At 42.1% G+C, this 57,671-nt stretch carries 53 protein-coding genes, 2 tRNA genes and 1 pseudogene (2 of these 56 running past the window's edge); 28 read left to right on the forward strand and 28 right to left on the reverse strand.

The genetic code is table 11. The features are described 5' to 3' along the window. Positions 1-257, forward strand: partial view of a DUF4139 domain-containing protein gene (locus MmiHf6_RS01525; protein WP_316557954.1) — the 3' portion only. Its footprint begins 1,525 nt before the window's first position; the window shows 257 of its 1,782 coding nt (coding positions 1,526-1,782); the start codon falls outside the window, past its left edge; the stop codon is at positions 255-257. Between the two features lie 556 nt (positions 258-813). On the opposite strand, the gene MmiHf6_RS01530 is transcribed toward MmiHf6_RS01525, so the two are convergent. Next, positions 814-1,011, reverse strand: coding sequence for a hypothetical protein (locus tag MmiHf6_RS01530; protein WP_316557955.1), 198 nt, complete (start codon positions 1,009-1,011; stop codon positions 814-816). Positions 1,012-1,079: 68 nt separating this feature from the next. Here MmiHf6_RS01530 and MmiHf6_RS01535 point away from each other — a divergent pair, with 68 nt between their 5' ends. Both MmiHf6_RS01535 and MmiHf6_RS01540 read left to right on the forward strand, forming a co-directional pair. Then, positions 1,080-1,280 (forward strand): hypothetical protein, encoded by a 201-nt coding sequence (locus MmiHf6_RS01535; RefSeq protein WP_316557956.1) that lies wholly within the window; start codon positions 1,080-1,082, stop codon positions 1,278-1,280. 310 nt (positions 1,281-1,590) lie between these two features. Then, entirely contained in the window at positions 1,591-1,968 is a 378-nt protein-coding gene (locus tag MmiHf6_RS01540) for a hypothetical protein (RefSeq protein WP_316557957.1), read from the forward strand. A gap of 51 nt (positions 1,969-2,019) precedes the next feature. On the opposite strand, the gene MmiHf6_RS01545 is transcribed toward MmiHf6_RS01540, so the two are convergent. From MmiHf6_RS01545 to MmiHf6_RS01580, 8 genes are all read right to left on the reverse strand, one after another. Further along, complete coding sequence (locus MmiHf6_RS01545) at positions 2,020-3,501, reverse strand: MFS transporter (RefSeq protein WP_316557958.1); 1,482 nt, start codon at positions 3,499-3,501, stop codon at positions 2,020-2,022. A gap of 226 nt (positions 3,502-3,727) precedes the next feature. Then, positions 3,728-4,570, reverse strand: coding sequence for a DUF7524 family protein (locus MmiHf6_RS01550; protein ID WP_316557959.1), 843 nt, complete (start codon positions 4,568-4,570; stop codon positions 3,728-3,730). 304 nt (positions 4,571-4,874) lie between these two features. Further along, entirely contained in the window at positions 4,875-5,063 is a 189-nt protein-coding gene (locus MmiHf6_RS01555; RefSeq protein ID WP_316557960.1) for a methytransferase partner Trm112, read from the reverse strand. A gap of 80 nt (positions 5,064-5,143) precedes the next feature. Next, the gene (locus tag MmiHf6_RS01560) at positions 5,144-5,818 is read right to left on the reverse strand and encodes a MarC family protein (RefSeq protein ID WP_316557961.1); all 675 of its coding nucleotides are present in this window, start codon (positions 5,816-5,818) and stop codon (positions 5,144-5,146) included. A gap of 268 nt (positions 5,819-6,086) precedes the next feature. After that, complete coding sequence (locus MmiHf6_RS01565; RefSeq protein ID WP_316557962.1) at positions 6,087-6,296, reverse strand: hypothetical protein; 210 nt, start codon at positions 6,294-6,296, stop codon at positions 6,087-6,089. A gap of 440 nt (positions 6,297-6,736) precedes the next feature. Continuing rightward, positions 6,737-7,945 carry a potassium channel family protein gene (locus MmiHf6_RS01570; RefSeq protein ID WP_316557963.1) on the reverse strand — a complete coding sequence of 403 codons (1,209 nt, stop codon included), beginning with the start codon at positions 7,943-7,945 and terminating at the stop codon, positions 6,737-6,739. Positions 7,946-8,196: 251 nt separating this feature from the next. Beyond that, entirely contained in the window at positions 8,197-8,760 is a 564-nt protein-coding gene (locus tag MmiHf6_RS01575) for a magnesium transporter (protein ID WP_316557964.1), read from the reverse strand. Continuing rightward, entirely contained in the window at positions 8,757-9,374 is a 618-nt protein-coding gene (locus MmiHf6_RS01580; RefSeq protein WP_316557965.1) for a magnesium transporter, read from the reverse strand. Before MmiHf6_RS01580 ends, MmiHf6_RS01575 begins: the two co-directional genes overlap by 4 nt. Before the next feature lie 105 nt (positions 9,375-9,479). Here MmiHf6_RS01580 and MmiHf6_RS01585 point away from each other — a divergent pair. Further along, positions 9,480-9,553, forward strand: a tRNA-Val gene (locus tag MmiHf6_RS01585). Between the two features lie 158 nt (positions 9,554-9,711). Beyond that, a tRNA-Val gene (locus tag MmiHf6_RS01590) sits at positions 9,712-9,785 on the forward strand. 135 nt (positions 9,786-9,920) lie between these two features. Here the strand turns inward: MmiHf6_RS01590 and MmiHf6_RS01595 are convergent. Further along, entirely contained in the window at positions 9,921-10,085 is a 165-nt protein-coding gene (locus tag MmiHf6_RS01595) for a hypothetical protein (RefSeq protein ID WP_316557966.1), read from the reverse strand. A 1,543-nt stretch (positions 10,086-11,628) separates the two neighbouring features. On the opposite strand from MmiHf6_RS01595, the gene MmiHf6_RS01600 reads away from it, so the two are divergent. From MmiHf6_RS01600 to MmiHf6_RS01625, 6 genes are all read left to right on the forward strand, one after another. After that, the gene (locus MmiHf6_RS01600) at positions 11,629-11,931 is read left to right on the forward strand and encodes a Dabb family protein (protein WP_316557967.1); all 303 of its coding nucleotides are present in this window, start codon (positions 11,629-11,631) and stop codon (positions 11,929-11,931) included. Positions 11,932-12,114: 183 nt separating this feature from the next. Further along, positions 12,115-13,584, forward strand: a complete 1,470-nt coding sequence (gene proS / locus MmiHf6_RS01605; RefSeq protein WP_316557968.1) for a proline--tRNA ligase — start codon at positions 12,115-12,117, stop codon at positions 13,582-13,584. A gap of 394 nt (positions 13,585-13,978) precedes the next feature. Further along, complete coding sequence (locus tag MmiHf6_RS01610; protein ID WP_316557969.1) at positions 13,979-14,494, forward strand: protease inhibitor I42 family protein; 516 nt, start codon at positions 13,979-13,981, stop codon at positions 14,492-14,494. 432 nt (positions 14,495-14,926) lie between these two features. After that, on the forward strand, positions 14,927-15,748 hold the full coding sequence (locus tag MmiHf6_RS01615; RefSeq protein WP_316557970.1) for a protease inhibitor I42 family protein: 822 nt from the start codon (positions 14,927-14,929) through the stop codon (positions 15,746-15,748). A gap of 383 nt (positions 15,749-16,131) precedes the next feature. After that, a complete protein-coding gene (locus MmiHf6_RS01620) occupies positions 16,132-16,497 on the forward strand; it encodes a hypothetical protein (protein ID WP_316557971.1) in 366 nt (121 codons plus the stop codon). A gap of 245 nt (positions 16,498-16,742) precedes the next feature. After that, the gene (locus MmiHf6_RS01625) at positions 16,743-17,174 is read left to right on the forward strand and encodes a protease inhibitor I42 family protein (protein ID WP_316557972.1); all 432 of its coding nucleotides are present in this window, start codon (positions 16,743-16,745) and stop codon (positions 17,172-17,174) included. Between the two features lie 100 nt (positions 17,175-17,274). On the opposite strand, the gene truD is transcribed toward MmiHf6_RS01625, so the two are convergent. The 4 genes from truD to MmiHf6_RS01645 all read right to left on the reverse strand — a co-directional run bounded on the left by truD (position 17,275) and on the right by MmiHf6_RS01645 (position 21,539). Further along, complete coding sequence (gene truD / locus MmiHf6_RS01630) at positions 17,275-18,633, reverse strand: tRNA pseudouridine(13) synthase TruD (protein ID WP_316557973.1); 1,359 nt, start codon at positions 18,631-18,633, stop codon at positions 17,275-17,277. Positions 18,634-18,729: 96 nt separating this feature from the next. Continuing rightward, positions 18,730-19,077, reverse strand: a complete 348-nt coding sequence (pth2, locus tag MmiHf6_RS01635) for a peptidyl-tRNA hydrolase Pth2 (protein ID WP_316557974.1) — start codon at positions 19,075-19,077, stop codon at positions 18,730-18,732. 36 nt (positions 19,078-19,113) lie between these two features. After that, positions 19,114-20,760 (reverse strand): beta-Ala-His dipeptidase, encoded by a 1,647-nt coding sequence (gene pepD / locus MmiHf6_RS01640; protein WP_316557975.1) that lies wholly within the window; start codon positions 20,758-20,760, stop codon positions 19,114-19,116. Between the two features lie 35 nt (positions 20,761-20,795). Next, a complete protein-coding gene (locus MmiHf6_RS01645; RefSeq protein ID WP_316557976.1) occupies positions 20,796-21,539 on the reverse strand; it encodes a hypothetical protein in 744 nt (247 codons plus the stop codon). 130 nt (positions 21,540-21,669) lie between these two features. On the opposite strand from MmiHf6_RS01645, the gene MmiHf6_RS01650 reads away from it, so the two are divergent. The 3 genes from MmiHf6_RS01650 (at position 21,670) to MmiHf6_RS01660 (ending at position 25,912) form a co-directional block, all read left to right on the forward strand. After that, the gene (locus MmiHf6_RS01650; protein ID WP_316557977.1) at positions 21,670-22,308 is read left to right on the forward strand and encodes a uracil-DNA glycosylase family protein; all 639 of its coding nucleotides are present in this window, start codon (positions 21,670-21,672) and stop codon (positions 22,306-22,308) included. Positions 22,309-22,430: 122 nt separating this feature from the next. Then, on the forward strand, positions 22,431-24,323 hold the full coding sequence (locus tag MmiHf6_RS01655; RefSeq protein ID WP_316557978.1) for a DNA topoisomerase VI subunit B: 1,893 nt from the start codon (positions 22,431-22,433) through the stop codon (positions 24,321-24,323). A gap of 458 nt (positions 24,324-24,781) precedes the next feature. Continuing rightward, the gene (locus MmiHf6_RS01660; protein ID WP_316558633.1) at positions 24,782-25,912 is read left to right on the forward strand and encodes a DNA topoisomerase IV subunit A; all 1,131 of its coding nucleotides are present in this window, start codon (positions 24,782-24,784) and stop codon (positions 25,910-25,912) included. A gap of 429 nt (positions 25,913-26,341) precedes the next feature. On the opposite strand, the gene MmiHf6_RS01665 is transcribed toward MmiHf6_RS01660, so the two are convergent. Continuing rightward, positions 26,342-26,530, reverse strand: a complete 189-nt coding sequence (locus MmiHf6_RS01665; protein ID WP_316557979.1) for a hypothetical protein — start codon at positions 26,528-26,530, stop codon at positions 26,342-26,344. Between MmiHf6_RS01665 and MmiHf6_RS01670 the strand changes: the two genes are divergently transcribed. Beyond that, positions 26,497-26,664 (forward strand): hypothetical protein, encoded by a 168-nt coding sequence (locus tag MmiHf6_RS01670; RefSeq protein ID WP_316557980.1) that lies wholly within the window; start codon positions 26,497-26,499, stop codon positions 26,662-26,664. The genes MmiHf6_RS01665 and MmiHf6_RS01670 overlap by 34 nt on opposite strands. Positions 26,665-26,785: 121 nt before the next feature. Here the strand turns inward: MmiHf6_RS01670 and amrS are convergent, their stop codons facing one another. The 6 genes and pseudogenes from amrS to dph5 form a co-directional block, all read right to left on the reverse strand. Then, on the reverse strand, positions 26,786-27,862 hold the full coding sequence (gene amrS / locus MmiHf6_RS01675) for an AmmeMemoRadiSam system radical SAM enzyme (protein WP_316557981.1): 1,077 nt from the start codon (positions 27,860-27,862) through the stop codon (positions 26,786-26,788). Between the two features lie 174 nt (positions 27,863-28,036). Further along, the gene (locus MmiHf6_RS01680; RefSeq protein WP_316557982.1) at positions 28,037-28,723 is read right to left on the reverse strand and encodes a diphthine--ammonia ligase; all 687 of its coding nucleotides are present in this window, start codon (positions 28,721-28,723) and stop codon (positions 28,037-28,039) included. 141 nt (positions 28,724-28,864) lie between these two features. After that, positions 28,865-29,791 carry a carbohydrate kinase family protein gene (locus MmiHf6_RS01685; RefSeq protein WP_316557983.1) on the reverse strand — a complete coding sequence of 309 codons (927 nt, stop codon included), beginning with the start codon at positions 29,789-29,791 and terminating at the stop codon, positions 28,865-28,867. Between the two features lie 364 nt (positions 29,792-30,155). After that, positions 30,156-30,542: pseudogene (locus MmiHf6_RS10190) on the reverse strand (DUF555 domain-containing protein); the annotation flags it as partial. A gap of 252 nt (positions 30,543-30,794) precedes the next feature. Further along, the gene (locus tag MmiHf6_RS01695) at positions 30,795-31,076 is read right to left on the reverse strand and encodes a DUF357 domain-containing protein (RefSeq protein WP_316557984.1); all 282 of its coding nucleotides are present in this window, start codon (positions 31,074-31,076) and stop codon (positions 30,795-30,797) included. Between the two features lie 147 nt (positions 31,077-31,223). Continuing rightward, on the reverse strand, positions 31,224-32,030 hold the full coding sequence (dph5, locus tag MmiHf6_RS01700; protein WP_316557985.1) for a diphthine synthase: 807 nt from the start codon (positions 32,028-32,030) through the stop codon (positions 31,224-31,226). A gap of 498 nt (positions 32,031-32,528) precedes the next feature. On the opposite strand from dph5, the gene MmiHf6_RS01705 reads away from it, so the two are divergent. The 4 genes from MmiHf6_RS01705 (at position 32,529) to MmiHf6_RS01720 (ending at position 36,775) form a co-directional block, all read left to right on the forward strand. Beyond that, entirely contained in the window at positions 32,529-32,966 is a 438-nt protein-coding gene (locus tag MmiHf6_RS01705; RefSeq protein WP_316557986.1) for a Fur family transcriptional regulator, read from the forward strand. Positions 32,967-33,290: 324 nt separating this feature from the next. Continuing rightward, a complete protein-coding gene (gene rbr, locus MmiHf6_RS01710) occupies positions 33,291-33,809 on the forward strand; it encodes a rubrerythrin (RefSeq protein ID WP_316557987.1) in 519 nt (172 codons plus the stop codon). Positions 33,810-34,366: 557 nt separating this feature from the next. Next, the gene (locus MmiHf6_RS01715) at positions 34,367-36,031 is read left to right on the forward strand and encodes an oleate hydratase (RefSeq protein WP_316557988.1); all 1,665 of its coding nucleotides are present in this window, start codon (positions 34,367-34,369) and stop codon (positions 36,029-36,031) included. Between the two features lie 474 nt (positions 36,032-36,505). Further along, complete coding sequence (locus MmiHf6_RS01720; protein WP_316557989.1) at positions 36,506-36,775, forward strand: hypothetical protein; 270 nt, start codon at positions 36,506-36,508, stop codon at positions 36,773-36,775. A 147-nt stretch (positions 36,776-36,922) separates the two neighbouring features. Here MmiHf6_RS01720 and MmiHf6_RS01725 read toward each other — a convergent pair whose 3' ends face one another. The 5 genes from MmiHf6_RS01725 to MmiHf6_RS01745 form a co-directional block, all read right to left on the reverse strand. Continuing rightward, positions 36,923-38,224 carry a phenylacetate--CoA ligase family protein gene (locus MmiHf6_RS01725; protein WP_316557990.1) on the reverse strand — a complete coding sequence of 434 codons (1,302 nt, stop codon included), beginning with the start codon at positions 38,222-38,224 and terminating at the stop codon, positions 36,923-36,925. 90 nt (positions 38,225-38,314) lie between these two features. Beyond that, positions 38,315-38,569, reverse strand: coding sequence for a hypothetical protein (locus MmiHf6_RS01730; RefSeq protein WP_316557991.1), 255 nt, complete (start codon positions 38,567-38,569; stop codon positions 38,315-38,317). 244 nt (positions 38,570-38,813) lie between these two features. Then, positions 38,814-39,017 (reverse strand): hypothetical protein, encoded by a 204-nt coding sequence (locus MmiHf6_RS01735; protein ID WP_316557992.1) that lies wholly within the window; start codon positions 39,015-39,017, stop codon positions 38,814-38,816. Between the two features lie 379 nt (positions 39,018-39,396). Next, on the reverse strand, positions 39,397-40,737 hold the full coding sequence (locus MmiHf6_RS01740; RefSeq protein WP_316557993.1) for an NAD(P)/FAD-dependent oxidoreductase: 1,341 nt from the start codon (positions 40,735-40,737) through the stop codon (positions 39,397-39,399). Between the two features lie 213 nt (positions 40,738-40,950). Beyond that, positions 40,951-41,811: a methanogenesis marker 8 protein gene (locus MmiHf6_RS01745; RefSeq protein ID WP_316557994.1), complete on the reverse strand. Its 861-nt coding sequence runs from the start codon at positions 41,809-41,811 to the stop codon at positions 40,951-40,953. Positions 41,812-42,418: 607 nt separating this feature from the next. Here MmiHf6_RS01745 and MmiHf6_RS01750 point away from each other — a divergent pair. The 7 genes from MmiHf6_RS01750 to MmiHf6_RS01780 all read left to right on the forward strand — a co-directional run bounded on the left by MmiHf6_RS01750 (position 42,419) and on the right by MmiHf6_RS01780 (position 51,634). Beyond that, the gene (locus MmiHf6_RS01750; protein WP_316557995.1) at positions 42,419-43,585 is read left to right on the forward strand and encodes an LL-diaminopimelate aminotransferase; all 1,167 of its coding nucleotides are present in this window, start codon (positions 42,419-42,421) and stop codon (positions 43,583-43,585) included. Positions 43,586-43,776: 191 nt separating this feature from the next. Then, the gene (locus tag MmiHf6_RS01755) at positions 43,777-44,517 is read left to right on the forward strand and encodes a UPF0280 family protein (RefSeq protein WP_316557996.1); all 741 of its coding nucleotides are present in this window, start codon (positions 43,777-43,779) and stop codon (positions 44,515-44,517) included. Between the two features lie 247 nt (positions 44,518-44,764). Continuing rightward, positions 44,765-45,583, forward strand: a complete 819-nt coding sequence (locus MmiHf6_RS01760; RefSeq protein WP_316557997.1) for a mechanosensitive ion channel family protein — start codon at positions 44,765-44,767, stop codon at positions 45,581-45,583. Positions 45,584-46,141: 558 nt separating this feature from the next. After that, positions 46,142-46,363 carry a hypothetical protein gene (locus MmiHf6_RS01765; protein ID WP_316557998.1) on the forward strand — a complete coding sequence of 74 codons (222 nt, stop codon included), beginning with the start codon at positions 46,142-46,144 and terminating at the stop codon, positions 46,361-46,363. 139 nt (positions 46,364-46,502) lie between these two features. Continuing rightward, the gene (locus tag MmiHf6_RS01770) at positions 46,503-46,871 is read left to right on the forward strand and encodes a DsrE family protein (protein WP_316557999.1); all 369 of its coding nucleotides are present in this window, start codon (positions 46,503-46,505) and stop codon (positions 46,869-46,871) included. A 368-nt stretch (positions 46,872-47,239) separates the two neighbouring features. Further along, positions 47,240-48,484: a hydroxymethylglutaryl-CoA reductase (NADPH) gene (hmgA, locus tag MmiHf6_RS01775; protein WP_316558000.1), complete on the forward strand. Its 1,245-nt coding sequence runs from the start codon at positions 47,240-47,242 to the stop codon at positions 48,482-48,484. 273 nt (positions 48,485-48,757) lie between these two features. Then, positions 48,758-51,634, forward strand: coding sequence for a heavy metal translocating P-type ATPase (locus MmiHf6_RS01780; RefSeq protein WP_316558001.1), 2,877 nt, complete (start codon positions 48,758-48,760; stop codon positions 51,632-51,634). A 722-nt stretch (positions 51,635-52,356) separates the two neighbouring features. Here MmiHf6_RS01780 and MmiHf6_RS01785 read toward each other — a convergent pair. Further along, positions 52,357-54,987, reverse strand: a complete 2,631-nt coding sequence (locus tag MmiHf6_RS01785) for a valine--tRNA ligase (protein ID WP_316558002.1) — start codon at positions 54,985-54,987, stop codon at positions 52,357-52,359. 312 nt (positions 54,988-55,299) lie between these two features. On the opposite strand from MmiHf6_RS01785, the gene MmiHf6_RS01790 reads away from it, so the two are divergent. Beyond that, a complete protein-coding gene (locus MmiHf6_RS01790; protein WP_316558003.1) occupies positions 55,300-55,530 on the forward strand; it encodes an Lrp/AsnC ligand binding domain-containing protein in 231 nt (76 codons plus the stop codon). A 99-nt stretch (positions 55,531-55,629) separates the two neighbouring features. Here MmiHf6_RS01790 and MmiHf6_RS01795 read toward each other — a convergent pair whose 3' ends face one another. Beyond that, entirely contained in the window at positions 55,630-55,884 is a 255-nt protein-coding gene (locus MmiHf6_RS01795) for a hypothetical protein (RefSeq protein WP_316558004.1), read from the reverse strand. Between the two features lie 817 nt (positions 55,885-56,701). Here MmiHf6_RS01795 and eno point away from each other — a divergent pair. Beyond that, on the forward strand, positions 56,702-57,671 hold the 5' portion of the coding sequence (gene eno, locus MmiHf6_RS01800) for a phosphopyruvate hydratase (RefSeq protein WP_316558005.1). 311 nt of this gene lie beyond the right edge of the window; only the first 970 of its 1,281 coding nucleotides appear in the window; its start codon is at positions 56,702-56,704; its stop codon lies off the right edge, out of view.

Raw genomic sequence — 57,671 nt, forward strand, 5'->3', positions numbered from 1 at the left:
AGCAGGAATTTGCGTATCAGCTGACGGTCAGAAATAATCAGACAAAGGCGTCGCGCATAGTTTTAAAAGACCAGTATCCGGTTTCAACGAACAAAGAAATCACGGTCGAATTGTCCAAAGAATCGACGCCGTTCACGTTTAACAAAGAAGACATCGGCGTTGTGACATGGGAATATGAAATGCAGCCGGGAGAGACGAAAGTTTTCAAACTGGTTTACAGCGTGAAATATCCGAAAGGAAAAGAATTGGATTTGTAATTTTTTTCAAAAAATCAAATCGAACAAACTTTTTTTGGCGGCAGCCGCCTCGCGCGAGTTGCTCCATTCTTTTTTATTTTTTTTCAAACACGTCTCTCATTTCTTTTTTATTTTTCAAACAGTTATTTCATTTTCCTTCTATGTTTTATTTTCACATTGAAACCTAAACATCCAATTTTCATAAATCGGTGAACCTGAACGTCCCATAAAACCCTAATCTTAAATTTTTAAATTTTATTGAAAAGAAGACGTTCCGTTTTTGAAAATTTTGATTAAAAGTCGATGTTTCGATTGAATCTAATTTTGTATGAAAAGACAAAATACCGCCCCCGCAATTTGAGTTCCGGGCGGCGCGAAGCGGCGAACCGGACTTGAAACGCAGTTTCAAGTTTCTGAGCGAAGCGAAGAAACGAGACTTGGCGGATTCTTTCCCATACGAAACGAAAAACGAAAAAGCATTCTGATTCTCAGCTGTGTATCGACTCCGGCCGAGCCTGCAAGTTTGCAACTGTCTTTTATGGTTGCTGTCTGCCGCCGCGCGCGAGTTGCTCCGTTTTTATTTTTTGTTTTCAAAATCACGGGTCAGTTTTTCATTTTTCATTTTCCCGATTTTTCTTCGCAATCGTTTCCTATTTTTATTCATTTCAATTCTATTTCCGTTACTCCTTAAACCGATGAATTTAAAGTTTACGTTTTTGGAAAAATCGGCAGCAGTAAATCCTGCTCTGTTTAATTGAAGATATTTTGAAGACAAAATTTCCCAAAAAAATAAATACAGATGTAACTGTATATAAAATTAGAGACATTAAAGAGGAATAATCTATGTGGTATGAAACTTTTGATGAAATTTTCGTTTATACAGGAGTTGCACCCGAACCGACCGCAGAAGAGCTGGAAGAACGAAAACAGCGGCATAAACGAATGGATGAAGATTTTGAGCGCCATATTCAACGCATTGATATGGGGCTAAAATTAGACGGGACACGATATAAAGAAGACGAAATTCATCTGTTTCGAAAATAATTCTTTCTTTTTCATTTTTCCATTTCTTTCTTATCAACAATGAAACAAAAACATCCAACTTAAAGAAAATCGGTGAACCTGAACGCCCGATAAAACTCTAAACCTAAAAATAGATTTCATTAAAAAATGGCGTTCCGTTTTTGAAAAATTTTAATAAAAATGATGTTTCAATTGAATTTAATTTTGTATGAAAAGAAAAAATACCGCCCCCGCAAGTTGAGTTTCCGAAGCGCAAGCGGAGGAAACGAGACTTGGCGGATTCTTCCCATACGAAACGAAAAATGAAAAAGCAATTCTGATTCTCAGCTGTGTGTCGGCTCCGGCTGAGCCTGTCAGTCTGCAACTGTCTTTTAATGTTGCCGCTGCAATCAGGTTTGCATTGCCGCTGCAATCAGGTTTGCATTGCCGCTGCAATCAGGTTTGCATTGCCGCTGCAATCAGGTTTGCATTGCTGCTGCCGGTCAGGTTTGCGCTGCCGCCTGTATCTGCTAATTTTATAGTAATCCGTTCGCATTCGCGAACGTGCCGCCGCTACTTTCAGGTTTGTGTTTCCGCTTGCAATCAGTTTTCTGTTTCCGCTTGCAATCAGTTTTCTGTTTCCGCTTGCAAGTCAGGTTTGCGCCGCAGTTGCCGCTGCCGGCACCGCAGCAGCTGCCCGCCGCCGCGCGAGCCGCTCCGCTTTTCTTAATATTTTAACCCGCCCGCATTTTTTCATTTCAAAATTCAAAAAAGAGATCGGTCAGAGAATTTCACAAATCTCTTCATCTTCGCGAACAGACGGCCCTCTCAGGTATGACAAAACCGCTCCCGACAAACAGAAAACGATGCCGATGTAAAACGTTGTTCTCATCGCGGTCAGGAAAAGCGGCATCGTATCTTCGCGAAGCATTTCCGTGCTGCCGAGGAAAATAGAAATCGCGCACATCGCAATCGCCATCGATAAAACCATTCCCGACTGGCGCATCACAGAAAGCGAAGCGCTCGCGCTGCTGTAATCTTTGCGGCTCACGCAGCCCATAATCGTTGACGTGTTCGGAGACGCGAAAAACGCGAAACCGATGCCGATGATGATTTGAAAAACAATTAAATGCCAAATTTCAGAATTGACGTTCAGCGTTGACAAGCAGAAAAGGCCGACGGCAAGCAAAAGCATTCCGAAAGTCGAAAGATAGCGGCTGTCCATGCGGTCAGACAGGCGGCCCACAAACGGCGAAAAAATCGCCTGAAGCAGCGGCTGAACAAGCAAGATCAGGCCGGCAGATCCGGCGGCAAGTCCCAGCACGCGCTGCAAATAAAGGCTGAGGAAGAACGCGATTGCATACGTTCCCGCGTAATTGAAGAAGGCGGCGAAATTGGAGCGGGAGAAATGTTTGTTCGTGAAAAACAAACGAATCTGCATGATCGGATATTCTTGATTTTTGGTGTAATAAATGAAAATCGGAAGAACGGCAAGACCGATTGCAAGCGATCCAAATGCCCACATTTCCGGCAGATTGCTGAGTCCGAACAGGACAAAGAAAATCGTCACCATGTAAAGTAGCGCGCCTTTTTTGTCATACGGCTCACCCTTTCCTTCAATGAAATCAATTTTCAAAGAACGGTGAACCAAAATAATACTGACAATTGCCAGCGGAATCAAAAGCAAATACAAACTGCGCCAGCCGAAATTCTGCGTCATGATGCCGCCGATAACCGGTCCGAGAGATGAGCCGATGTAAACGACGGCAACATTGATTCCGAAAACGGAACCGCGTTTAGAAGCCGGATATATTGAACTTAAAATCGGAAGCGACGTGCTGAAAACACAAGCCATTGCAATGCCGTCTAAAACGCGGAGAAGAATCAGGACATGAAAAGTCGGTGAAAACGGCTGGATAATTGCCGAAACGGCCGCCAAAACCATTCCCGTCATAAAAATCTTTTTTCTGCCGATCAAATCCGAGAGGCGCGCCATCGGAACCAAAAATAAAACGGACGCGAAAAGATAAGCGGTTGCCACCCAGCCGAGAGCGTGCGCGCTGACCGAAAAGTCTGCGCCGATTTCGGGAAGCGACAGATTCAGCATAGACGCGCCAAACGGCGTCATAAAAGAAGCGAGAGAAATGCCGATTAAAACCATACGTGTTTGTTCGGGCGTGAGCGGCGGCAGGAATGACGGCGTGAGCGGCGACGTGAGTGACGGGGTTTTGCCGGAATCGGATGTATGAGCCGTCGAAGACATTTGAACCAAACCTGAACGCATGAAGGGTAAAATATGAAAGTATAAGATTTAAAAGCTTGAAAACGTAATTCTACGACTTAAAATTAATAAATTTAAAATCAAGGCTTAAAATTGAAAGATAAATATAAAAAGAGGGGCAAACCGTATAAAAGGGTTTGTTCCCCGTGTCAATTGAAATAATTCCGATTAGAGTTATTTCAGTTAAAATTATGCTGATTGAAGTGAATCAATCGAAATTCGTTCTTTTCAAAAACATAGATAAGAGAAGAACGATTGCAACAATGAAGCCGATTGTGATCAGCGCCAAAATGATTGTTTGGTCAAAGTTGAAAATCGAATCGATGTCTGTAATTTGAATGTACGCGAACATGGCAACCAAAATCGCAATCAGCAATACTGATACAAAGAAGGAAACTTTTTCGGCGGTCGAAAGCGGCTCAATCGGTTTGCTCGGCTTGTATTTTTCGGAGTTGGAAGATGTTCGGGCAGACCAGCCTTCTTTTTTGCCTTTTTTCTCCGACCAGTCTTTTTTCACGGAAAAAGACGGTTTTTGCTTTTTCGGAGTCGTGTCGTCTTCTTCGTCATCATCTTTGACAAGATGCGCGCGTTCGGGAACGGGCTGAATGATCGGACCTTCCGCGCGGTAAACGTCGCCGGCAGGATTGTTTGTTGCGCGTTCGCCCGACAAATCTCCCGACGCGGAAAGCGTTGATGAGCGGACTTTGTCGGAGCCGACGGAAAGCTTAAATCCTTTTTTCTGCGCGCCGTAGCCGGTCACGACATAAAACATTCCTTCAGCAGTCGGATTTGCGTTGTAAGGAATTCGAATGACGATGCGGGCGTAATCATTGTTTTGAATATGATGTTTGCTCGGCACCAAAATCAGATAATCGCGAATGGAATCGTCAGGTAAAAATGTGATGTGAGTCGGCGCGGCGAAGTTTTTGATAAAAATCTGAAACTCGCGGTCTTCACCTCTGTAAAGCGGGACCTCGATTTCATTGTATTTGAATTCAATCGAGTCTAAAGATTGGCGCCCGATATAGATGTCCTGAAGCACTTCTTTCATTAAATCTCTCCGGAGTGAAATGTGTGTTTATAATATTATAAAATAATGAATTTAAATTAATAAATGTGAATTTGAATTAAATAATGAATTGTGAATGTAAACGAATGAACGTGAATTTGAATTAATAAATGTAAACGAATGAATGTGAATTTGAATTAATAAATGTAAACGAATGAATGTGAATTTAAATGAATGAATTGTGATTTTAATTAAATCTAATTGAATTGTATGTATTTGATAATGCTTTCTATTATACTTTTATGGGTTAATATAATTATTCATCGACGCTTTAGAAAATTTTTTGTCAGAATTCATCTCGTAGTTCCGGCGGCAGCATATTGGCAATTTTATTTTCAATCGGGTAGTAAATGCTGCATTTGCCGCAGTATAAATTTCCCGAAATGATTTCCGTTTCATTTTCAGCCTCAGGCTTCACCGTTAATTTTCCGCGGCAGACCGGACAAACCAATATGGAAAGCGTTTCTTTTTTCATAATTATCTATTTTATTATCAATTTTTATTATCAATTTTTTATTATCAATTTTTTAATTATCAAATCGGATTCGTCGGATTTTATCCCGCCGAAGTGTTGAGCGGCTCAAAGAATTCTTTAAACAGGTTTCTGAGCAGGTCGGTCGCGTAATTCTCAATTCCGGTCAATATCATGCCGACAGCGATTGCCGAGAGCAGCAGGCCGAGAAGACGCGTAATGACAAGCATGCTTGTATAGCTGAGACGCTTGCTGATCGCTTCAGAGGAGCGAAACATCACGTAAGTGATTGCGTAAACGCAAATAACGGCAATCATGATGAGTAAAATTCCCCAAATGTCCTGACCGCCCGTTAAAACGATGACTGTTGAAATCGTACCGGGTCCGCAAAGCAGCGGAATTGCAATCGGAAAAACCCAAAAGTCTTTGTCATTGGATTCGGTGATTTCTGTTGTGGAAACGATCGGATTGACTTTTGCCGTCATCATGTTAAAGCCGACGGAAAGCAGAATGATGCCGCCTGCGATACGAAGTGCGTCAATGCTGATGTTGAATAAATTTAGGACAAGTGATCCGGCCAGCGTAAAGAAAAGCGCCATCCCCATCGACAGCAAAATGGACTTCTTCGCATATTGATTTCTGGTCTTTTGCTGGTAGCCGCTTGTCATGGACATAAAAGTAAACAAGCCGCTGAGCGGGTTGACGATTACGAAAATGGCGGTAAATGCGAAAATAAATGTTGCAATAATGTTGTCCATTTTCGTCACTCTTTTTTGATAATTTTAATTTTAATTTTTTTTTTAAAATATAAAAAACAAAAACAATAATCGTATATTTAATCGTATTTATATGTTTATAAAGAGCGTTTAGGAATATATAAAAGTAGAGGTCGACGCATTTACAATACAAAGCAGATTCGGCAGATTCTCAATACAAAAAATTCATCTTAAAATCATCATAATTTGTTTTATCATTTTCATTTTCATTTTTATTTTTGTTTTTTTTAAAACAGGGTCTCTTTTTGATTCATTTTAAAAATTTGTGCGGTTCGCGCGGCGGCGGGCAGCTGCTGCGGCTGCCGGCAACTGCGATGCAAACCCGACTTGCAGGCGGAAACAGAAACCTGACTCCAAGCGGAAACCGAAACCTGACTCCAAGCGGAAACCGAAACCTGATTGCAGCGGCAACATTAAAAGACAGTTGCAGACCGGCAGGCTCAGCCGGAACCGGCAGCAATAAAAGACAGTCGCAAGAAAGCACTTTGCAGGAGCCGAACACAGCTGAAAAAGCTGACTGTTTTAGTTTTTATTTTCGTATAGGAAGAATCCGCCAAGTCTCAATTCCCTCCGCTTCGCTGCGGGAATCTCAACTTGCGGGGGCGGTTTTTGAACTTTAATTCAATTTAAAATTATTGAAACATCGTCTTTCATCAAAATTTTTCAAAAACGGAACGCTAATTTTTTAATGAAATCAAAGTCATTTTTTAGGGTTTTATCGGGCGTTCAGGTTCACCGATTTTGAAAATTGGATGTTTAGGTTTCAATTGAAAATAAAACAAAAACGCAGAACAAATTTGAATATCAAAATAAAAACGGGGCAATTCGCGCGCGGCGGCGCAGGCAAAAGAGAATGGATTGAAAAAATTAAACAAATGAAAAATAAAAGCGGTGTCCGGTTTATATATTCACCGGACAGGAACACATTTCAATGAGCGCTTCTTCGCCCGAGCGGGAACCGCGCGCAATCAGCACGTCATTTTCTTGGATCGTAATTCTGCCGTTGACGGAATAAATCCAGCGGTTTTCTCTTTTGATTGCCAAAACATGGATTCCGGTTTCGGTTTCCAAACGAAGTTCCTTCAATGTTTTTCCGATAATCGGCGAGCAGTCGGCGACTTCGACTTTGATGATCACTTCATCGGATTCGCGAACGGCTAACGCGATGATCGGGTGGAGTTCGATTTCGCGAACGACCGGATCGGCAATGTCGGACGCCGCGTTTGAAATTTTTTCCGACGCGCTTGAAAAGATGAGCAGGCTTTTGTAATCCGTCAAATCTTCGTCTTCGTCGGCAGAGGCGGCGGCTTCCAAAACCAAATCCTGAACTTCGTATTTCATTTCATCCAAATGCTGTTCAATTGCCTGAACCTCGTGGGCGATGTCTTTGTTATTGAAAAGAAGCGCGGAATAAGCGAGACCGACGGAGAGTTCGCACATATTTTTCATTTCAACGATGATGTCAATCGAGCGGTCGAATTCGGCGGGGTCGTTGTAATCGATAACTTTGCGCGGCGTATAGATTTTATTTGTTGCTTTCGTGAAAAAAATCGGAACGCCTTCGTCGTGACCGCGGGCGATCAAAACGTCATCCTGGCGGAGACGCGTTTCGCTGTTGGGCGCGTAGATCCATTCGGAGTTGCGGCGCATGGCGATGATCCACATTCCCGTTTCAACGTCCAACTCCAAATCACCGAGCGTTTGGCCGACCATTTCTGATTCTTCGTTCAATCTGACTTTAACGATTGTTTCATTCGCGTTTCTGAGCGCGACTTTGAGTCTGTCGGGAATGGAAATGTCCATCAAAACGCATTTTGAAATTTCCATGGCGGCGTTTGCGATGTATTCGGATGCGGCGGCAACTTCCAAAACGCCAAGCAATTGTTCGGCTTCTTCAATGCGGCGCGTGCTTAAAATGGCGCCCATCTTGATTTGGTAGTCAAGCATGTCCATGTTTTCTTCCAAATGCATCACTTCTTCGGCGATGTCTTCGTCATCGTAAATCATTGCCGAGTACGCGAGATCGACCATCAGTTCTGATGTATCTTTCATTTCAACAAGCAATTCCTTCAAATTGCGCGGTTTATATTGATACCGATTCTTAGCCATAAAGCACAAACCATCCTCTTGTATATTCTTCTTAGATGTGCCGTTTCAAGACGGCGATTAATGTCTTTTATTCCGTTTTTCAGTTTATTTTTAAATTGATTATTTGAATTATTTTGAATGATAAATTTTGAATAATTTTTGAGTTGATAAATTTTGAATAAATTTTGAATAATTACTTTGAATTGGTTATTTTGAACTGTATTTTTGAATGATAATTTTGAATTAATTTTCTGATATTCTTAAATCTAATTTTAAATAACAGCGATGCCGAATACGATAATTGCAATCATTATGCCGATGACGCCGACCAAATCGCCCATGCTGGCAACGATCGGAATCACAACGTCATCGGGGTCAAGCCCGATTTTGTGGGAAAGCGCCGAAAAACCGACGGCGGTCGTGTAAACGATTAAGATGTCCAAGATCAAGACAATGAAACTGACGCCGAAAATCAGCGCGGTCGACGTTCCGTATCCGAGCGCAAGATCGATGAAATAAACGACGACGCTGACAAAAACAGAAGAGATCAAAGCGACAATAATTGCGGCAATCACACTGTTTTTGACGACGGGGTTATTGAGAACTCTTTGACTCAAACCGAGATGAAACGCCGATGTCAGGCGCGAGCCGAGCATGCTTCCCGTGTCGCCGCCGATTTTGAGCAGAACCGGCATCAGGATGAGAAGCGTCGGGTATTCGATCAGAATATCTTCCTGATAGCCAAGGAGCAGACCGACGATGATTGCCATGAAACAGGTGACGACTAAAATCGGCAGCCCGCCTTTGACAAGTCCTTTGACGGTATAGTAGCTCATATCATCAGCACCAGCCTGGCGAATACAAAAATCATCATGACTGAGATGATATCGCCGATTGTTGCAATAGACGGCGTGACGACGTTGTCGGGATCAAAACCGAAGCGGAACGCTCCGATTGAAAGGTAAACAGAAATAAATGAAAGGATCAAGCCTGAGAAAAATCCGGAGAGGAGTGATATGAAAACCAATTTCAAAAGTCCGGCGCTTCCGAATCCGAGCAGGACTGAAACGTAGTGGCCGAGAATTCCCAAAAAAACGGAAATGATGATCGTCAAAAGCATTGAACCGATGATGTTGTTCGTCAGTTCGCGGTTTTTGAAATCGATTTTTGTGATCAGACCCATGTGAATCGCGCTCCCGAGTCGGGATCCGAGGGTGGATGAAATGTTTCCGCGCAATCCCATGACGCCCGGAATGATGACGATGAGCCCCGGAATCATTTCGAGTTCGTTTGTCATGCCCGACAAAATAACGCCTGAAATGATGCCGCCGACGACGGCGATGAGTTCAAAAGGCAGCGCCTCTTTGACAATTGAGGTAACGCTGGCATATTCTCCCAAGTATTGCTCAACGTATTCGGCTTCCGCGTCGTCGCGTTCACGGTGAGACATAAATACGAATTAAGAGAGCTAAAACATATAAATTATTGCGTCGAACACGATTTTTGATTTTTAGAAGAAACCTATTTATAGGAAGTTTCCGTTTTTTTCGTACTTGGGCTCGTGGTCTAGACGGTTATGACACCGCCTTTACACGGCGGAGGTCCTGAGTTCGAATCTCAGCGGGCCCATATATCGGTTATTAAATAGCTTATTGTTTTTGATAAGTCTATTATTTATTATTCATTGATTGATTTCATTAATTGATTTCATTAATTGATTTCGTTGATTGATTTTATTTATGCGGAAATGTATAAATGTAAAAACAGCAGATACAGCTTACTTAATTGGGCTCGTGGTCTAGACGGTTATGACACCGCCTTCACACGGCGGAGGTCCTGAGTTCGAATCTCAGCGGGCCCATTCATTTTTTCTTTTTGTATTATTGCAAACGATGAGTCGTTTATTTTTTTGTTTTTTAAAATCGCAAATTGGTTTTTCTTTAATTTTTGTTGAAATGGGAATTGTTTTTCTTTTAATTTTTATTGAAATGGGGAATCATTTTTCGTAAAAATATTTGAAACGGGTGCGGCTCGCGCGCGGCGGTCGGCAGATGCAGGCGGAAATGCAAACCTGATCGGCAGCAGTAACATTAAAAGACAGTTGCAGACTTGCAGGTCCGGCCGGAACAGCTGACCGCAAAAGACAGTTGCAAGCAAGCACTTTGCAGGAGCCGAATGCAGTGAAAAATCAGAGCGTTTTTGTGTTTTTATTTTGCATGGGAAGAATCTCCAACTCCTTCCTTTTTCGCTTCGCTCAAAAACGCGTCGTTGGAGGGTCGACGCTTTGTCTTTTCATTTCAATTTCCAGACAAACCCAAACATCCCTTTTCTTTAATCCAAAAAAACCCGAACGCCCGATAAAATCCAAAAAAAAGAAATCTTTTGAAGAAAAAACGGCGTTCGATTTTCTTTTAGATTTGAAATAAAAATGATGTTTGTTTTTTGATAAAAATAAATGAAAAGTCCGAAAACCGCCACGCAAACGAGATTCGTGAGCGAAGCGAGCGACATCGAGGCTTGCGGATTCTTACCGCGCCGAATAAAAAGTTCAAGTTCAGTCTTTCATGGATCTAAAATCAAAAAACAGAAGCTGTAAATTCGTCGAATCGTGGTAAGAATCTCCAACTCCTCTTTCCCTCCGCTCCGCTTCGGGAACTCGTCGTTGGAGGGTCGGCGCTTTGTCTTTTCATTTCAATTTCCGGACAAACCCAAACATCCCTTTTCTTTAATCCAAAAAACCCGAACGCCCGATAAAATCCAAAAAAAAGAAATCTTTTGAAGAAAAAACGGCGTTCGATTTTCTTTTAGATTTGAAATAAAAACGATGTTTGTTTTTTGATAAAAATAAATGAAAAGTCCGAAAACCGCCCTCGCAAACGAGATTCGTGAGCGAAGCGAGCGACATCGAGGCTTGCGGATTCTTACCGCGCCGAATAAAAAGTTCAAGTTCAGTCTTTCATGGATCTAAAATCAAAAAACAGAAGCTGTAAATTCGTCGAATCGTGGTAAGAATCTCCAACTCCTCCTTCCCTCCGCTCCGCTTCGGGAACTCGTCGTTGGAGGGTCGGCGCTTTGTCTTTTCACCCAATTTTCCGGACAAACCCAAACATCCCTTTTCTTTAATCCAAAAAAACCGAACGCCCGAGAAAATCCAAAAAAAAGAAATCTTATGAAGAAAAAACGGCGTTCGATTTTCTTTTAGATTTGAAATAAAAACGATGTTTGTTTTTTGATAAAAATAAATGAAAAGCCCTAAAACCGCCCCGCAAACGAGATTCGTGAGCGAAGCGAGCGACATCGAGGCTTGCGGATTCTTACCGCGCCGAATAAAAAGTTCGAATTCGGCTGATTACAAAATTTAAATCAAAAAACGGAAGCTGTAAATTCGTCGACGCATGGTTAGAATCTCCAACTCCTTCTTTCCTCCGCTTACGCTTCGGAAACTCGTCGTTGGAGGGGGCGGTTTTCAAAATATAATTCAATCAAAAATCAATTGAAACATCTTTTTTATTTCAAATCTAAAAGAAAATCGAACGCCAATTTTTTAATGAAATCTATTTTAAATTTAGGGTTTTATCGGGCGTTCGGGTTCACCGATTTTCTTAAAAAGGGATGTTTGTTTTTAATTATCAAATTATCAATTTCAGAAATACCGGAATCCTTCTCAAAATACCTTATATATCAAAAAACCGTTTTGTCCAAACATGATTAAACACATTGTTTTGTGGAAACTCAAACCCGCCGCGGAAGGCAAAACCGGTGAGGAAAACGCCGTCCTTATCAAAAAAGAATTGGAAGGACTTTACGGCAAAATTCCAGAAATCAAAAGCATCCAAGTTCAATCCAATGAACTTGACGGCGCAGGAAATTATGATGTCGCGCTGATTGCCGAATTTGAATCTTATGAAACAATGACCGCGTATCAGAAAAATCCGCTTCACGAAGAAGTTGCCGTTTACGTGAAAAAAGTCGTTGAAACAAGAGCGGCAATTGATTTCGAAATTTAAGATTTGATAGACTTATTTAGATTTGATTCATTTTCTTTAATTTGAATTGATTTTCATTAAAATTTATAATATTTATTTCAATTTCATTAAAATTTCATTAAAATTTCATTTATTTCAATTTCATTAAAATTTCATTTATTTCAATTTCATTAAAATTTCATTTAACATGCGATTGGTGAATTTATGGCAGAAAATAAAAAAGAAGCCGGTAAAAACGATGCCGGCAAAGAGGCTGTTTTGCCTCCCAAATCCGATTTCAGTGAATGGTTCAATTCAATTATCGACATCGGACAAATCATGGATGTCCGCTACCCCGTCAAAGGACTTTACGTTTGGTATCCGTTTGGATTCGGCATCCGAAAGCGCGTTTACGGAATCATCCGCGACGTGATGGACAATTCCGGGCACGACGAAACACTCTTCCCGCTTTTGATTCCCGAAACAGAATTCATGAAAGAAGCCGACCACATCAAAGGCTTTGAAGACGAAGTTTTCTGGGTCACCCACGGCGGCACAACACCGCTTGACGTTCGTTTAGCGCTTCGCCCGACCAGCGAGACCGCCATTTATCCCATGTACAAACTTTGGGTGCGCTCCCACGCGGATCTGCCGCTGAAACTCTATCAAGTGGTCAACACATTCCGCCACGAAACAAAACACACGCGCCCGCTCATCCGCCTGCGCGAAATCACGTCATTCAAAGAAGCGCACACCGTTCACGCGACCTGGGAAGACGCGAAAAACCAAGTCGACGAAGCCGTCGGCCTGTACACTGATATTTACAGACAGCTTTCCGTTCCCGTTTTGATTTCAAGACGCCCCGACTGGGACAAATTCCCCGGCGGCGACTATACAATCGCGCTTGATACCATTATGCCCGACGGCAAAACGCTTCAGATCGGAACAGTTCACCATCTCGGAACAAACTTCGCGAAAACGTATGACATCCAATACGAAAACGCAGAAGGCGAACAAGAATACGCCAACCAAACCTGTTACGGCATTTCCGAGCGCTCCATTGCCGCGCTCATTTCCGTTCACGGCGACGACAAAGGACTCGTTCTGCCGCCCGCCGTCGCCCCGACTCAAATCGTCGTGATTCCCGTTCTCTTCAAAGACACAACAGAAGCCGTCATGAACGCGTGCAGCAATGTCGTCGATTCACTGAAAAAAGCCGGATTCCGCGTTGAAATGGATGCCAGCGACCTCCGCCCCGGCGCCAAATACTACAAATGGGAACTCAAAGGCAGCTGCCTGCGCATTGAAATCGGTCCGCGCGACTTGGAAAAGAATTCCGCCGTTTTGGTCCGAAGAGACAAAGGCGAAAAACAATTCGTTTCCCTTGACGGAATCGTTGAAACCGTCGACGCCGAATTAAAACAAATGGCTGATGACCTTTACACAACCGCCGAAGAAAAGATGAACGCCATGATCGCGCCGTCCGAAACAATTGAAGAAGCCGTTGCGCAAATCGGAAAAGGCGTTGCCACACTTCCGTGGTGCGGCTGTGAAGAATGCGGTATGAAAATCGAAGAAGAAACCAACGGCAGCATTCTCGGAACGCCGAATACAGCGACCGAAATCAAAAAAGGCAAATGTCCGGCATGCGGAAAAGAAGCCGAGCAGATCGTTTACATTGCTAAAATGTATTGAAAATAATTGTTTGTAATTGTTTGAAAGATTTAAAATGTGAATGATTGAAACCTTTTTTCAATTTCACATTTTTTATTTTTCATATTTTTTTCATATCTTCATACTTTTATCTCATACATTCATTTTTCATTAAAAGCGCATCCCCGTTTTGATTATTTTTTAAAATTTGTACGTTTCGCGCGCGTCGGCAGCATTAATTTTGATCAATCAACGGAGGAGTAAAATTTCATGTCTTTCTCCAAAAAAATATTTTAATTGATGCCGATTCTGTTTTTATACTTAAATTTTGAATAAATAGTAAATTTTTCTATTTAGAAAATATTATTATACAATCCCAAGATATATATTCATTTAATCCCTTGTTTGAATCTGTTTCGTAAGGAGCGGGTTTAGTATGAAAAAATTTATGAGTGCTTTTATTTTAATGGTTTTAGTTCTCACCGTTACAGCCGCGGGATGTTTGTCATCTGATGACGGCAACGGTTCTGCAAATGTGACAAACAACACATCCAACAACACAACGAATAATCCGGCAAATTCATCCAATACGATTGATTTGGACAATTCGTCAGCTTATTTGATTAAACAAATGAAAATTGCAAATGACTCAAAGTCGGTTGCTTTTGCTTTTGATGAAAACTCCACGGACAGATGGGAATTGATCATGGAACCTCAAGGTATTTTGGTACTGACAGAGGATGAACATCTTTCCCCCGAAAATGCAGAGAATGAATATGTCGGTCTTCATTACTGGAATTTTACAGCGGGAAGCACGGGAAAAACAATTCTTGACTTTAATTATGTCGTCGGAGAAAACGGAAAATCAATCAACCATATCATTTACATCATGGAAGTTGACAGTTCGGGAAATATTCACGTTATCAGTACATTGTACGAACGTTTGAATTGAACGCTTGGTTTGAATATTTGGATTGAACATTTGAATTGAACACTTTAATTTGTTTTTAATTCATTTATAATTCATTTATTAATTCATTTATTAATTCATTTATTAATTCATTTTTTTAATTTTTTATTTTATGATGAATTGCAGGTCATCCTGCATTTTTATTTTTTTATTTTTCAGCGATTGAGTTGAACAAATACTTTTGAAAATTATATTTATTCAACAGGATTGAGTTTAAATAGAAAAATGCAATAAATATTTTTGAAATTTTATTCAATTGTTTTTGAATGATTTTTCATTTTTTATATATCATATTCAGTGATTTAGTTATACTTTATTTAATATGATTTGATTCGTATTTTAGTGTGATTTGATTACTTGATGTTGATTTGTGTATTTATAAATAAATGGTTTTGATTATCAGGGGGGATACTTTTGAAAAATTTAATGAAATTATTGATTATCGCCGGGCTTATTTTGGCGGTTGCTTTTTCCGGCTGCCTTGGCAGCGACGATGATGTTGTCGATGAACCCGACAACAATACAACCGCCGAAGCAACGCACTTTTACAAAAATGTGACCGTCGAAGACAATGACACCGTTGTCAAATTCGAATTAACGTCCAATCCGAGCACCGGTTACGGCTGGACGGCAACGGCTAATAAAACAGGCATTTTGAATGAAACCGTCAACAATGTGGCAACACCCGACATGGTCGGCGCGCCCGGCGTTCACACTTTCTCTTACAAAGCCCAAGCCGCAGGAACAGTTGAACTGAATTTCAAATACGAAAGATCATTTGAAAACAACACGACTCTTGAAGATTTGACTTACGTCATTCAGGTTTATCAAAACAACACTGTTGAAATTTTGTCCGTCACATCACCGACCGGAAACCTTTTGCCGCTTTCCAAGAACGTGACGCTTGAAAACAACAGCACTGCCGTCAAAATGATGTTTACGGAAAATCCGACGACAGGATACACCTGGAATATTTCAATGACGCCTTCTGATGTTTTGAATATTTCTAAAGACCACTTCGACACGCCGGCAACAGACTTGGTCGGCGCCGCCGGCGTTCACACCTGGCAGTTCGAAAGCTTAAAAGCAGGTAATGTTTCTTTGGTTTTTAACCACAACAGATCTTTTGAAGACAACAGCACAACGGAAATTGTCGTTTTCGGTTTGAAAACAAATACAGACAAAACGATTGAAATCCGCAGCATCAGCTTGGATACCGTTACAAATGTTCAGTAACAGCAACAGCAGAAATAAAAATTAAAATTTGAATACGGTTTTTCCGTATTCTTTTTTATTCTTTTTTTTATTCTCTTTCCTTTAATCCTTTTTTGCCTGCGCCGCCGCGCGCGAATTGCCCCGTTTTTATTTTGATTTTCAAACTTGTTCTGCGTTTTTGTTTTATTTTCAATTGAAACCTAAACATCCAATTTTTCAAAATCGGTGAACCTGAACGCCCGATAAAACCCTAAAAAATGACTTTGATTTCATTAAAAAACGGCGTTCCGTTTTGAAAAGAAATTGAATTAAAGACGATGTTTCAATGATTTTAAATTGAATTAAAGTTCAAAAACTGCCCCCGCAAGTTGAGATTCCCGAAGCGAAGCGGAGGGAATTGAGACTTGGCGGATTCTTCCTATACGAAAATAAAAACTTCAAAACCGCTGATTGTTAATATGCTTTTCAGCTTTTGCAAAGTGCCGTCTTGTGACTGTCTTTTATTGCTGCCGATCCCGGCCGGGCCTGCAAGTTTGCAACTATCTTTTAGTGTTGCCGCTTGGAGTCAGGTTTGCGTTGCTGCTGTCAATCAGATCTGTGTTTCTGCGTGCATCTGCTCATTTTTTAAAAATCCGTTCGCATTCGCGAACGTGCCGCTGCCACCTGCCGTTTACGTTGCCGCTGCTGCCTGCAGGTTTCTGTTTCCGCTTGCAATCAGGTTTCTGCTCGGCAGCAGCTGCCCGCAGCCGCGCGAACCGCACCAATTTTAAAAAGACCAAAATTGGAAATACATTTTTGAAAAAAAATCAAAAATGGGAAATACATTTTTAAAATTAAAAAAGGCAAAAGGAGAAAACACATTTTAAAATAATGAAAGCCAAATGAGTAATCTTGTCATGAAATCCGGAAGTTTTAAGAAACAAGTTTATATTTTAAACAGACATTAAATAAAATAAGTTTATATTTGAAATAAATATTATATCTCAAAAACATTTGAATGATTTCAGGACAAACTATGAAAAAAGCGCCGGCTCTGTTTCTTTTGATTATTTTATGTATTTCCGTTCCTTTTTCCGGATGCCTTTCAGTCATCGAAGATTCCGGATTGACGGGCGACAAAAACGATCCCTATAACAGCGCTCCGATGCAGAAAATGTTTAACCGCGAACATACAAATGTTCAAATCCGGCTTCGCGAAATTCCCGAACAGCGCTGGTCAGTCGGCGTTGATTCATCAGGCATTTTAAAAATAACCGACAGCGCTTACGTTGCCGACGAATACATTTTCAACGAAAAAGGATACCACAAATGGGTTTTCCAAGGCGTTCAACCCGGCGTTGCAACCGTTACTTTTTCATACGATTATAACGGCACCACTGTCACAAAGCACACACTGACCGTTTATGTAGATGAAGAAGACATGTCGCTGCGGATTTACGAAAAATGATTTGTTTTGTTCATTATTTTTTCCATTCATTTTTTCAAAAAAAAATCGGAAAAGAATTTTTTTTCAAAAAATAAAAACTGAAAATAAAAAAGAAAGAAAATCAGCTCATATTGAGCGGATTTGTTTTCATATATTCGCGCAAAACAGTTGTCGCGTAACTTCCTTTCGGCAATTTGAATTCAATTGTCAGCTTTGTCTTGCCTTCAATCAAATCATCCGCCGCGACTTCGACGCTCGGCTCAACTTCAAGCAAAATCTCTTTTCGAAGACCGCGGGAAGCCGTTTCCGGAAACGCCGGCACTTTGAAATCTTCAGGCGTAAAACCGGTTTCTTCAATCAATTTTCGTTCGATTTCGCCCGGAATGCCGTCTGCAAGAGGCGTCTCGGATCCGAAAAGCGGCGCCGTAATAAAAGCGCGTTTTCGCTTTAAAAGAGCGTTGATACCGTCAATATTGTCTTCATCGACTTTTTCAAGACGCGTCGGGTCAGGCGTTTTGTCTTTTGCGCGGTAGCAAACAATGTCGCCGACGACCGCTTGGTTCAAAGAAAGACCGCTTTTCAGGCGCTCGCAAATGATGCGGTTGAAAAGCCACGATTGATAAGCATGAATAAACATGGTGTAGAGGTTCTTCGGAAGAATCATGAAAGCGCCTTTAAAATCACCCGGGCGCGCAATTAAATGATTGAGAAGCGCTTTTTCGTGTCCCAAATAATCGGGCAGTTTCAAAACGCCGCCTTTCAGGTCACCGGTTTCCGCGATATAGCGGCGGATTTCTTTCGTTTCTTCAGGTTCGTCGGGATAAACTTCGGAAACGTAGCGCATCACCGCTTTTTCCAAGTCGCCTTCCAATATGTCCGCGCCGACATGATGCGTGACGGGGCGCTTCGATCCGAATCTTTGAATGCCGAAGAAATTCGGAACGCCGCCCGCTTTGATGATTTCAGCTGTTGTTTTTTCGGCGGCGGCTTTTGCTTCACTTTCCGTTAAATCGATGTTTCGAATAACGATTTGAAACATATTTCCTTCCAAGTCGCCGAGACCGATGGGCTGCTGAGAGCGGCCGAGAACGCGAACAGAAATATCTTTTAAATGAACGTTTTCAACTTGCTCTTTTGTCACGTCATAAAGACTCATTTTCTGAACCGTGACCGCTTTTTTGTCCTTCGTTCCCGCGTATGTGATCCGTTTGTGACTGATTCCGAGCGCGCTTGAATACGCTTTTAAAAAGTGGTTCGTGTCCCAATTCTCTTTTGTGACTTCAACCATCAGATATTTGCGGTTTTTATCAATCACATCATTCTCTTCATAAGGATAATTTGAAATTTCTTCAACGACGAAGTCCGCCGGCCTGTATCTGAGAATACCGTTGACGCCGGGCGTTGTTGTCGAATAAAGACTGATTCCGATTTCTTTTTCCAAAGCGGGAACTGAAATATCGGATGGCTGAATGTCTGTCATAATCATTTCCATAAAAACATCATTTACTGACGCTTTAATATTTTTAACAATTTTTAAATTTAAAGCACTTTTTAAACTTAAAGCATTTTTTAAAATTTAAAGCATTTTTAAATGTCCCGTTATCTTATCGATTTTCTCTTCCTGAGCGGGACCGATTCCGAGAACCGTGATCGTTCCGGGCGCGATTTCCGTTCTGCCCGCATCCGTAATCAGCGCCGTCGGCAATCCTTCTCTTCGCGCTTTTTCTTTGAGCTCGAACAGTTCCTGTAAATTCGCGGCTTTCAAAACGACTTTCTTCTGGCCGCCGGCTTTCCAGGCGTCCAGCTCTCTTTTGTCGGCCCAGTCGGCTGACGAGACTGCCGCGTGCGCGACCTGAACCGCAAGCTTTCCCGGCGAGAGCTTCAAATCCGTTCGCATGATAATGCATTGCTTATATTCACCCATAATTCTTCCTCGCGCTTACACAGACATACTTTTCATTTAACCGTTTGCATTTGTGTTCGGAAACGATTTTAAAATTTCTTTCAAATAAATCCAAACCTTTTCGGCCGCTTCCAAATTCAGCGTTTCGTCAGGCGTATGCGCGCCGGAAATATCGGGGCCGATTGAAATCATTTTCATCGCGGGAATCATTCTGTGAAAAACGCCGCATTCTAAACCCGCGTGTATCGCCGTAATTTTAACTTCGTTCCCGAACGTTTTTTCGTAAATATCGGCGCACGCTTTCAGAAATTCAGAGTTGAAATCCGGCTCCCACGGTGAATAAGTGTGTGTGATTTCAAAATGGAAATGATGTTTATCGGCAAGCGTCATCATTTCTTTCATTTTCTCTTTCAGTTTGACTTCGTTTCCGGAACGAAGACTGAATGTGATTTCAAGTTCGCGTTTTGATTTTTCCGTGTAAATGTCCAAATCGGATGTGTCCGGCTCTTTTTCCGTTCCTTTGAAATATTCCGAACTTGATTTTGTTCGAATCACCGCCAAATTTCCGGAAACCAAAACCAAATCGGAAATAAATGCCGACATTTCAAAAACGCCGTTTGGAATCGCATTCAGAAAACTCATGATTCTTCCTGTATTTTTGGCGGAAAACGATTTGAGCGTCGATGCATTTTCTTTGAAATCAAGTTGGAAAACTTCAATAGTCAAATCCGGATCATTAAATCCCGGGCCGGATTTTACTTTTTCAGCAAAAGCGGCCGCTGTTGATTGCAATTGATCAAAAGGAATGTTCGTTACAAAAGATAATTCGGCTTTTCTCGGAATCGTATTTGCAGCGGTCCCGCCTTTGATTTTGATCAATTTCAGTTTATTTTGAGGATATTTTTCAACAAGCAATTCAAAAAAGCTGATGATGATTCTGTTTGCATTTCCGCGTCCGATGTGGATATCCGTTCCTGAATGACCGCCGAGAAGACCTGATACAACAATGTTGTAAGGCAAAAGCGCTTCGTCACAATCGCCGTCGGCGTCATCATTGATGCACGCGTCTTCAACATCTGCCAATTTCTTGAATCCGATTTGCGTTCCGCCCGCGCATCCGACGATGATCACACCTTCTTCTTCGGAATCCAAGTTGATCATAAAATCGCCCGATATGAAATCGGGATTCATGCCCTGCGCGCCCGTTAAGCCGATTTCTTCATCGGTTGTAAATAAAAGTTCAAGAGGCGGATGACCGATGTTGTCAGATGCCGCAATTGCCAGCATATACGCCATTCCGATTCCGTTATCGGCGCCAAGTGTCGTTCCGTCTGCCGCGAGATATGAAATGCCGTTTTCTTCAAAATAACGGAGCTGCAGCCCGTCGGTTGTAAAATTGTGTGTCGTTTCCGCTCTTTTTTCGCAAACCATATCGGTATGCGCCTGCAAAACGACTGCCGGCATATTTTCCATTCCGGCAGACGCGGGAACTTTGATGACAATATTATTGCAATGGTCGCGATTCGTCACAAAGCCGTGATCGTTTCCGAATTTTTCAAGCCACGCCGCGATTTGTTCTTCATTTTTGGAACATCTCGGAATGCTTGAAATTTCTTCAAAAAAAGATAAAACCGTTTTAAAATCCGGATCTTTCCAACGGTTTTGAGAGATATTTTCCGTCATATTTTCCGTTATATCTTCCATGTCATTCACCAAGTTTCTGTTATTTGCCGGCTTGATTATTCATTTCGTTTTAATGAAGCTGCCAATGCTTCTTTTAAGATTTCCGCATTTATCGGGTCGGCTTTTTTCGTCAGCTGTTCAATGTAAATTTTATTTTGATTTTGATTTTGATTTTGATTTTGATTTTGATTTTGATTTTGATTATGAATCGCTTTTCCCGCCGGCGGTTTGAGTAAAAGGATATTTCCGATTTCAACACCTTCGCCGATTCCTGTAACTGTTTTTAAAATCATTTCACCCGATAAAGAATCCGGCAGAATCAGAAAGTTTGCTTCTTTAACGGCATCTTCAATCAAAATCGTATAGTGCTTCGCCGAAATGCCTTGCTCGTTCAGTTTCTTTTCAAGCGCGTCGGCGTCAATGATTGTTTTATCGACATTTTCATTCCGTCCGATGTCGCCCGCGCGGCCACCCGAAATAATTCCGATTTTTGGTTTGATTCCGAGATTTTGAATGATCGGGAGTCCGATTTTTACGCAGAACTCCAAGTCTTCCAAATCAGAATTCATGTCCGGTCCCGCCGGCGCGGTAAAGAGCAGCTGCTCCTTCGCCGTTAAAAAAACGGATAATCGGAAGATCTTGTCAGCGCCTGTTTCTTTTTTGATATTTTCATAAACATCATTTGACGGGCGGTTTCCGAGAAGAATGATCTGATCGGCGGCGAAAGGCGCAGCGGATGAATTGTTATCGGATGAATTATTGTCAGATAAAACGGGAAATAAAGATTGAACGGAAATCATTGTATCATTGCCGAAATTGAAATTTTGAAGTTTTGTAATTTTGAATTTTTATAATTTTATAATTTTTAATACTTTCACTCTCTATACAAAGCATTAATTAATAAACCTGTCATTGTTTGAAAGGATTTCTATGACAGTCGACATGAAACAATATTTGGATGATTTTATTCGGGAAAACGGTCTTTTTGAAAATGAAACAGTGATTTTGCCAAACGTTTCTGTCAATCCCGAAACAATAAAAGTGATTATGATCAACGAAGTTGCGCCGAAAAATCCGGCGGATGATTTTTACGGGTCAGGCACATCCGGCGCACCCGACGCTCTCGACACACCCGATTACATGAAGACGACAAAAATGCTTTTTAAATCGGCCGGAATCGATATTGAAACGGCAGAAGATTTGCTCGCGCTCGGCATTTATGTCACAAACGCCGTTAAAACGCCGAAAACGGAATACGCGATTGAGACGAAAACAATTTTGGAACACGCGGTTGTTTTGGAAAAAGAATTGGAATTGTTTCCGAATTTAAAAGCGGTCATGCTGATGGGCGATGTCGCCAAAAAGTCTTTTAATTCGATTTCCAAAAAAAAGACAAAGAAAGCCGTCATTCCATCGGGGTCGACTTACAAATTAAGAAAAGAAAAGTTCTATGACGGCGATATCCGCGTTTTTCCGTCATATATCATGACCGGCGGCAATATTCTTATTGAAAAATCAAAAACAATCATGATTGCCGAAGATTTGGAAGAAATGAAAGCATTCCTTTAAAAAGAATAAGCGCTTCTGTATTTCATCGGATTCAATCGATTTTAATTTTATATACTTTGACGCATTCAGAATTTCACACATCTGAATATTATTTTAAATTCAATCTTTCAAAGGAGTTTTTTATGGAAGAAGTCAATAAAACCCCGATTGCGGAAGAACTGGCAAAGAGACAAAAATCAATCAGTGTCGCCGAGTTCTTTGAGAAAAACCGCCACATTCTCGGTTTTGATTCGGCGCCGCGCGCCTTGATTACAACAATTAAAGAAGCCGTTGACAATGCTTTGGACGCTTGCGAAGAAGCGGGCATTCTGCCGGATCTTTTGGTTGAAGTCAATCGCGGCGACGGCGAATATCTTCAAATCACGATCGAAGACAACGGTCCGGGTATCATTAAAGAACAGATTCCGAAAGTGTTCGCGAAATTGCTTTACGGCTCCCGTTTTCATGCGCTCAAGCAAAGCCGCGGCCAGCAGGGTATCGGTATTTCCGCCGCCGTTTTGTATTCTCAAATCACAACCGGAAAATCAACAAAAATCATTTCAAAAGTAGATCACAAGTCTCCCGCTCATTATTATGAATTAATGATCGACACAAGCACAAACGAGCCGTCGATTTTGGAAGACAGGATCGTTGATTGGCCAAACGCGCACGGAACGCGCATTGAAATTGAAATGGCGGCTTCGTATGTCAAAGGCAGAAAACAGTCCGTTTACGAATATTTGAAGTCGACCGCTATCATCAACCCGCACGCCCGCATCCGATTAGTTGAGCCGGACGGCAACGAAATCTTTTTTGAGCGCGCAACAGATCAAATCCCGAAGCAGGCGGAAGAAGTTCTGCCGCATCCGCACGGAATCGAACTCGGAACGCTGATGAAAATGATGCAGAATACGGAACGCCAAAAGCTGGCGCCGTTTTTGCGCTATTCGTTTTCTAAAATCGGATTGCAGACCGCTGAAGAAATCTGCGACGCTGCCGGTCTTGACCGCGAAGCGGATCCGCACGCGCTTGACAGAAACGATGCCGTGAAGCTTTTAAACGCTTTTAAGAAAGCGAAGATTGTCGCGCCGTCGACAAGCTGTCTGTCGCCGATTACGGAAGATCTGATTTACCAAGGTTTGAAAAAGGAATTCAGCGTTGACTTTATCGCAACCGCCTCCCGAAAACCCGCGATTTATTCCGGCAATCCGTTCGTGATTGAAGTCGGCGTCGCTTACGGCGGTAATTTCCCCAAAGACGAAAAATCGCAGATCATGCGTTTTGCAAACCGTGTCCCGCTTCTGTATCAGCAGGGCGCTTGTGTGACAACGCACGCGGTTGAAAGCATCAAATGGAAACAATACGGAATCAGCCAGCCCGGCGGCGGTGTGCCGTTCGGCCCGTTCGTTCTTCTGATTCACATCGCGTCAACGAATGTTCCGTTCACGTCAGAATCGAAAGACGCGATTGCCGATATTGAAATCATTCGCGAAGAAACGGAATTGGCCGTCAAAGAAGTCGCCCGCAAATTAAAATCGTATCTCGGCAAACAGGGCGATTTGGCAAAGCGCCGTGAAAAAGAAGTGATCATTACAAAACTTCTGCCGCAAATGGCGGAAAAAGTCGCTTCGATGGTCGGAAAAGAAGTGCCCGACATTCAGCCGGCCGTTGCTAATATTATGGGAAATCTGCTTGTGAACAGAACAACAGATGCCGGAACGGATAGCCAGTCGCATATGCATTTTGTTTCTCTTGCCGTCCGCAATTACGGAACAGCACAGCGAAAATTCAAGATCCATCAGATTCTGCCGTGTGAAATCAAGTCTCCGAGTCCGCCGCCGTCATCGATTGTCAGCGTCGGCAACAATTATGATTACATTTGGGAAGTAAACGTTGCCGCGGGCGGTTCAAAGGTGTTCCGCTTTACGATTGACGGTGCCAATGAAAACGAGCTTGCGAATATGGATGAAGTTATCGTCGAAGGGCTTGACGAAGAAGACGTAACAGGCGCAAAAGCGCTCAATGAACTGTTTTGAGGGGATAGAAAATGGCACGTAAAAGCAAAAAAGAATCCAAAGAACAGATTGAAGAAACTGAAAAACAATCGGAAAAAACTGAAGAATTTGACGAAAACGCAGAAATTGAAAAAGATGAAGAAACTGAAGAAAATTTCGGCGAATACGTTTCGGATATTGATGATTATGAAGCCGAGTTTGAGGCTTTTGATGATTTTGATGACGATTATTCAAACGAGAGCGATTTCGAAAATGATGATTCATACAAAACGGCAAAAGCGGAAAGCTATTCCGGCGACGGCGAAACGGATGAATTCGGAAGCGATGAGGACGAAGAATTCTTAAAACCCGAAAAAGCAGCAGGGTCGGAATCAAGTTTTGATGCTGAATCTGATTTGTTTGATGAATCCGGCAGAATGAAATCAAGAACCGAAGACGATTTATCTCCGCTTAAAAAATTGGAAGCCGAAACAAGCGGCATGGACAGAAATTCGGAAGAATACAAGAAGAAAGTTGCCGATAAAAAACTTGAAAATGATGAATGGACGAAGCGAAAGCTTCTCGGTTTGGCCGAAACTTTTTATGATCAATTTGATGCCGGTCAGGTGCCGCACGTTTTGATGCCGTCGCGAACGAAGAAAAATCTGGCTTACAGTGATGAAAGCGAGGTTTGGGTTTACGGTGACATTGAAAGCGAGCGTACCGCTAAAACCGTCAAAGGCGCTCACCAGCTTCTGCGAACGGTTTCGGTGTCGGATTTCGTTGTTTCCGAACACTTGAAAAACAATCGCAGTTCCACGTTAAGAGAGTTGTATTATATTTCGGAAGGCTGGGGCGCTGCCAAATTCCACGCCCAGGCGGAGAGTGACCGTTTGATTGAAGATTTGGAAATCATCACGGGCGCTCAGCGCGAGTTTTTCCACGTTCGCCCCGAAGAAGACGGCGCAACGATGTACGGGCCGCTGCTTTTGCGCGAAGAAACAAAACGCGGATCGCGCGACATTCACTGTCAGAAAGATATCGGTGAAGGCGGTTATCAGATTCCGTTCAATGTTGAAAATATTGAATTCCTTCATCATGATGCGACGATGATTATCGCTGTTGAAACGGGCGGTATGTACGCGCGTTTGATTGAAAACGGATTTGATGAAAAATACAATGCGATTTTGGTTCACTTAAAAGGCCAGCCGGCGCGCTCGACGCGCAGGATCATTCGCCGCCTGAACACGGAACTCGGAATTCCCGCAGTTGTTTTCACGGACGGTGACCCGTGGTCTTACCGCATTTATTCTTCAATTGCGTACGGCGCTATTAAAAGCGCTCACCTTTCCGAATATATGGCAACGCCTGAGGCGAAATTTATCGGCGTTCAGCCGTCCGATATTGTTGAGTACGAACTTGCGACGGACAAATTGTCGGAGCAGGACATCGCAGCGCTTCGAAGCGAGCTTTCCGATCCGCGTTTCGCCTCCAAATATTGGAAGGAACAGATCAATCTTCAGCTTGAAATCGGAAAGAAAGCGGAACAGCAGGCGTTTGCCGGAAAAGGTTTGGATTTCGTGACGGATACGTATTTGCCGAATCGGCTGAAAGATTTGGGAATCATTTGATTTGCGGGGCATTATGACAGGTGGCTGCGTGATTGCGGCTGCCTGCGCCGCGCGCGAATCGCTCCGTTTTTGTTTTATTTTTTAAACTTGTTCTTCGTTTTTGTTTTATTTTTCAAACATCTCATCACGTTTTTATTTTGTTTTTAATGAAACTTAAACATCCAATTTTCAAAATCGGTGAACCTGAACGCCCGATAAAACCCGAATCTAAATTTTTAGATTTTCAATAAAAGGAGGCGTTCCGTTTTTGAAGAATTTTAATTAAAAATGATGTTTCAATCAGCTTTAGATTGGATTAAAATTCGAAAACTGCCCCCTCCAACGACGCGTTTCCGGAGCGCAGCGAGGAAACGAGACTTGGCGGATTCTTTCCATACGAAGTAAGAAATTTAAAACCGCAGAATTTAATATTTGTTTTTTCGTCTCCAGTTAAGCCTGCCAGTCTGCAACTGTCCTTTGCTGTCGGCTTCCGTCTGAGCCTGCTCGTCTGCAACTGTCTTTAATGTTGCCGCTGCCAATCAGGTTTGCTTTGCCGCTGCCAATCAGGTTTGCTTTGCTGCTGCCAATCAGATTTGTGTTTCCGCGTGTATCTGCTTTTTTATCGTAATCCGTTCGCATTCGCGAACGTGCCGCTGCTACCTTCAGGTTTCTGTTTCCGCTTGCCGATCAGGTTTTCACTGCAATTGCTGCTGCCGGCAACCGCAGCAGCTGCCGCCGCCCGCCGCGCGAGCCGCACATATTTTCAAAAATAAAACGAAAATTGTACCCCACTTTTTTTGAAAATTGAATGAATGAAAAATGCTTCCCGTTTTTACTGAAATTAATAAACGAGAAATAGCTCCCGTTTTTTTAAAAATAACACAAAACTGCAAATCAAAATTCAATATCTTCCGGACAAACAATCGGAATCATATTTCCGCAGCAGGCGCAGACAAAATCATCGCCGTTCCTTTCAAGTTCAACGGATTCGCCGAAAGAATAAACGCGGCTGATCAAAAACGATTGACACTTCGGACAAAACGTATTTTGATATTCGGAAATCATATTTCCGATATAAACGTAATCCATTCCGGCATCGACATAAACATTTCGCAGCAAATCAAGCGTTGATCCCGGTGTCGCCGCAACGTCTTCCATTTTGTAATTCGGATGAAACGCATTCAAATGAACCGGTGTTTCGGGGCCGACGTTTTCAAAAATCCAGGCGGCAGCCGCTTTGGCTTCTTCGATGCCGTCATTTTGTCCCGGAATAATAAGCGTTACAATTTCAACATGCAGCCCGAGTTCTTTTGCTTTTTGGATCGATTCAAGAACGGGATTTAAATGCGCCGCACAAATTTCGGAATAAAAAAGGTCGGAAAAGCTTTTCAAATCAACACGATAAGCGTCAATGTAAGGCGCAATTGTTTCAAGTGCTTCGGGCGTCATGTATCCGTTTGTCACCAAAATCACATAAAGACCGTTTGCTTTTGCGGTGACGGCTGTATCATAAACAAATTCATACCAAACAGTCGGCTCGTTGTAAGTGAAAGAAACAGATTTCGTATCCAGCAGAAGTGCTCTTTGAACGACTTCTTCAGGCGTAATGATCTCGCCGAAACGGCTGAGCCCGATGTCGCCTGACATGGCAAGATAAACAGATTCTTCCGGCATTGAAATTTTATGATTCTGGCAGTGAAGGCAGCTGAAGTTGCAGCCGAAAGTGCCGAGCGAATAAGTGGTCGTTCCCGGCAGAAAATGGTATAGCGGCTTCTTTTCGACAGGGTCGATGGCTTCCGATGACACGTAACCGTAATTCAAAGCGTAAAGTTTTCCGTCAATGTTTTTTCGAACACGGCAAAATCCGAGCCGGTCGGGCGCAATTGTGCAACGCCTCGAACAAACATGGCAGCAAACGGCGCCTGACAGCAGCGTTTCATAAAGCATTGCTTCTTTCAATCCGGAAATCATTCGGACCCTCTCAATGATTTTTAATTTTGTATCGTTTTTTATTTGATTTGTATTTGTTTTTGTATTGTTTTGTATTGTTTTTGTTTTTTATTTGGTTTGTATTTGTTTTGTATTGTTTTGTTTTTGTATTCGTTTTTGGCAGATAATTATAATAATAATTTTATGAATAAAAACTCATTCTTTTGAAACAAGTTCCGCTTCCAAAATATCATAAAAACCGCGATTTTTGTACCAGCGGATATCGGTTCGAACAGGATTGATCTTTTTCTTAAAAAATGAAGCATCGGTGACCGCCGTTTCAAACTCGCCGCCTTCGCCCGCAATGTGAACATATTTTGTTTTGTTCAATTTGATTAAATCATCGAGCGCCTGTTTATCCAAAATCCTGCCGAGCCATTGCTCATCCAAACCGTCTGCCGCAACTGCCGCAAATCGGATTTCCATGCCGGAGTCAATCATCTCGGTTAGCAAAGAAACCGGATCGGCTTTCCAAAGCGGTGAAAATGCCGTCAAATTGATTGAATCGCATATATTTTGAACGCGGCTCTGTTGATATTCGGATTCGATCGCGCCCGAACAAACGCCTTGTGCGCCGTAAACGGAAGCGGCTTCCAAAAGTGCGCCTTTCATTTCATTTAATTCTTCTTCTTTGATTCCCGACGTTGATTTTTGGATCAAAGGAATTTCGGCGGCATCAGCCATCAAACGAACCAAATCCGTGTTGACGGAATGAAACATGTAAGATTCTTTGTTTTCGGGAACAAGGCAGACAAAACAAACGATTTCATGACCGTTTTCAATCATTTTTTGAACCGCGAAAACCGAGTCTTTGCCTCCCGAAACCAATGCCGCAATTTTCATAAGAATCACAAACAGAATATTAACAGTTATTTTATTTTTTTAAATAATTCAAAATCTTAATCATTCAAATTTAATCGTTCAAATCTTGATCATTCAAATTTTAATTATTCAAATTTTAATGATTCAATTAATATTCAAATCTCAATCATTCAAATCGAAAATATCGAAATGAACGGCGTAGCGTTCTGACATTCGATTCCAATCGGGCAGATTTGTTTGGCAGCCGACTTTTTCAACCACAAAAGAAGAAACGACGCTTCCGATTTGACAGCAGATTTTCGGCGAATATCCTTTCACAAAAGCCGTCAAAAATCCGGCTTTGTAGGCATCGCCCGCGCCTGTCGGATCAACGGATTCGACCAAAACGGCTTTGATATCCGTTTCAATCGTTTTGACGCATTTGCCGTCTGCGATTTCATTTTCATAAAGCGTGCTTCCTTCTTTGTCACGTGTGACAACAATTAAATCGATCATGTTTTTGAGTTCTTCAAATGTCTTTTCCGCAATCTTCATAACAAGTTCAATTTCATGGCGGTTGGCGAACAAAATATCCGTGTTTTCCAAAATCGTATTGAGCGGCTCTTTTTGATAGGTTATCAAATCCTGTCCGGGATCAAAAGACACGAAATCGGCTGCTTGAGACATTTTTGCGTTGAAGAAACAATCGGCTGTCACCATATGAACAAATGAAACACGCGGCGGCTCCATTTCGGCAAGCTTTGCCGCGGCGCCCCAATAAAAATAAGTCGTCTGATTGGAATGTGCATCCGTGATGATGAACGCTTTTGAAAGCGAGCGGTCGGGAATGAAATATAATTTGGAGAGGTCCACACCGAATTCCTGTAACTCTTTGTCATATTCTTTTTGAGCAAAATCTTTGCCGACGGGAGAAATCAGTTCAACGTCGCCGCCGAGACAGGCGATTGCCGCCGCAACATTTGCTGCGCCGCCGCCGAAATATTCTTGGCAGTCAAGCGCGGGAGCGGAAGCGTTCGGGCCTGCCATCGTTTCAACAGTCAGTAAATAATCAACGGAAGTGTGACCGGTTACGGAAATTCTTTGACTCATAAACTCACCTGAAATAAAAATAATGAAATTGAAAGATGAAATAATTAGTAAAAATAAAAAATTAAATGAATTATTAAATGAAAATTAAATGAATTATTAAATGAATAAATTAAAACGGAAAAAGAAAAAAATCGACGGATGATCAGATTATTTATTCCGAATCATCATCGAATTCATCATTTTCATATTGTTCGCTCTTCTCTGAGCGTTCGCCTCTTTCGTTTCTGCCGCGGCGGTCGTCTCCTCTGTCACGGTCATCTCTGCTGCGGCGCTCGCTGCGGTCTCCTCTTTCGCCTCGCTCTCCTCTTTCACTTCTGTCACGGCGTTCGCCTCTGCCGCCGTGTTCGCCGCTGCGGTGTTCGCTTCTGCCGCGTCCTTGACCTTCACTTTGTCTCGGCGGGCGGCTGTCGGCAACGAATTCATCGACTTCGACGATTTTCAGCGGAACATCGCGAAGCGCTTTGCCGATAACGGATGTTGCAATGCGGGACGCGTGTTCTTCCGATTCGGCTTCATAAACTTTCATTTGGAAAAGAAGGCCGACCAAAGCCGTATTGGCGACCACGTAAACGCTCATCAGCTCTTCATCGCATGAAGCGCAGCTCATGGTGCCGACATCAACGCCGACAAACTCCAATCGGGGGTTTAATCTTTTTCCTGCTTCAGAAATTGCAATTCCGATCGCGTCTTCGCCGGTTGCAACATCTTTCACAAGCCAGGCTCCTTCCAAAAATACATTAAAATTCGGCATCTTCATCGTCTCCATGAGTTTTACTGTTAATGAGTTTTATTATTGTCAGCGGTCAGCTGATGTAAATTATAAATTTTTAAAATAATTATTTGAATTCAGTAAATGAGTAAATTCACTAAATGAATAATTAGTATTAAAGTTGAATTGTTGAAAATTTTGTCCGATTGTTTTATGATTTAAAAATCAACAGGACAAACATGAATTATATGATTTATGATTTAAATATGATTTATGATAAAATTAAATGACGGGTCAAATCGTGAACAAAACATCGTCGTCGACATCAAAAACACCCAGCTTCGCGCCCGCGTCCAGCCAGGCATGTCCGTAGCTGAAAGAAGCCAGCGCGTTGACGTAATCTTCCTGCTCCAAAAAGTGAAGTCCGTCTTTGTGATACGAATCCGCCATATTTTTGTAATCATTCGCAACCGCTCTCATATGAGAAGCTTCAATGGATGAAGGAATCGCTTTTTCAAGCGCGGCAGCTAAAAGCTTTTCATAACGCAATGTTTTTTCATACAAGTCGGCCGGCATTTCTTTTCCTCAATTGATTACGATTTTTATTTTGATTTAATTTTTGTTTTTTATTTGATTTATTCTGTTTTGATTTAGTTTTGATTTAATTTTATTTCATATTTTATCATACTATAATATCATACATATCATACTTTGATTTTAAGATTAAGATTCGGAAAATTCCTGAAGCAAACACTCAGGCGCGCCCGCGAGCTTGACAAGCGCTTCCGCTTCAATAAAATGCAGATTTCCGGGAATCACTAAAATCTGAAGCGGTCCGCCCAGTTCAAAAGCGTCAATGTTGTCTGCAAAATCCGCTTTGACGCAGACATCATTTGATCCGGCGCGCGCGATTCCGACAGCAATCCGCTCTGTCATGACGCCTTCCTGTCTTTTTTCTTCAATTTCCAAAAGAAGCGATAATCCTTCTTGTACTGTCATGTAACCGTGTTCGCTGTTGATATCTAAAAAAACAAGCGTATGAAGTCCGTTTTCTTGGTTGAACTTGATCGTATCATAAGGCGTTTCTGTGACAACGCGGTTTCCGCGGCTGCTGACATATGGGAAAGGAATGCTGACGGACTTTCCGAAACGGTAATTCTGAAGACCGGACAAACCGAAAATCGCGGAAGTAATTGAAGCGCCGTGAATCAAACGCGTTTCAATGCCCGAATCTTTGGCGCGGATTCTGAGATCGATATGCGTTGTCGATGCCATTGTATCGCCGCCCGTTAAAAAAACGACATTTTTTGTTTTGGCATTTTCCAGCCAATCCGGATTTTGTTCGACATCTTCGCGCATTAAGCGAATAATCGGCTTACCGTAAAGCTCTTCCATCTTTTCGATTGTCGTTCCCATTAAATAAGACGTGTAAAATTCCAAATAAACAAGATCCGCCGATTGAACGGCTTTCAGACCTTTGAGGGAAATATCCTGTTCGTCAAAAAGACCTAATCCGATGAAAGTAAGCATACCTGCTCAATTGAACAAATGATATTTAACCGTTTTTGATTCTTTCAGACGTTTTTGATTTGTCGGATTTTTTTAAGATATTTTTGACTTATCGAATATTTTCATTTTGTTAAACTTGAAGATTTTATTCCAACCGTTAAATTTTGTTTAAAAACATCTGATATATTTACTTTTTAGTCTATACTTGTCGTTCATTGTCGAATTATCGTATGATAATATATGAATAACTATTTATAAGAGAGAGATTTTATTGAAAATGATTATTATTTAATGAACATTTTCTAAAACGAAATTAAAAATAAAATTTCTAATAGAAAATGTTTTAAAAAAATTATAAATACTAAGTAGTTAAAAATGAATATAACCTTTTTAATAATATTAATTCTTTACAACAAATTTTTATAAAAACGTAAAGGCAATATAAAAACAAATACGAAATTTAAAAGAAAATAAAATTAAAAAGGCAATCAAAAACTCTTATACTACAGGGTGAAGAGCATGATTAAGAGAAACACAGTTCAAAAAATGAAAATAATGGAATATTTGATGAGTACAAAATCTCATCCGACAGCAGAAGCAGTTTATGCTGAAGTTTCAAAAGATATTCCGACAATCAGCTTATCAACAGTTTACCGCAATTTAAATACCATGGCGGAAGACGGTGAAATTTTGAAATTTGAAGTCGGCAATGAAGCTCATTTTGATGCGGACATCAGTTTCCATCATCATGTTTATTGCAAAGTCTGCAAAAGCGTTTTTGACTTACATGACACGGAAATTGCAGATTATATCAAAGAAAATGCAAAAATTCCGAATTTTAAAATAGAAAGCACAAATTTAATTTTCGTCGGCAGATGCTGTGATTGCATCCCGCAGGAAGAAATGGCGCAAACCGCGCCGCCTGCTGCTGAAGAAGTTCAGATTGCGGCGGAATGAATTGAATCATTCCGTTTAATTCTTTTTATGACATGACAGTATTTGATCAGCGTAAGCGCTGTCATTTTACAACTGTCATTTTATAAACTTTCATCTGCAGACATTATTTGCAGAGCTTTGTAACTATAAAAAGAAATATAAATACAAAATAGATATAAATTAAATAAATAAAAACGGGATATAAAAAACAAATAAAATAATTATCGATTGAATTAAAATTGATTGAATTAAAATCGAAAATTACAAAAACGGCTTTTTGAAATTACAAAAACAGTGCCAATTGAAAAATCAATTTATTTAAAAAATCAATTGAGGTGGATTAATATGACGAGAACAGAAGAAAATTTAAAAGCGGCTTTTATCGGAGAAAGCCAAGCCAGAAACAAATATGACTATTTTGCAAAAGTTGCCAAGGAAGAGGGGCACCCGTTCATCGCAAAAGTCTTTGAAGAGACGGCGCTCAATGAAATGCAGCATGCGAAGGATGAATTTAAGAAGCTGAACGGAATCGGAAACACAGCCGAGAATTTAAAAACGGCAATGGACGGCGAGGATTATGAAACAAATACCATGTATCCCGAATTTGCCGAAGTGGCCGACGAAGAAGGTTTTCCCGAAATTGCCAGAATGTTCCGCCAGATTGCAAAAGTCGAGGAACATCACAGACAGAGATATGAAAAACTTTTGGAGCAGCTTCAAAACGGAACGCTTTACAAAAGAGATGAGCCGATTCACTGGAAATGCATGAAATGCGGCTACGTTCACTACGGTAAGGAACCGCCGGCAAAATGCCCGTCCTGTCAGCACCCGCCGGAATATTTCGAACCCGAAGACATTTTTTAATTTATTTAATTAAAAATAAATCAAAATTATTTAATTTGAATATATTTTAATTAAGAATGACACCGGAAATGAATTCCGGTCTTCTTTTATTTTTGTTTTAATTTTGTTTTTAATTTTTATTGATTTTTTCATTTTTACATTATTTTACATTTTAGTGATGTTTTTTTCGTTTTTTCGATTTCTGTTTTTCGTTTTCATTTTCGTTTTCGTTTTCATTTTCGTTTTCGTTTTCATTTTCGTTTTCGATTTTTTGATCGTTAGATTGTCTAATCGTTTTCTTCTTTTGTAATTTTTGATTTATTTCTGACTTTTTCGTGTTTGTTTTCGTTTTCGTTTTGTTTTCGTTTTTGTTTTGACAATTATTTTCCGTATAATTTTGTCATCGGTTGTTACTGAAATCATTTAATTATATTACTTATTATTTTAAACAAAATATATATAAAACAAAATCAATACTATGACGGTTTATAATAATCCGTTTATTCGGATTTGAATGAATTAATAAAATTCAAAAATTTAAAAATCAAAATAAATAAAACGAAAACGAGGTTAACACAATGGCTAAAGAAAAATGCGACAGACATGCTTATTTTATCGGCGGCGGCCTTGCATCACTGGCAGGCGCTGTTTATTTGATTCGAGATTTTGCCTTTAAGGGCGAAAACATTCACATTTTAGAATCGTTGGACATTCTCGGCGGCAGCAACGACGGCATCGGCACGCCTAAAGAAGGATTTGTCTGCCGCGGCGGACGTATGCTCAATGAAGAAACGTATGAAAACTTTTGGGACCTGTTTCACACGATTCCTTCATTGGAGCGCCCGGGACTGTCCGTCACGGATGAAATTTTGGAATTTGATCACGCGCACCCGACGCACGCCAACGCGCGCCTGATTGATAAAGACGGTTCCGTTTTAGATGTCATGTCTATGGGATTTGACAACAGCGACCGCATGAAATTGACAAAATTGATGGTTGAGCCTGAAAGAAATTTGGACAACTTAAGAATCCGTGATTGGTTTTCGCCGCATTTTTTCACAACGAATTTTTGGTACATGTGGCAAACCACATTCGCTTTCCAGGAATGGTCAAGCGTTTGCGAATTGAAGCGTTATATGAACCGCATGATTTACGAATTTTCAAGAATTCAAACGCTCGAAGGCGTGACAAGAACGCGTTTCAATCAATATGATTCTCTTATCGTTCCGCTGAAAATGTATTTGGAAGATTTTAATGTGGATTTCAATTTGAAATGTACCGTGACGGATATTGATTTCAAGAATACCGAAGATCCGGAAGAAATCATCGTCAGACGTATTCATTATGTCCGCGGAAACGGTAAAGCCGGCACAAAAAGCAATGACAACAGCAAAACTGATAGTAAAACCGAAAATAAAGCTGAAAGTAAAAACGGCGTCATCAATTTAAAGAAAAAAGACATTTGTATTTTCACTTGCGGCTGCATTACCGACAATTCCGATGAAGGCGACTTCAAAACGCCTGCCCGCTATCTCCCCGACAATCCGCCGTCTGCTGATTTATGGAGGAAAATTACCGCGAAAAAACCGGGGCTCGGAAATCCGGAGCCGTTTTTCGGTCATCCCGATGAAACGAAATGGGAATCATTTACGGTCACTTCAAACGGCGATAAGCTTTTGCAAATGATTGAAAAGTATTCTCGAAATGTTCCGGGAAGCGGCGCTTTGATGACATTTAAAGATTCTTCATGGCGCATGTCAATTGTGGTTGCCGCGCAGCCGCATTTCAAAAATCAGCCGGAAAATCAAACGATTTTTTGGGGCTACGGTCTTTATCCCGACCGCGTCGGCGATTATGTGAAAAAGCCGATGATTGATTGTACCGGCGAAGAAATGTTAACGGAATTGCTGCACCATCTTCATTTTGAAGACGAAGCGGATGACATCATGAAAGATGTCGTCAATGTCATTCCGAGCATGATGCCTTACGTCGACGCGCTTTTCCAGTGCCGCGCCAAAGCGGACCGCCCGAAAGTCATTCCGAAAGGTTCAAGAAATTTCGCAATGGTCGGTCAGTTTGTTGAACTTCCGAAAGATATGGTGTTTACGGAAGAATATTCCGTGAGAACCGCGCGCTACGCCGTTTACAAATTGATGGGATCGGACAAAAAAGTCCTGCCGGTCACGCCTTACAACAAACAGCCCGAAGTTTTGCTTCGCGCGCTGAATACGATGTATCGCTGAAATTTGAAAGCGAAAACAAGAAAATCAGGCAAACGCCTGATTCTTTTTTATTTTTGAGGGCTGCCGCCGCGCGCGAGCCGCTCCATTTTTATTTTACTTTTTCAAAACTTGTCGTTCATTTTTGTTTTATTTTCATCGGAAACCTAAACATCCGATTTTAAGAAAATCGGTGAATCTGAACGCCCGATAAAACCCAAATCTTAATTTTTAAATTTTCGATAAAAGAAGGCGTTCCGTTTTTGAAAATTTTAGTTAAAAAAGATGTTTCAATCAATTTTAGATTTGATAATATTTCTAAAACCGCCCCCGCAATTTGAGTTCCGGGCGGCGCGAAGCGGCGAACCGGACTTGAAACGCAGTTTCAAGTTTCCGAGCGCAGCGAGGAAACGAGACTTGGCGGATTCTTCCCATACGAAACAAAAACTTCAAAACAGCTGATATTTAATTGCATTTCCGCTCCTGCAAAGTGCTTTCTTGCAACTGTCTTTTGCTGTCAGCTTCCGGCTGAGCCTGCTCATCAGCAACTGTATTTTAATTTGTGCTACTGTCAATCGTGTTTATGCTGCCGCTGCTGCCTATATGTTTCTGGTTCTGCTGCTACCTTCCGTTTTCGGTTTCCGCTTGCCGGTCAGGTTTGCATCGCAGTTGCCGCTGCCGGCAACCGCAGCAGCTGCCGCCCGCCGCGCGAGCCGCACAAATTTTTATAATTTTTCGAAAAAATGCTCCCCGTTTTGTGAAAAATAAAATGAAAACGAGTCTCGGTTTTTATGAAATAATGAAGAAAAAAATGAAAAAGAAAAAAGAAAAATAAAATGAAAAAAAGTGAAAATAAAAAGTGAAAAAAAGTGAGTGAAAAAAGTGAATGAAAAAATGAATGAAAAACCGCTTCGTTTAAAGCGGCGCTCTGTTATCAATCACTCTTTTTGCTTTGCCGCCCGTTCTTTCAATGCTTCCGAATTCAAGCAAATCAACGCTTGTTCGAATGGAAAGCACGTTCATCAAATCAGCGACAACACGCTGCTGAATGCGCTCAAGCTTGATAATGTCGTCTGTAAACGCGTCTTTTTCAAGCTCGACTTGAACCGTCATTTCATCAAGATTTTTGGAATTTCGCGTCAAAATGATTTGGAATTGATTCGTCACTTCCGGAATCTTTGAAATCACGTCTTGAACCTGTGTCGGGAAAACATTGATGCCGCGAACGATAATCATGTCATCGGCGCGTCCGATCATTCTTGAAATTCGAGTTGAGCAGCGACCGCATTCACATTCGGGTTCAAGCAATCTTGTGATGTCACCCGTTTTGTAGCGGATGTTGATCAAACCTTCTTTGGTAAGCGACGTGAGAACAAGTTCTCCTTTTTCGCCTTCGGCCACTTGTTCGCCGTTTTCATCCAAAACTTCGACTAAAAAGTGGTCGTCCCAAATGTGCATGCCGTCTTGGCAGGTGCATTCAAAAGCGATTCCGGGGCCGAACATTTCGGACAAACCGTAAGAGTCGTACGCTTTGATTTCAAGCATATCTTCAATTGTTTTTCTCATGTTTTCCGACCACGGTTCCGCGCCCAAACATCCTGTTTTGAGCTTCAATTGATCAACAAGATTATTATCAACAGCGGTTTCCGCAAGGTAAAGCGCATACGAAGGCGTACAGTGCAGCGCTGTGACGCCGAAATCGACCATCATTTCAAGCTGGCGAAGCGTGTTGCCCGTGCCGGCCGGAATGGCGGTGGCGCCGAGCGTTTCAATGCCGTTGTGAATGCCGAGGCCGCCTGTGAAGAGGCCGTAGTTGACTGAATTTTGAAAAACGTCTTTGTGAGACAAACCGACCATTGTGAAATTGCGCGCCAAAAGGTCGCCCCATGCTTCAATGTCGTGTTTGGTGTAGCCGACGACTTTGGGTTTTCCGGTCGTTCCGGACGAAGAATGGATGCGGACGATGTCATCTATCGGAACGGCAAACATGCCGAACGGATAGTTGTCGGTGAAATCCGAGCGCAGCGTGTACGGTAATTTAGAAGCGTCTGCAAGCGAACGAATGTCGTCGGGGTGGGCGCCTGCGTCATCGAATTTACGCTTATAGAACGGAACGTCCCGGTAAACCGTTTTGACGGCTTTTTTAAGGCGCTTGAATTGGAGTTTTTCCATCTCCTTTCGATTCATGGTTTCGATTTTTTGGTCCCAAAATTTCACGATGACACCTGTATTTGTTTTTATGATGTTTTAAATTTTAATTGAATGTGTTAATGTAAAGCATGATAGAGCCTGTCATGCTATATAAAATCACGGCTTTGAAAAAACGAATATAATTAAAAAACGACGGTCGGGTTCAAAAATAAAATAATAAATGGAGCAACTCGCGCGCGGCGGCGGCAGCTGCTGCTGTAACGCAAACTTAGCTGAAAAGCGGAAACAGAAACCTGATTGGCAGCAGTGACCGTAAAAACAGTTGCAGACCGGCAGCTTTAGCAGGAGCTTAACACAGCTGAAAAAGCTGACTGTTTTTAGTTTTTGTTTCTTTTGGAAAGAATCCGCCAAGTCTCAATTCCCTTCGCTGCGCTGCGGGAATTTCAACTTGCGGGGGCGGTATTTTGTCTTTTCATTCATTAGATTTTCAACCGAAACATCATTTTTATCAAATTTCATCAAAAACGGAACGCCTTCTTTTCTCCAAAATCTAAACATTTAATTCGGGTTTTATCGGGCGTTCAGGTTCACCGAGTTCTTAAAATCGGATGTTTAGGTTTTCGACGTTGAAAACAAAATAAAAACGCGGAGCAAATTAAAAAAATAAAAATGCGAGGCAAGTTTGAAAAATAAAAGAAAAATGGAGCAACTCGCGCGCGGCGGCGGCAGCTGCTGCTGTAACGCAAAACTGATTGGCAGCGGCAATCATAAAAGACAGTTGCAGATTGGCAGTCTCGGTCGGGTCAGACAGCAGTAAAAGACAGTTGCAAGAAAATACTTTGCCGGAGCCGAAAAACAATTAAAAGTCATGACTGTTTTGTATTTTTCGTTTCGTACGGGAAAGAATCCGCCAAGTCTCAATTCCCTTCGCTGCGCTGCGGGAATTTCAACTTGCGGGGGCGGTATTTTGTCTTTTCATTAATTTTATTTTCAACTGAAACATCATCTTTCATTAAAATTCATCACAATGGAACGCCTTCTTTTCCAAAAATCTAAAACATTTTAAATCAGGGTTTTATCGGGCGTTCAGGTTCACCGAGTTCTTAAAATCGGATGTTTAGGTTTTCGACGTTGAAAACAAAATAAAAACGCGGAGCAAATTAAAAAAATAAAAATGACAGAAAAGTTTGAAAAATAAACGAAAATGAAGCCAATCGCGCGCGCCGCCGCGGCTTCAATCAAAGAAGTGTTTTAATAAAAGTCCCGAATAATTTCGCCATTTTCAGCGAATGTTTGGAAAGCATCAGTTTTTGAATCAAAACGGAAGGATGATCCATGTCGCCGTATTCGGTAATCAAATCCAAAATTTCGGGATCGTTCAGCTCGTTAAAGATTTTATTCATTTCTTCATCGGTCAGCTTCATTCTGTAATCATGAGCGCGCATACCGATATCCAACTCCCGCCCGAGTTCTTTTTTCCAGCGTTTTTCATATTCCGACATTTTCTTTTCGGAAAAATCATTTTCGGCAATCGCTTCCGCCGCAACTTTCGCGGCAATCTTAGCCGCCACCGCGCCCGTGTAAATGCCGCCGCCGGAGACAGGCTTGCACTGCCCCGCAGCGTCTCCGACAACCATCAATCCGGATGCATATGTTTTTTTCATCGGGCCGATCGGAATGCCGCCGACAACAAAATCAGAACAACCCGCCTGAATTTTTTCGCTGATGACGGGATTTGAAAGAAGATGATCCAAAAAATCTTTCGCCGACTGATTTTCCGTTAAATTATTTTCCGTTAAATTATTTTCCGTTAAATGATTTTCATTCCTTGAGGAACGATTTCCTTCCGAAATTTGTGAAACAGATTTCGGATCAATTGCCAGCCCGATTCTTGAAACCGTTTCGGAAACAGGAATCGACCACGCGAAAAATCCGGGGGCTTCCGTTCCGACAAACATTTCAACAAATTCTTTGTCTTCCGTTTTATAATTCGCTTCGATTTGAATTCCTGAAAGCACTTTTTCACAAGGCGAAAGACCCGCAAATTTAGAAATGCTGCTTCTGACACCGTCAGCCGCAATAATCACTTTGGCGTAAAGCGTTTTTCTTTCGCCGCCGTGCAGAATTTCAAGCGCTTTACATTTCAATTTCATATCGTTCGACATATTACCTGAATCGCCGGCAACAACAACATCTTTTAAACCGACGGCCTGTGCTTTCATCAAATATTCGGCGCCGGCATTTGCCGCTTTTTCCGCGATTTTTCGATCAAACATTTTTCGAGAAACAACGTACGCTTTCGTTTCTTTGCCGACGATTTTGAGTTGTTTTCCCGACGGCGGATAGACTTTCGCGCCTTTCACGGAATTATAAACAAAAAAAGAATCCGGCGTCATATCCGTTTCCCGCAGAGCAGCAACGCTGAGAAGACCGGCGCATTGAACGGGAGAGCCGATGCTTGCGTTTTCTTCAACCACCAAAACGCGTTTGATGCCGTTTGATTTTGCATATCGGGCAGCGGTCGAACCTGTCGGGCCGCCGCCGACAATGATAAGATCGTAAATCATTTCAAAATCCAAAGCTTTTCCTCAATTCGTTTTTTAATTTTATTTTAAAATTTCACTTCGATTTTTATTTCAATTATTTTGATTTTTTATTCCAATTTTATTTCTGTTTTTATTCCATTTTATTTCTGTTTTTATTCCATTTTATTTCTGTTTTTATTCCATTTTATTTCTGTTTTTATTTCAATTGTTTCTGTTTTTATTTCAACTGATACCGTTGTCATTTTGTTATTTCGGCTGCTTCTGCTCCGGCAAATACGGCAGAGGCATTGTGTTGACAAGCAGCGTGCTGTTCACATATTTGGCGCGCTCCAAAAGCAATTCTTTGCCGTTTTGGGTCAGCGCAATCAGCGGAACAGATGTGCCGACTTGAAGAAGCGGTTTGACTTCTCTTAAACATTTAGAAGCGCAAAGCGTAATGATGTCCGCGTTTTCTGCCATCATTTTTGAGTCTTCTCTTGAAAAACCTGTCGTGTGAACGCCGATAATCGTAAAAGAAATGTCGTTTGATTCTTTTAATTTTTTAAATTCTTTTTCATATTTTCGAATCGCTGATGCGGTTTTTGCGCTTGCCGTCGTCACCGCGATTTTTTTGTAGCCGAGTTCGACCGCCTTTTTCGCGCCGGCGAGCGAATCGATGACGGCTGTCATTTCATCCAAAACGATTCCGTTTCGGTCTTTGATTTTTTGAATCGTTTCGGGAATCGGAGACGTTTCAACGAGTCCGGACATTCTGGCGCCCATGCCTTGGACAAGTGACGGATTATTTGTAATGACCGTTCCCGCGCCGTCGCAGACGCTGACAGACGTGTCAATAATACCGTGCTGAAGTCCCGACATCATTGTTTCAGACGCGCCGAAGCCGACAAAATCTTCAAAATCATCAAGCAGTCGATCTTTTGTGAACAAACCGAATTTTTCGATGCGGAATTCCATGTTTTCTTTGATTTTTTCGGGCGTAATTTCCTTGATGCCGCGCGCTTTTTCAAAAAGAGAACACCATTTGATTTCAGGCTCGGTCACCTCGACAACTTTGCCGTTTTCAACGACAACGCGGGCATTTCCGACCATTTCCATGACGTGACGCATAAATCTCACCAAATTTGATTTAATTTAATTCTAAATTAAATTCAACTTTTAATTCCGGATTCAGATTTAATTTTCAGATTTAATTTCTAAATCTAAATCAATTTCTAAATCAATTTTTAAATCAATTTTTAAATCAATTTTTAAATCGATTTCTAAATCTAAAATTAATTATCCTAAATTAAAATTCATGACGTTTTTGCAGACAATTTTACAGATAATTTACAGACAAATTCCTCATTTCACTAACCATTTGTCATTTTAAAAATGTTTCGTCGCATTTTGTTTTTTAATCCGCGCCTGAAATTGTTTGTATTTTGTTGAAAAACAAGGCGCAAAATATTAAATGCTGAATACCGTACCCCGAAAAGAGAAATGTACGAACCATTTTATAATTTGTATTTGTCTGATTAGATTAAATTTAGATTTCAAAATTTAAATTAAATTTAAATTAAATTAAATTAAATTAAATTTAAACCAAATTTAAACCAAATTTAAACCAAATTTAAACCAAATTTAAACCAAATTTAAATTCCATCATTTAAATTCCAAAATTATTTTGTAATTTTTGTTAAACCATTCTGAACTTTGAGAAACTTAGAGGAATATTATGAAATACGCAGAACGAATTGAAACGCTTCCGCCTTACCTTTTTGCATCCATTGACGAATCCAAGCAAGCCTTGATTGACAAAGGCGTTGATGTGATCGATCTCGGCGTCGGCGACCCCGACAGACCGACGCCCAAACACATTGTCGACTCTATGGTTCAGGCCGTTGCCGATCCGAAAAACCATCAGTATCCGTCTTATACGGGACTTTTGGCATTCAGAGAAGCGGCCGCCAAATGGTGTAAAGACACGCGCGGCTTGGATTTTGATCCGAAAACGCAAGTCTTGTCTCTCATCGGCTCCAAAGAAGGCGTTGCGCACGTTCCGTTCGCATTTGTGAATCCCGGAGACATTGTTCTCTGCCCGAATCCCGGTTATCCCGTTTACGCAATCGGCACAAAATTCGCAGGCGGCGTTCCTTATGACATGCCGCTTCGCGCAGAAAACGATTTCCTGCCGGACTACGAAGCCATTCCCAAAGACGTTCTTCAAAAAACAAAAATGATGTTCCTCAACTACCCGAACAATCCGACGGGTGCCGTTGCCGATAAAAAATTCTTTGAAGAAACCGTTGAGTTCGCCAAAGAAAATGACATCCTTGTCGTTCACGACAACGCTTATTCCGAAATGGTTTACGACGGCTACAAAGCGCCGAGTTTCCTCGAAGTCGACGGCGCGATTGATGTCGGCATTGAAATGTATTCCATGTCCAAAACGTATAACATGACCGGCTGGCGCCTTGCTTTTGCGGTCGGCAACAAAGAAATGATTGCCGGCTTCGGGAAAGTCAAAGCCAATATTGATTCGGGCGTTTTTGACGCCGTTCAGCGCGCAGGAATTACAGCACTCACTTCATCCCAGCAATGCGTTTCCGACATGAACAAAGTCTATCAGGAAAGACGCGACGTTCTCGTCAAAGGTTTGGCTTCTGTCGGTTTAGAAGTGAAACCCAACAAAGCAACTTTCTATCTCTGGTGTCCCGTTCCCGAAAGCACCAATTCGATGGACTTTGCCAAGCTTCTTTTAGAAGAAGCAGGAATCGTTGCAACGCCCGGTGTCGGCTTCGGCAGCGCCGGCGAAGGGTTTGTCCGCTTCGCGCTCACAAAAGAAGTTGACCGCATTAACGAAGCGGTTGCCAGAATGGATAAAATCCGTTCCAAAATTTGAGAATTTTGATGATTTAAGTCAAATTCAAAAATATTTCAAAATTTAAATTTCAGCTTAAACTTCAATAAATTTCAAAACAGAATCAACCGGAATCCATTTCCGATTTTTTCTGTTTCTTCTTCCTTTTATTTTTTCATTTATTTTTTTCATTTTCATTTTGAATTTAATTCATTTCAAATTTGTTGGTTTTCATGTATCAAAAAGAGCATTTTCAGTATAAGCAGACGATTGTAACGATTTTAGCGGACAAAGCCGAATTCATTGAAATCGCGAAAGATGAAATTCTTAAAAATCGTTTGATTATTGAAAATTACATTGCTCAGAATCCTTTTTTTGAAGTGACGCTTGAAGGTTACGATTTGGATGAAAAAGCGCCGCCGATGATTCAAAAAATGATTGAAGCCGGCAATATGTTTGATATCGGTCCGATGAGCGCTGTCGCGGGAACGATTGCCGGGGCTGCCGTTGAAAAAATGAAAGACAGCGGCGCGAATTTTGCGCTTGTCGATAACGGCGGCGACATGGCAATTTATAATAATGGATATAAAAATGGAAATAAACCGCTTGTCGTCGGCGTTTATGCCGGCAACAGCAGTGTCACAGATCTCGGTTTTTCAATCGAGCCGTCTGATGACATTCTCGGAATTTGTACATCATCGGGAACGGTCGGTCCTTCCATCAGTTTCGGAAAAGCGGATGCCGCAATTATTTTTTCAAAAAATCTGCCGCTTGCCGATTCGGCGGCGACGGCTCTCGGGAACGCGCTGAAAGAAGAGGGGGCTGAAAATATTGAAAAAGCGCTTTCTATTGTCTCAAATGTTGAAGGAATTGACGGCGCAGTTTTGATTCAAGGAAACGATATCGGTTTTGTCGGGAATGTTCCGAAATTGATGAAAGCGAATGTTGACTACGATATGATTACAAAAGGTTGACAAACCAAATGAAAAAAACGGAAATCAATTCTAAAAATATTTATAAAAATAGATTAATAATCAACTTCTTTAATGATTCGTTTTGATTGGTTTAGATTGGTTTATATTTTAAATTTCAGAGGTATTTATAATGGCTTTACTTGTTGATGTTAATTTATTGGAGCGTTTTGAGACAACAATTAATAATATGATAAAATACTTTATAGATAATCTCCCTGAACTTGTTTTTTGTTTCATTATTTTTCTCGTGACTGTATTTGTCGCAAAAATCGTTGAAAACCGCATTAATAAATATTCCGGAAAGATTCAGAAAAGAATGCGGATGGACCCGACGAAATTTACGATGCTCAAACACGTGGCGGTCGGTTTTGTTTACATTGTCGGCCTGATTATCATTTTTTATACGATTCCTTCGTTAAAATCGCTTTCAACAACGCTTCTTGCCAGTGTCGGACTGCTCGGTATCGTCATCGGTATCGCCGCTCAAGATACGTTCGGCAATATTCTTTCGGGAATCGCGCTTGTCTTTTTCCAGCCGTTCCGCGTCGGCGATTTGATAACGGTGGGCGGCTATTACGGGCGCGTGACTGACATTAATCTGCGCCAAACAACGCTTTTGACAAGCGATGATCGTGTCATTTTGATTCCGAATTCCGTTTTAAACAAAGAAACCGTCATCAATTGGACGTTGGATGATCCGGTTGTCCAATGGTCTTTTACCGTTCAGATTTCCAACAATTCGGATGTGGATACCGCTCGTCAAATTCTGATTGAAGAAGCCAAAAAGAATCCGAATGTTTTGACGCGCGAGGTCATGGTCCGCAAAAGACCGGACATCTTAAGCGTCATCCGCGCCCGCGTTTCAGGAATGGACGAAAAGGGAACGCTTTTGCTTTTGGATTTTTGGGTCAATGACCGCGACAACGCTTATTCGACGGAATACGCGATTCGCGAAGGCATTCTCAAAAGATTTGCAGAAGAGCCCGCCGTCAGTCTTCCGTCAACGCAAATCGCGCTTGCAACTTACGAGCCGCTGAATGTTTCGGTTCAAAATGAGAGTCATTAACGCTGTGACAGCAATCGGAGTTGCTCGCGCGCGAGTTGCTCCATTTTACTTTTATTTTTCAAACTTGTTTTGCATTTTTACATTTTTATTTTGTTTCAACACCGAAAACCTAAACATCTGATTTTCAGAATCGGTGAACCTGAACGCCCGATAAAACCCTAATCTTAAATTTTTAGATTTTCGATAAAAGAAGGCGTTCCGTTTTTGAAAATTTTAGTTAAAGAAGATGTTTCAATCAATTTAGATTAGATGAAATCTCAAAAACCGCCCCCGCAATTTGAGTTCCGGGCGGCGCGAAGCGGCGAACCGGACTTGAAACGAAGTTTCAAGTTTCCGAGCGCAGCGAGGAAATGAGACTTGGCGGATTCTTTCCCGTACGAAACGAAACATTCAAAACTGCTAATTGTTGATTGCTTTTCGGCTCGGCAAAGTGGTTTCTTGCAACTGTCTTTTACTGCTGTCTGACCTGACCGGGTCTGCTAATCTGTAACTGTCTTTTATGGTTGCCGCTGCCAATCAGGTTTGCGTTTCCGCTGCCGTGGCGGTTTGCATTTCCGTTTGCATCTGCTTTTTATCGTAATCTGTTGGCATTCTCGAACGTGCCGCTGTTACCTTCAGGTTTCTGTTTCCGCCTGCAAATCAGGTTTGCATCGCAGTTACCGCTGCCGGCAGCCGCAACAGCTGCCATTCGCCTCGCGCGAGCCGCTTCATTTCTCACAAAATTTCCAAAACACACCCGCCGTTTTGGATTTTCTTTCAATTTCACCCGTCATCGTTTAATTTACATCATTTGTCATTTTTTCGATCTATTTGTCATTTATTTATCACAAATTGTTCCGTTTTCGGGGTTACTTATAAATATATGTCTGATAAAAGTTGGATTCGTTTTACATGATTATTCATTGACGAGAGGTCCGTCATGTCCAAAGTTACAAAAGTTTTGATATTACTCAACGATATGGTGTATGAAAGCACAGCGCCGCAGCATGCTTTACGATTCGCGCGCTGCTACAGAAAACGCGGGATGGAAACCACCATTATGATTTGGGGTCCGATGGGCGCCATTATGACAAAAAAGAACAAAGTCGGCGGGGCTCAAAATTACGATGTCAAAATCCAAGAATGTCTGGATCTCGGCGTCAAAATCAAATGCTGCGAACTCGCGGCATCCATTATCGGCATGACACAAGATGAAATGATTCCGGGAACGGAAATCATCACAACAAAAGAATTGACCAACACCTTAATCGAATACACGGAAGAAGGTCAATTGATTATGTACGTTTGATTCAATTAAAATTCGATTGAATTCAATTTAATTCAATTAATGTTCGATTAAATTCAATTAACGTTCGAAAGTTCAATTAACGTTCAATTCAATCAAACATATTCAATCAAACATATTCAATCAAACATATTCAATCAAACATTCTTTCATTTTATTTTTATATGAAAAACGATTACTGTAAAAAGCAACAATTTATTTTATGAATTATTTATCACTGAATTTATTGTATCATAGAATTAATTTTATCATAGAATAATTTTATCATTGATTTTAATTTCATTGTCGTTTACCGTTTCAGATAATTTAAGAATTTTGAGAATAATTTAATTGAAAATACTCATACGAACAGCAACGGGAGATTGGTATTCATGTCTACAACAGATAAATTAACGGCTGATGAGAAAGCGCTTCTTGAAAAAATGATTTCGGGTGAGGTCTCTCTTCGCAAAATTGAAGAATATGCCGACAAAGACGGCTCGGCCAAGCTTCGCCGCGCTTATTTGGAAGCAAATAAGAACATTTCTCTTGACCATGTTTCAACTTATACTTTCGATACCGAAACGGTTGCCAAAAAGAACATTGAAAACTTAATCGGCGCCGTCCAAATCCCCTTAGGCGTTGCCGGCGAAATCACGATCAAAGGCGATTACGCCAAAGGAAATTACTATCTGCCGCTTGCGACAACCGAAGGCGCTCTTGTGGCAAGCGTTAACCGCGGCTGTTCTATTATTACAAAATCCGGCGGCGCAACCGTTCGTGTCTTTAAAAACCAAATGACACGCGCGCCCGTCTTCAAATTCAACAGTTTGGAAGAAACAAAAGACTTTTACGATTGGGTTTTGCTTCCCGAAACTTTTGATAAAATGAAGAAAACGGCGGACGCGACGACCCGCTTCGGCGAACTTTTAGAAGTTCAGCCCTTTGTCAGCGGCAACAATGTTCATCTCCGTCTCGGTTTTGATACAAAAGACGCCATGGGGATGAACATGATTACGATTGCGTCCGAAGCGATTACAAAGCTGATCGCCGACGAAAAAGGCGTCCCTTGCGTTTCGCTTTCCGGAAATATGTGCACCGACAAAAAACCGACCGCAATCAACGCAATTCTCGGCAGAGGCAAAACCGTTGTCGCCGAAGCGCGTTTAAAGGCTTCATTTGTTCAGGAAACGCTTAAATGCACGCCCGAATCCATGTTTGACGCGAATTACAGAAAGAACCTTCTCGGCTCCATGCGCGCAGGCGCACTCGGTTTTAACGCGCACGCCGCAAACATTGTCGCCGCGATTTTCCTTGCTTGCGGCCAAGATCCGGCGCACGTTGTCGAAGGCAGTCTTTGTATTACAGAAATGGATTTAGCCGACAACGGCGACCTCATCTGTTCCGTGACGATGCCGGCCGTAGAAGTCGGAACCGTCGGCGGCGGAACATCCATTGCAACGCAGCAGGAATGCTTAAAGCTGCTCGGCGTCGCGGGCGCGGGAGCCGTTCCCGGCGAAAATGCGCTTGCTTTGTCCGAGATTGTGACAGCTGCCGTGCTGGCGGGCGAAATCTCGCTCGTTGCGGCGCAGGCGGCAGGACACTTGGCGCGCGCACATGCGCAGCTTGGGAGATAATCATAAAAAATAAAATTTCAATATTTCTCCCAACTTTTTTCATTTTTTTCATTTTTCTTCAAATCTTTTTCACTTTTTTCAGAACTTCTTATTTTTAAATTTCATTTGTATCGCCAATATGTTATTTTTTGAACCGATTCGTGTTACGGCAACGGCGAACATATAAATATGTTGAATTTCGATTATGAATTAGTAACACTTTTGAATTAAAAGTTATTAAATTTATGAAAAATAGGTACCATTTTTCACACTCGTTTATTTTTGGTGTGTCCGATGAGCAAAAAAGAATATACATTGAAAGGGTTGGGCTGCGCCAACTGCGCGGCAAAAATAGAAGCAGGCATCAGAAAACTGAACGGCGTTAAAGACGCGTCGGTCAGTTTTGCAACGGCAACGCTGACGGTTGAGTTTGAAGACGGTTACGGCGGTGGCAGCGGCAGCGGCAGCAATGACAGCAGCAACAGTAACAGCAACAAAAGCGATGACCAAATCATTAACATTTTGCCCGCAATCGAAAAAGTTGTTCATTCAATTGAATCTCATGTTGTTGTTTCTGAAAAAGTGAAACGAACAGAACCGCCCAAATCAACATCTTCTGAAGAAACGGCGCCTAAAGAAACAGCATTCAAAACCGCGCCAAAAGCAGCACCTCCCGTAGAATATTTCCTGAAAGGACTCGGCTGCGCCAGTTGTGCCGCAAAAATCGAAGATGCCGTCGGCAAATTGGAAGGCGTCGAAGATGTATCGGTCAACTTTGCCATGGCAATCCTGTCATTCCGATTGAAAGACGGGTACAGTGTTGATACAATCAAATCCAATATTGAAAAAATCGTTCAAACAATTGAACCCGGCACGGAAGTTTTGGAAAGAGATAAACAAAGAAAAGGAATGACTGTTTTGAATTCCGTTAGCCGTCAAAAGCAAACCGTAACGCTTGGCGGAATTGAAACTATTAAACCAAAATGTGATGACGGATTGTGCGTTGATGAATCGTGCATTGATGAATCGTGCATTGATGAATCGTGTGTTGATGAATCGTGTGTTGATGAATCGTACAATACTGATTCATGCGATACTATCGGTTCCGATAAAACAAAGACTGAAACAAAAACTGCTGAAACAAAAACCTCAAAAACCGGTTTTTTTTCATCGCTTCAATTTTTTGACAAAAAAAGAGCCGCTCGAATCTTTATCGGCATTTTTGTTTATCTTCTCGGCATTTTGATTCACATTTCTCATGAGGCGGATCTCCCGATTCTTTCGGAACTCGGAATCGTTCATACCGCGCCGATCGAACTCATTATTTTCATCATCGCTTATCTGATCATCGGCGGCGATGTCGTTTACAAAGCCGTTCGCGGCATCGTGCGCCGTGAATTCTTTGATGAAAGTTTCTTGATGACGATAGCAACGCTTGGCGCATTCCTCCTCGGCGAATATACAGAAGCTGTCGCCGTGATGCTCTTTTATCAAGTCGGTGAACTCTTCCAGGAAATGGCCGTCAACCGTTCGCGCAAATCCATTTACGACATGATGGACATTCGTCCAGATTACGCTCACAAAATCAATTCAAATGACGGTTCAACCGGCGGGTCAAACGGCAGTTCCGGCAGTTACGAGACCGTTTCTCCGTATGATGTTGCAATCGGCGACTTAATTCTTGTCAAGCCCGGCGAAAAAGTGCCGCTGGACGGGACCGTTTTGTCAGGAAATTCAATGCTCGACACGTCTGCTTTGACGGGCGAATCTGTTCCGAGAACGGTTCACGAAGGCGACGCCGTTCTTTCGGGAAGCATCAACAAAAGCGGCACGCTGACAATCCGCGTTGACGAACTTTTTGAAGAGTCGACCGTTTCTAAAATTTTGGATTTGGTTGAAAACGCGGCGTCCAAAAAGGCGCCGACAGAGAAATTTATCACGCGCTTTTCCCGCTACTACACGCCGCTTGTAACGCTTGCGGCTGTTTTGATCGCCATTATTCCGCCGCTTGTTTTGCCCGGCGCGACATTTGAAGACTGGATTTACCGCGGCTTGGTTTTCCTTGTCATTTCATGCCCCTGCGCTTTGGTGATTTCCGTTCCGCTCAGTTATTTCGGCGGCATCGGAACCGCTTCCAAAAAAGGTATTCTTTTCAAAGGCGGCAACTATCTGGAAGGCTTGACGCTTGTCAAAACGGTCGTTTTTGACAAAACCGGAACTCTTTCCGAAGGTGTTTTTGATGTCGTTCGAATCGACCGCCCGACAAACTCGCCTTTCTCCGAAGAGGAAATTTTGACATACAGCGCCGCAGCCGAATCATTTTCAAACCACCCGATTGCCAATTCAATCGTGAAAGCGGCGGAAAAGAAAGGCATTTCAAATCAATCGACTGTCACGGAACACACGGAATATTCCGGACTCGGTGTCAAAGCAGCCATCGGCGGCAACGACAGCAGCAGCAACAACGGCGGCAAAACAATCGCTGTCGGCAATTTGAAACTGATGAAGCAGGAAAATGTTGCCGTTTCCGAAACAGCTTTGCTTTCCGGATCGGATGTTGAAACACATATTTATGTTGCAATTGACGGCGTTTTTGCCGGCAGGATCGCAATTTCCGACAGAGTCAAACCCGACAGCAAAGAAGCGCTGGCGCGTCTGAAGAAATCAGGTGTTGACAAAACGATTATGGTAACAGGCGATTCCGATAGGGTCGGCCGCGCATTTGCCGCCGATCTCGGTCTTGATGATGTTTATACGGAGCAGCTGCCGCATCAAAAAGTTGAAACGTTTGAAAAGATTGAAGCTGAAACAAAAACCGTCAACCCGAAATCAAAAGTTGCTTTCGTCGGCGACGGCATCAATGACGCTCCCGTTCTGACAAGAGCGGACATCGGCATTGCCGTCGGCGGTGTCGGATCAGATGCTGCGGTTGAAGCGGCGGACATCGTTTTGATGACCGGAGATCCGATACAGCTGGCTGACGCTTTTGATGTTGCCAAAAAGACGAAAGCGGTTGTTTATCAAAACATTATTTTCGCACTCGGAATCAAGTTTATTTTCATGATCCTTGGTGTTTTCGGCATTGCTTCCATGTGGGAAGCGGTTTTCGCCGATGTCGGCGTGACATTGATTGCGGTTTTGAATTCGATGAGACTTTTGAGAATGAAATAATTCTTGAGTCTCATTTTCTTTTTTGAAATTGGAATAAATTTCGAGTCTGTTTTTTTGAAAATTGAAAACTTCAGGTCTTGTTTTCTTATTTTTTTTGAAAGCTGTGCGGCTCGCGCGGGCGGCAGTTGCGTCTGTTGGCGGAAAACTGATGGCAAGCGGTAACTGTAACGGCAGGTAACAGCAACCATAAAAAGACAGTTGCAGACTGGCAGGCTCAGCCGGAGCCGGCAGCATTAAAAGACAGGCGTAAGAAAACGCTTTGCAGAAATGGAATGCAGCTGAAAAATCAAACTTTTTTTTGTTTTTCGTTTCGTGCGGGAAAGAATCTCCAACTCCTTCTTTCCTCCGCTGCGCTCGGAAACGCGTCGTTGGAGGGGGCGGTTTTCGAACTTTAATCCAATCTAAAAATTAATTGAAACATCTTCTTTAACTAAAATATTCAAAAACGGAACGCCTTCTTTTATCGAAAATCCAAAAATTTAAGATTGGGGTTTTATCGGGCGTTCAGGTTCACCGACTTTGAAAAATTGGATGTTTAGGTTTTACTGAAAAACAAAAAAAATGCACAACAAGTTTGAAAATCAAAATAAAAACGGAGCAATTCGCGCGCGGCGGCGCAGACAAAATGAAAGAAAAATAAAAAGAAAAGAGAAATTAAAACAAAAAATAAAACAAAAAAAGAAATAAAAAAAGAAATAAAAATAAAAAAGAAGTGATTGCAGTTATTTCACAATCACAATGACCGCTTCATCGACGTGAAGAATATCAATTTCACGACCGGCCAAAATCATTTCTTTCTTAATTTCAATCGCATCGGCACTGAGCTCAACGCTTTCGCCGGCAACATCAATCGTGATCGTTCCCGACGCTTTCATTTCTTCGGCAGTTTTTGGCGGCAGCTTTTTGAGCGCGCCGATAACGGCACCTGCTTTATCTCTGAACATCGGGCCGAGCATTCCCATATTGGGCTTCACTTCAACCGGAACAGATTCAAACTCGGGCGCGCCGGCAATCAAATCTGTCGGCGACGTCACAGTGTTTGAAATGTCAGCCGTGTCGACTTCCGCGTTGTAGATTTCAATCTTTTTAAGCGGCGCGTTAAGCGCCATTTTGTTATCCGACTTGTAGCAGCGAATCGCGCTCGTAATGCCTTTAATGAGTTCTCCCTTTTCATCGGCGTCAGCCGGAAGACCTTCAACTTTGGCGGGCCAGCTCTGCTGATGAACGCTTCCTTCCCCGATTCTTGAATACATTTCTTCCGAGAGGAACGGCGTAAACGGAGCGAGCAGCTTTGTCAGCGTCGAGACCGCCGTAAAAAGCGTGAATCTTGCCGCCGCTTTGCCGTCCGCGTCGGCGCCGTACAAGCGACCCTTAACGAGTTCAATATAATTGTCGGCCAAAACGTCCCAGGCAAAAACGCGAATCGCCTTAAACGCGTCGTCAAACTTGTAAATTTCCATCGCATCGGTGACCTCGTCAATCAAGCCGTTGAGCTTTGAGAGAAGCCAGAAATCAATCTGTTTCAATTTGGAAACATCAAAAGACGCAGCTTCTTTCTCGCCGAAATCATCCATATTGGAAAGCGAGAAGCGGTAAATGTTCCATAATTTCTGAATCAGTCGGGAAGCGGAAACGACATCATTCCATCTGAACATGACGTCAGACCCGACACTGCCGCCGAGCGCGCCCCATTGTCGGAAAGCATCCGCGCTGTGTTCAACCAAAACATCTTCGGGAGAAATGATATTTCCGAGCGACTTGCTCATCTTATGGCCGTCGGGACCCAAAACCATGCCGTTGATCATGATCGTCTCCCACGGAATTTTGTTTTCGATCGCTTCAGATCTGAGAATCGTATAAAACGCCCATGTTCGAATAATATCGTGGCCCTGCGGTCGAAGCTGCGTCGGTAAACGCAATTCTTTGTCGCTGTCCCAGCCGCTCACGTGAAGCGCGGTAAGCGATGAGTCCATCCAAGTGTCAAAGACATCCGTCTCGCCATGGAAATCATTCGCGCCGCACTTCGAACAGGCGACCGGCGGTTTTTCCTGCGTCGGATCAATCGGAAGCCAGGAATCATCGGCAATCAGCACGTCATCACATTTGTTGCAGTACCAAACCGGAATCGGCGTTGCGAAAATACGCTGCCTGGAAATGCACCAGTCCCATTCCATCGTGCTCGTCCAGTTTTCGAGACGAACTTTCATGTAATCCGGAATCCATTCGATTTGGTCGGCGCCTGCCAAAATTTCATCCTGTCTGACTTTGACGAACCATTGCATTTCAGACAAAATTTCAATCGGCGTTTTACAGCGCCAGCAGAGACCGACATTCTGATCCAGATCCTGCTGCTCGTAAAGGAATCCGCCGCATTTCAAATCTTCAATAATATTCGCCTTACATTCCGGAATGCTCATGCCCTGGTATTTGCCGGCAGCCGCCGTCATCTTTCCGTTTCTGTCAATGGCTTTTGTAATTTTCAAATTGTGCGTTTTCGTCCAGCGAATGTCCTGTTTGTCACCAAATGTACAAATCATAACGGCGCCGGTTCCGAATTCGGCGTCAACGTCGGCATCGGCAATGATCGGCACTTTCTGCCCGAAAATCGGAACGACAAGTTCTTTTCCGACAAACTTTCCGTATCGGGTGTCTTCGGGATTGACGGCAACGGCAGCGCACGCGCACAGCAATTCGGGACGTGTGGTCGCAATATGAACTTTTTCATTTTCATCTTCGGCGAGCGAGAAATAAAGGAAATTGAGTTTGGTGACATTGGCGCGGTATTCGACTTCCGCAAGCGCGATTGCCGTTTCACAGCGCGGGCACCAGTTGACCGGATGCTCTTCGTGATAAATGTAATCCTTTTCAAACATTTTTAAAAACGAGCGCTGTGTTTTGACGTAATAGGACGGTTCCATCGTGATGAATTCGTTGCTCCAATCGTTTGAAAAACCGAGTCTTTTCATCGTGTCTCTCATTTTGATGATGTTTCCGTGCGTCATATCTTCGCACATTTTTCGAAATTCGGCGCGCGGGACTTGATTTTTTGTAATTTTGTGCGTTTCTTCGACTTTCACTTCCGTCGGCAGTCCGTGGCAGTCCCAGCCCTGCGGGAACATGACGTTGAATCCGCGCATGCGTTTGTAGCGGGCGACGAAATCGATGTAGCACCAGTTGAGCGAGTTGCCGATATGGAAGTTTCCTGTCGGGTACGGCGGCGGCGTATCGATAATATACTGCGGTCTTGTGCGGTCAGCCCAATCAAAATGATACATGGATAAATCCCAAGCGTTCATCCATTTAATTTCAATTTCGGCGGCATTGTATTCTTTCGGAATTTCAGAGCCGGTCATAAAAATAAATCTCCTATTTCTAAAGTTGTTTCTAAGTTGAAAAATGTTGGTTGTTTTTGAAATAGGAATGTAAATAGAGTTTGGTTATAAAAAGGTTTTATTTAGCTTTAATTTTTAGCTTTAATTAATTCAACTAATAAAAAACTGAACACAATTAATTCACCTCAGTTATAAACGACAAATATATAACAGATTGAATTCTCTTATCTCATATCAGCCCGATTCAAAATCGGCAGACGTAATGATTTATTAATCTCAGATAAAATAAAAATGGTTTAAATCCAAAAAAATGATTTTAATCGAGGAAAAAACATGGTCATCGGAGTTACAATGTTAAATGTATTGCCTGGTTCTGAAAAGAATGCTTACAATGATTTGAAGGCTTGCGAAGGCGTTAAAGATGTTTATCACGTTTTCGGTGAATTCGACTTTGTTGTCATTGTTGAGCTTGAAACACTTCGCGAACTCAACGACGTGGTTGACAAAATCAGGGAAAATCCGAATGTGACTGCAACTCAAACGATTGTCGGTGCCGAACTTTAAACTTCAATTAATTTGAATAAAATATTCAAACTTTCTTTTTTCATTTTTTATTGCAGCGCGATATTTTATTCATTTTGTTTCAAAATTTTCGTATCAATTCTATTTTGTATTAATAAAAGCGGAGCGGCTCGCGCACGGCGCGGCAACTGCTGCGGCTGCGGCGGCGCAAACCTGATTGGCAGCAGCAATCATAAAAGACAGTTGCAGACCGGCAGGCATAGCTGCAGCCGAACACAGCTGAAAAATCAAACCGTTTCTAATGTTTCGTTTCGTATGGTTAGAATCTCCAACTCCTTCTTTCCTCCGCTCCGCTTCGGAAACGCGTCGTTGGAGGGTCGGTTTTTGAACTTTCATTTAATCTAAAATCAATCGAAACATCGTTTTTCATAAAAATTTTCAAAAACGGAACGCCCTTTTTCAATGAAGTCTAATCTTTTTTAGGGTTTTATCGGGCGTTCGGGTTCACCGTTTTTTTGAAAATGGATGTTTAGGTTTCGTTTAGAATACAAAAATCGAAACGGGAGATGTTTTTAATAACAATATAAAAAAGGGAACGGATTTTAAAAACAAAATAAAAATTGGAGCAATTCGCGCGGCGGCGGACGGTGCAAATCGGATTAGCAGCAGCAACCGTAAAGACAGTTGCAAACTTGCAGGCTCAGCTCGGACCCTATACCGCTGTAAAGTCTGACTGCGTTTGTTTTTTATTTTTGCACGGGAAGAATCTCCAACTCCTTCTTTCCTCCGCTCCGCTTCGGAAACGCGTCGCTGGAGGGGCGGTTTTTGGACTTTTATTTAATCTAATAATTAATTGAAACATCGTTTTTCATAAAAATTTTCAAAGACGGAACGCCAATTTTTTAATGAAGTCTAATCTTTTTTAGGTTTTATCGGGCGTTCAGGTTCACCGATTTTGAAAATTGGATGTTTGGGTTACACCCGTAAAACAAAATAAAAACAAGGTTCGTGTTTGAAAGTCAAACAAAAAATGGAGCGGCTCGCGCGCGGCGCGGCTGCAGGCGGTAGTAACAGAACCCGTTCAAACACAAATTAAATCTCTCCCTCTTGATATCGAAATATTATGAGTGACGTCAAAAATTGCCTCGAACAAGATTTTTATAGCTGATAATGCTCTTTTCTAAGATATATCGAACTTTTTTGTGTGATCATTATGAAGATTTTAGGCTACAATGACGCGGACCGTTTCGTTATCCGCAATATCAAAGCCCGCGAAATTTTAGATTCCCGCGGCAACCCGACTGTCGAAGTTGACGTTATTACTGCAAACGGTTTCGGCCGCGCAAGCGTTCCTTCAGGCGCATCGACCGGAACGCATGAAGCGCTTGAACTTCGCGACGGCAACCCCGAGCGCTACAACGGCAAAGGCGTTTTAAAAGCAGTTGAAAACGTTTCCCGCATCGCCGAAGTTTTGGTCGGCTATGACTGCAGAATGCAACGCGAAATCGACATGACAATGCTTGAAATGGACGGAACGGACAACAAAGCTGTTCTCGGCGCAAACGCGATTTTGGGCGTTTCCATGGCGGTCGCAAAAGCCGCGGCAAGCGAATCAAAATTGCCGCTTTACAGATATCTCGGCGGCGCCAACTCTTTTACGCTCCCCGTTCCGACGCTGAATGTTTTAAACGGCGGCAAACACGCCGGAAACGATTTGGCGATTCAGGAATTCATGATTCAGCCGGTCGGCGCAGAAACTTTTGCCGAAGCCATTCAAATGGGCGCAGAAACTTATCACGCGCTCGGCAAATATCTGACAGAATCTTACGGCGCTTCTTCAACCAATGTCGGTTATGAAGGCGGATACGCGCCGAAAATGGAAAAGACATCAGAAGCGCTGGATGCATTAATGATTGCAATTGACAAAGCCGGCTACACCGATGAGGAAATTAAAATCGGTTTAGATGCCGCCGCTTCCGAATTCTATGACGGTGAAAATTACAATGTTGACGGTGAAGCCATGAGCGCCGAAGAATTAACGGCTTATTATGTTGATTTGGTCAACAGCTATCCGATTTTGTCAATCGAAGATCCTTTCTACGAAGATTCTTTTGAAGATTTCGAAAATTTAACGAGCGAACTTTGGGAAACGATTATCGTCGGCGATGATTTGTTTGTTACAA

Source organism: Methanimicrococcus hongohii, assembly GCF_032594095.1.
In the GTDB taxonomy this organism is placed as follows: domain Archaea; phylum Halobacteriota; class Methanosarcinia; order Methanosarcinales; family Methanosarcinaceae; genus Methanimicrococcus; species Methanimicrococcus hongohii.

Coding starts and splice junctions, on each gene's coding strand:
- MmiHf6_RS01770 (WP_316557999.1), top strand. CDS start 46,503: ATGTCCAAAGTTACAAAAGTTTTGATATTACTCAACGATATGGTGTAT.
- pepD (WP_316557975.1), bottom strand. CDS start 20,760: ATGGAAGATATAACGGAAAATATGACGGAAAATATCTCTCAAAACCGT.
- MmiHf6_RS01535 (WP_316557956.1), top strand. CDS start 1,080: ATGTGGTATGAAACTTTTGATGAAATTTTCGTTTATACAGGAGTTGCA.
- MmiHf6_RS01680 (WP_316557982.1), bottom strand. CDS start 28,723: ATGAAAATTGCGGCATTGGTTTCGGGAGGCAAAGACTCGGTTTTCGCG.
- MmiHf6_RS01665 (WP_316557979.1), bottom strand. CDS start 26,530: ATGCGAACGGATTACGATAAAAAAGCAGATACACGCGGAAACACAAAT.
- MmiHf6_RS01645 (WP_316557976.1), bottom strand. CDS start 21,539: ATGATTTCCGTTCAATCTTTATTTCCCGTTTTATCTGACAATAATTCA.
- MmiHf6_RS01555 (WP_316557960.1), bottom strand. CDS start 5,063: ATGAAAAAAGAAACGCTTTCCATATTGGTTTGTCCGGTCTGCCGCGGA.
- amrS (WP_316557981.1), bottom strand. CDS start 27,862: ATGATTTCCGGATTGAAAGAAGCAATGCTTTATGAAACGCTGCTGTCA.
- MmiHf6_RS01580 (WP_316557965.1), bottom strand. CDS start 9,374: ATGTCTCACCGTGAACGCGACGACGCGGAAGCCGAATACGTTGAGCAA.
- MmiHf6_RS01695 (WP_316557984.1), bottom strand. CDS start 31,076: ATGCCGGCCGACTTGTATGAAAAAACATTGCGTTATGAAAAGCTTTTA.
- truD (WP_316557973.1), bottom strand. CDS start 18,633: ATGACAGACATTCAGCCATCCGATATTTCAGTTCCCGCTTTGGAAAAA.
- MmiHf6_RS01750 (WP_316557995.1), top strand. CDS start 42,419: ATGAAATACGCAGAACGAATTGAAACGCTTCCGCCTTACCTTTTTGCA.
- MmiHf6_RS01560 (WP_316557961.1), bottom strand. CDS start 5,818: ATGGACAACATTATTGCAACATTTATTTTCGCATTTACCGCCATTTTC.
- MmiHf6_RS01660 (WP_316558633.1), top strand. CDS start 24,782: ATGGACAGAAATTCGGAAGAATACAAGAAGAAAGTTGCCGATAAAAAA.
- MmiHf6_RS01715 (WP_316557988.1), top strand. CDS start 34,367: ATGGCTAAAGAAAAATGCGACAGACATGCTTATTTTATCGGCGGCGGC.
- MmiHf6_RS01705 (WP_316557986.1), top strand. CDS start 32,529: ATGATTAAGAGAAACACAGTTCAAAAAATGAAAATAATGGAATATTTG.
- MmiHf6_RS01780 (WP_316558001.1), top strand. CDS start 48,758: ATGAGCAAAAAAGAATATACATTGAAAGGGTTGGGCTGCGCCAACTGC.
- pth2 (WP_316557974.1), bottom strand. CDS start 19,077: ATGGGTGAATATAAGCAATGCATTATCATGCGAACGGATTTGAAGCTC.
- MmiHf6_RS01625 (WP_316557972.1), top strand. CDS start 16,743: ATGAAAAAAGCGCCGGCTCTGTTTCTTTTGATTATTTTATGTATTTCC.
- dph5 (WP_316557985.1), bottom strand. CDS start 32,030: ATGCTTACTTTCATCGGATTAGGTCTTTTTGACGAACAGGATATTTCC.
- MmiHf6_RS01795 (WP_316558004.1), bottom strand. CDS start 55,884: ATGAAAGTTCAAAAACCGACCCTCCAACGACGCGTTTCCGAAGCGGAG.
- hmgA (WP_316558000.1), top strand. CDS start 47,240: ATGTCTACAACAGATAAATTAACGGCTGATGAGAAAGCGCTTCTTGAA.
- MmiHf6_RS01600 (WP_316557967.1), top strand. CDS start 11,629: ATGATTAAACACATTGTTTTGTGGAAACTCAAACCCGCCGCGGAAGGC.
- proS (WP_316557968.1), top strand. CDS start 12,115: ATGGCAGAAAATAAAAAAGAAGCCGGTAAAAACGATGCCGGCAAAGAG.
- MmiHf6_RS01655 (WP_316557978.1), top strand. CDS start 22,431: ATGGAAGAAGTCAATAAAACCCCGATTGCGGAAGAACTGGCAAAGAGA.
- MmiHf6_RS01610 (WP_316557969.1), top strand. CDS start 13,979: ATGAAAAAATTTATGAGTGCTTTTATTTTAATGGTTTTAGTTCTCACC.
- MmiHf6_RS01790 (WP_316558003.1), top strand. CDS start 55,300: ATGGTCATCGGAGTTACAATGTTAAATGTATTGCCTGGTTCTGAAAAG.
- MmiHf6_RS01785 (WP_316558002.1), bottom strand. CDS start 54,987: ATGACCGGCTCTGAAATTCCGAAAGAATACAATGCCGCCGAAATTGAA.
- MmiHf6_RS01545 (WP_316557958.1), bottom strand. CDS start 3,501: ATGTCTTCGACGGCTCATACATCCGATTCCGGCAAAACCCCGTCACTC.
- MmiHf6_RS01575 (WP_316557964.1), bottom strand. CDS start 8,760: ATGAGCTACTATACCGTCAAAGGACTTGTCAAAGGCGGGCTGCCGATT.
- MmiHf6_RS01570 (WP_316557963.1), bottom strand. CDS start 7,945: ATGGCTAAGAATCGGTATCAATATAAACCGCGCAATTTGAAGGAATTG.
- MmiHf6_RS01650 (WP_316557977.1), top strand. CDS start 21,670: ATGACAGTCGACATGAAACAATATTTGGATGATTTTATTCGGGAAAAC.
- MmiHf6_RS01745 (WP_316557994.1), bottom strand. CDS start 41,811: ATGCGTCACGTCATGGAAATGGTCGGAAATGCCCGCGTTGTCGTTGAA.
- MmiHf6_RS01685 (WP_316557983.1), bottom strand. CDS start 29,791: ATGAGTCAAAGAATTTCCGTAACCGGTCACACTTCCGTTGATTATTTA.
- MmiHf6_RS01755 (WP_316557996.1), top strand. CDS start 43,777: ATGTATCAAAAAGAGCATTTTCAGTATAAGCAGACGATTGTAACGATT.
- rbr (WP_316557987.1), top strand. CDS start 33,291: ATGACGAGAACAGAAGAAAATTTAAAAGCGGCTTTTATCGGAGAAAGC.
- MmiHf6_RS01550 (WP_316557959.1), bottom strand. CDS start 4,570: ATGAAAGAAGTGCTTCAGGACATCTATATCGGGCGCCAATCTTTAGAC.